At 66.7% G+C, this 56,482-nt stretch carries 53 protein-coding genes and 1 pseudogene (2 of these 54 running past the window's edge); 33 read left to right on the top strand and 21 right to left on the bottom strand.

All coding sequences use genetic code 11. The features are described from left to right. The 6 genes from EBN1_RS04880 to EBN1_RS04905 form a co-directional block, all read left to right on the top strand. Nucleotides 1-3,521, top strand: partial view of a hybrid sensor histidine kinase/response regulator gene (locus EBN1_RS04880; protein WP_011236798.1) — the 3' portion only. Its footprint begins 1,828 nt before the window's first position; 3,521 of the gene's 5,349 nt are visible here — the last part of the coding sequence; its start codon lies beyond the left edge, outside the window; it ends in the stop codon at nt 3,519-3,521. Between the two features lie 132 nt (nt 3,522-3,653). After that, entirely contained in the window at nt 3,654-4,220 is a 567-nt protein-coding gene (locus EBN1_RS04885) for a YqgE/AlgH family protein (RefSeq protein ID WP_011236799.1), read from the top strand. Continuing rightward, the gene (gene ruvX, locus EBN1_RS04890; protein WP_011236800.1) at nt 4,213-4,683 is read left to right on the top strand and encodes a Holliday junction resolvase RuvX; all 471 of its coding nucleotides are present in this window, start codon (nt 4,213-4,215) and stop codon (nt 4,681-4,683) included. Before EBN1_RS04885 ends, ruvX begins: the two co-directional genes overlap by 8 nt. Beyond that, nucleotides 4,670-5,170, top strand: a complete 501-nt coding sequence (gene pyrR, locus EBN1_RS04895; RefSeq protein WP_011236801.1) for a bifunctional pyr operon transcriptional regulator/uracil phosphoribosyltransferase PyrR — start codon at nt 4,670-4,672, stop codon at nt 5,168-5,170. Before ruvX ends, pyrR begins: the two co-directional genes overlap by 14 nt. Beyond that, entirely contained in the window at nt 5,163-6,134 is a 972-nt protein-coding gene (locus EBN1_RS04900) for an aspartate carbamoyltransferase catalytic subunit (protein WP_011236802.1), read from the top strand. Before pyrR ends, EBN1_RS04900 begins: the two co-directional genes overlap by 8 nt. Beyond that, the gene (locus EBN1_RS04905) at nt 6,135-7,412 is read left to right on the top strand and encodes a dihydroorotase (protein ID WP_011236803.1); all 1,278 of its coding nucleotides are present in this window, start codon (nt 6,135-6,137) and stop codon (nt 7,410-7,412) included. An 88-nt stretch (nt 7,413-7,500) separates the two neighbouring features. Here the strand turns inward: EBN1_RS04905 and EBN1_RS04910 are convergent, their stop codons facing one another. From EBN1_RS04910 to EBN1_RS04925, 4 genes are read right to left on the bottom strand one after another with little or no spacing between them, the layout of a single operon-like run. Beyond that, nucleotides 7,501-7,794 (bottom strand): DUF167 domain-containing protein, encoded by a 294-nt coding sequence (locus tag EBN1_RS04910; protein ID WP_011236804.1) that lies wholly within the window; start codon nt 7,792-7,794, stop codon nt 7,501-7,503. A gap of 5 nt (nt 7,795-7,799) precedes the next feature. Then, nucleotides 7,800-8,378, bottom strand: a complete 579-nt coding sequence (locus EBN1_RS04915) for a YggT family protein (RefSeq protein WP_011236805.1) — start codon at nt 8,376-8,378, stop codon at nt 7,800-7,802. A gap of 6 nt (nt 8,379-8,384) precedes the next feature. Further along, entirely contained in the window at nt 8,385-9,197 is an 813-nt protein-coding gene (proC, locus tag EBN1_RS04920) for a pyrroline-5-carboxylate reductase (protein ID WP_041646940.1), read from the bottom strand. Between the two features lie 8 nt (nt 9,198-9,205). After that, nucleotides 9,206-9,907, bottom strand: a complete 702-nt coding sequence (locus tag EBN1_RS04925) for a YggS family pyridoxal phosphate-dependent enzyme (protein ID WP_011236807.1) — start codon at nt 9,905-9,907, stop codon at nt 9,206-9,208. A gap of 103 nt (nt 9,908-10,010) precedes the next feature. On the opposite strand from EBN1_RS04925, the gene EBN1_RS04930 reads away from it, so the two are divergent. Both EBN1_RS04930 and EBN1_RS04935 read left to right on the top strand, forming a co-directional pair. Beyond that, the gene (locus tag EBN1_RS04930) at nt 10,011-11,054 is read left to right on the top strand and encodes a type IV pilus twitching motility protein PilT (RefSeq protein ID WP_011236808.1); all 1,044 of its coding nucleotides are present in this window, start codon (nt 10,011-10,013) and stop codon (nt 11,052-11,054) included. Between the two features lie 150 nt (nt 11,055-11,204). Next, nucleotides 11,205-12,338, top strand: coding sequence for a PilT/PilU family type 4a pilus ATPase (locus EBN1_RS04935; RefSeq protein WP_011236809.1), 1,134 nt, complete (start codon nt 11,205-11,207; stop codon nt 12,336-12,338). 55 nt (nt 12,339-12,393) lie between these two features. Here EBN1_RS04935 and EBN1_RS04940 read toward each other — a convergent pair whose 3' ends face one another. The 3 genes from EBN1_RS04940 to EBN1_RS04950 form a co-directional block, all read right to left on the bottom strand. Further along, on the bottom strand, nt 12,394-13,554 hold the full coding sequence (locus tag EBN1_RS04940; RefSeq protein ID WP_011236810.1) for a THUMP domain-containing class I SAM-dependent RNA methyltransferase: 1,161 nt from the start codon (nt 13,552-13,554) through the stop codon (nt 12,394-12,396). A 105-nt stretch (nt 13,555-13,659) separates the two neighbouring features. After that, nucleotides 13,660-14,079 carry a CopD family protein gene (locus EBN1_RS04945; RefSeq protein ID WP_011236811.1) on the bottom strand — a complete coding sequence of 140 codons (420 nt, stop codon included), beginning with the start codon at nt 14,077-14,079 and terminating at the stop codon, nt 13,660-13,662. After that, nucleotides 14,079-14,966, bottom strand: a complete 888-nt coding sequence (locus tag EBN1_RS04950; protein ID WP_011236812.1) for an SDR family oxidoreductase — start codon at nt 14,964-14,966, stop codon at nt 14,079-14,081. Before EBN1_RS04950 ends, EBN1_RS04945 begins: the two co-directional genes overlap by 1 nt. A gap of 21 nt (nt 14,967-14,987) precedes the next feature. On the opposite strand from EBN1_RS04950, the gene EBN1_RS04955 reads away from it, so the two are divergent. Together EBN1_RS04955 and EBN1_RS04960 are read left to right on the top strand one after the other, a co-directional pair. Further along, nucleotides 14,988-16,013: a CDP-6-deoxy-delta-3,4-glucoseen reductase gene (locus EBN1_RS04955; RefSeq protein WP_011236813.1), complete on the top strand. Its 1,026-nt coding sequence runs from the start codon at nt 14,988-14,990 to the stop codon at nt 16,011-16,013. Between the two features lie 4 nt (nt 16,014-16,017). Next, nucleotides 16,018-16,191 (top strand): annotated as a pseudogene (locus tag EBN1_RS04960) (EAL and HDOD domain-containing protein); the annotation flags it as partial. 153 nt (nt 16,192-16,344) lie between these two features. On the opposite strand, the gene EBN1_RS04965 reads toward EBN1_RS04960, so the two are convergent. Next, nucleotides 16,345-16,653 carry a c-type cytochrome gene (locus tag EBN1_RS04965; protein WP_041645820.1) on the bottom strand — a complete coding sequence of 103 codons (309 nt, stop codon included), beginning with the start codon at nt 16,651-16,653 and terminating at the stop codon, nt 16,345-16,347. A gap of 405 nt (nt 16,654-17,058) precedes the next feature. Here EBN1_RS04965 and EBN1_RS04970 point away from each other — a divergent pair, with 405 nt between their 5' ends. Then, entirely contained in the window at nt 17,059-17,412 is a 354-nt protein-coding gene (locus EBN1_RS04970; protein ID WP_011236816.1) for a hypothetical protein, read from the top strand. 45 nt (nt 17,413-17,457) lie between these two features. Here the strand turns inward: EBN1_RS04970 and queF are convergent, their stop codons facing one another. Continuing rightward, a complete protein-coding gene (queF, locus tag EBN1_RS04975) occupies nt 17,458-18,309 on the bottom strand; it encodes an NADPH-dependent 7-cyano-7-deazaguanine reductase QueF (protein WP_011236817.1) in 852 nt (283 codons plus the stop codon). 158 nt (nt 18,310-18,467) lie between these two features. Continuing rightward, entirely contained in the window at nt 18,468-19,919 is a 1,452-nt protein-coding gene (locus EBN1_RS04980) for a TolC family outer membrane protein (protein WP_011236818.1), read from the bottom strand. Between the two features lie 293 nt (nt 19,920-20,212). Here EBN1_RS04980 and EBN1_RS04985 point away from each other — a divergent pair, with 293 nt between their 5' ends. Both EBN1_RS04985 and EBN1_RS04990 read left to right on the top strand, forming a co-directional pair. Further along, on the top strand, nt 20,213-20,839 hold the full coding sequence (locus tag EBN1_RS04985; RefSeq protein WP_241762809.1) for a transglutaminase-like cysteine peptidase: 627 nt from the start codon (nt 20,213-20,215) through the stop codon (nt 20,837-20,839). A gap of 43 nt (nt 20,840-20,882) precedes the next feature. Then, entirely contained in the window at nt 20,883-22,829 is a 1,947-nt protein-coding gene (locus EBN1_RS04990) for a bifunctional diguanylate cyclase/phosphodiesterase (protein ID WP_011236820.1), read from the top strand. Between the two features lie 6 nt (nt 22,830-22,835). Here the strand turns inward: EBN1_RS04990 and EBN1_RS04995 are convergent, their stop codons facing one another. The 6 genes from EBN1_RS04995 to EBN1_RS05020 form a co-directional block, all read right to left on the bottom strand. Continuing rightward, a complete protein-coding gene (locus tag EBN1_RS04995; protein WP_011236821.1) occupies nt 22,836-24,059 on the bottom strand; it encodes a glycosyltransferase in 1,224 nt (407 codons plus the stop codon). A 73-nt stretch (nt 24,060-24,132) separates the two neighbouring features. Then, nucleotides 24,133-27,048: a retention module-containing protein gene (locus tag EBN1_RS05000; protein ID WP_011236822.1), complete on the bottom strand. Its 2,916-nt coding sequence runs from the start codon at nt 27,046-27,048 to the stop codon at nt 24,133-24,135. Between the two features lie 211 nt (nt 27,049-27,259). Continuing rightward, nucleotides 27,260-27,604: a hypothetical protein gene (locus tag EBN1_RS05005; RefSeq protein WP_011236823.1), complete on the bottom strand. Its 345-nt coding sequence runs from the start codon at nt 27,602-27,604 to the stop codon at nt 27,260-27,262. A 3-nt stretch (nt 27,605-27,607) separates the two neighbouring features. Beyond that, entirely contained in the window at nt 27,608-28,231 is a 624-nt protein-coding gene (locus EBN1_RS05010; RefSeq protein WP_011236824.1) for a helix-turn-helix transcriptional regulator, read from the bottom strand. Continuing rightward, the gene (locus tag EBN1_RS05015; protein ID WP_041645826.1) at nt 28,228-29,646 is read right to left on the bottom strand and encodes an HlyD family type I secretion periplasmic adaptor subunit; all 1,419 of its coding nucleotides are present in this window, start codon (nt 29,644-29,646) and stop codon (nt 28,228-28,230) included. Before EBN1_RS05015 ends, EBN1_RS05010 begins: the two co-directional genes overlap by 4 nt. Further along, nucleotides 29,646-31,829 (bottom strand): type I secretion system permease/ATPase, encoded by a 2,184-nt coding sequence (locus EBN1_RS05020; protein WP_041645829.1) that lies wholly within the window; start codon nt 31,827-31,829, stop codon nt 29,646-29,648. Before EBN1_RS05020 ends, EBN1_RS05015 begins: the two co-directional genes overlap by 1 nt. Before the next feature lie 343 nt (nt 31,830-32,172). Between EBN1_RS05020 and EBN1_RS05025 the strand changes: the two genes are divergently transcribed. The 5 genes from EBN1_RS05025 to EBN1_RS05045 all read left to right on the top strand — a co-directional run bounded on the left by EBN1_RS05025 (nt 32,173) and on the right by EBN1_RS05045 (nt 35,441). Beyond that, the gene (locus tag EBN1_RS05025; RefSeq protein ID WP_041645831.1) at nt 32,173-32,625 is read left to right on the top strand and encodes a Fur family transcriptional regulator; all 453 of its coding nucleotides are present in this window, start codon (nt 32,173-32,175) and stop codon (nt 32,623-32,625) included. Nucleotides 32,626-32,750: 125 nt separating this feature from the next. Next, complete coding sequence (locus EBN1_RS05030) at nt 32,751-32,876, top strand: hypothetical protein (protein ID WP_256469875.1); 126 nt, start codon at nt 32,751-32,753, stop codon at nt 32,874-32,876. After that, the gene (locus EBN1_RS05035) at nt 32,873-33,640 is read left to right on the top strand and encodes a metal ABC transporter ATP-binding protein (protein ID WP_011236829.1); all 768 of its coding nucleotides are present in this window, start codon (nt 32,873-32,875) and stop codon (nt 33,638-33,640) included. Before EBN1_RS05030 ends, EBN1_RS05035 begins: the two co-directional genes overlap by 4 nt. Beyond that, nucleotides 33,637-34,506, top strand: coding sequence for a metal ABC transporter permease (locus EBN1_RS05040; RefSeq protein ID WP_011236830.1), 870 nt, complete (start codon nt 33,637-33,639; stop codon nt 34,504-34,506). Before EBN1_RS05035 ends, EBN1_RS05040 begins: the two co-directional genes overlap by 4 nt. A 23-nt stretch (nt 34,507-34,529) precedes the next feature. Then, on the top strand, nt 34,530-35,441 hold the full coding sequence (locus EBN1_RS05045) for a metal ABC transporter substrate-binding protein (protein WP_011236831.1): 912 nt from the start codon (nt 34,530-34,532) through the stop codon (nt 35,439-35,441). A 19-nt stretch (nt 35,442-35,460) separates the two neighbouring features. Here EBN1_RS05045 and egtB read toward each other — a convergent pair whose 3' ends face one another. The 5 genes from egtB to ilvD all read right to left on the bottom strand — a co-directional run bounded on the left by egtB (nt 35,461) and on the right by ilvD (nt 40,364). After that, nucleotides 35,461-36,762 carry an ergothioneine biosynthesis protein EgtB gene (gene egtB / locus EBN1_RS05050; RefSeq protein WP_157866578.1) on the bottom strand — a complete coding sequence of 434 codons (1,302 nt, stop codon included), beginning with the start codon at nt 36,760-36,762 and terminating at the stop codon, nt 35,461-35,463. Between the two features lie 38 nt (nt 36,763-36,800). Continuing rightward, nucleotides 36,801-37,607, bottom strand: coding sequence for a sulfite exporter TauE/SafE family protein (locus EBN1_RS05055; RefSeq protein ID WP_011236833.1), 807 nt, complete (start codon nt 37,605-37,607; stop codon nt 36,801-36,803). A 314-nt stretch (nt 37,608-37,921) separates the two neighbouring features. After that, nucleotides 37,922-38,224 (bottom strand): cell division protein ZapA, encoded by a 303-nt coding sequence (locus tag EBN1_RS05060; protein ID WP_011236834.1) that lies wholly within the window; start codon nt 38,222-38,224, stop codon nt 37,922-37,924. A gap of 1 nt (nt 38,225) precedes the next feature. Next, the gene (locus tag EBN1_RS05065) at nt 38,226-38,420 is read right to left on the bottom strand and encodes a hypothetical protein (RefSeq protein WP_041645834.1); all 195 of its coding nucleotides are present in this window, start codon (nt 38,418-38,420) and stop codon (nt 38,226-38,228) included. 93 nt (nt 38,421-38,513) lie between these two features. Beyond that, nucleotides 38,514-40,364 (bottom strand): dihydroxy-acid dehydratase, encoded by a 1,851-nt coding sequence (gene ilvD, locus EBN1_RS05070; protein WP_011236835.1) that lies wholly within the window; start codon nt 40,362-40,364, stop codon nt 38,514-38,516. A 149-nt stretch (nt 40,365-40,513) separates the two neighbouring features. On the opposite strand from ilvD, the gene EBN1_RS05075 reads away from it, so the two are divergent. The 15 genes from EBN1_RS05075 to EBN1_RS05145 all read left to right on the top strand — a co-directional run. Further along, nucleotides 40,514-41,200, top strand: a complete 687-nt coding sequence (locus EBN1_RS05075) for a YceH family protein (protein ID WP_011236836.1) — start codon at nt 40,514-40,516, stop codon at nt 41,198-41,200. A gap of 43 nt (nt 41,201-41,243) precedes the next feature. Beyond that, nucleotides 41,244-42,038, top strand: coding sequence for a prolipoprotein diacylglyceryl transferase (lgt, locus tag EBN1_RS05080; RefSeq protein WP_011236837.1), 795 nt, complete (start codon nt 41,244-41,246; stop codon nt 42,036-42,038). Nucleotides 42,039-42,763: 725 nt separating this feature from the next. Continuing rightward, nucleotides 42,764-44,098: a malonyl-CoA decarboxylase gene (locus EBN1_RS05085; protein WP_049780186.1), complete on the top strand. Its 1,335-nt coding sequence runs from the start codon at nt 42,764-42,766 to the stop codon at nt 44,096-44,098. A 12-nt stretch (nt 44,099-44,110) separates the two neighbouring features. Further along, nucleotides 44,111-46,558 carry an EAL domain-containing protein gene (locus EBN1_RS05090; RefSeq protein ID WP_011236841.1) on the top strand — a complete coding sequence of 816 codons (2,448 nt, stop codon included), beginning with the start codon at nt 44,111-44,113 and terminating at the stop codon, nt 46,556-46,558. After that, entirely contained in the window at nt 46,555-47,781 is a 1,227-nt protein-coding gene (locus tag EBN1_RS05095; protein ID WP_011236842.1) for a hypothetical protein, read from the top strand. The genes EBN1_RS05090 and EBN1_RS05095 overlap by 4 nt, the downstream gene beginning before the upstream one ends. A 10-nt stretch (nt 47,782-47,791) precedes the next feature. Continuing rightward, on the top strand, nt 47,792-48,217 hold the full coding sequence (locus EBN1_RS05100) for a hypothetical protein (protein WP_011236843.1): 426 nt from the start codon (nt 47,792-47,794) through the stop codon (nt 48,215-48,217). Nucleotides 48,218-48,430: 213 nt separating this feature from the next. After that, entirely contained in the window at nt 48,431-48,562 is a 132-nt protein-coding gene (gene hemP, locus EBN1_RS05105; RefSeq protein WP_241762810.1) for a hemin uptake protein HemP, read from the top strand. A 44-nt stretch (nt 48,563-48,606) separates the two neighbouring features. Continuing rightward, nucleotides 48,607-48,837, top strand: coding sequence for a bacterioferritin-associated ferredoxin (locus EBN1_RS05110; RefSeq protein WP_011236845.1), 231 nt, complete (start codon nt 48,607-48,609; stop codon nt 48,835-48,837). Then, entirely contained in the window at nt 48,834-49,310 is a 477-nt protein-coding gene (gene bfr / locus EBN1_RS05115; protein ID WP_011236846.1) for a bacterioferritin, read from the top strand. Before EBN1_RS05110 ends, bfr begins: the two co-directional genes overlap by 4 nt. 348 nt (nt 49,311-49,658) lie before the next feature. After that, nucleotides 49,659-50,516, top strand: coding sequence for an energy transducer TonB (locus tag EBN1_RS05120; RefSeq protein ID WP_241762811.1), 858 nt, complete (start codon nt 49,659-49,661; stop codon nt 50,514-50,516). Between the two features lie 2 nt (nt 50,517-50,518). Continuing rightward, complete coding sequence (locus tag EBN1_RS05125) at nt 50,519-51,298, top strand: MotA/TolQ/ExbB proton channel family protein (protein WP_011236848.1); 780 nt, start codon at nt 50,519-50,521, stop codon at nt 51,296-51,298. Continuing rightward, nucleotides 51,298-51,714, top strand: a complete 417-nt coding sequence (locus EBN1_RS05130; protein WP_011236849.1) for an ExbD/TolR family protein — start codon at nt 51,298-51,300, stop codon at nt 51,712-51,714. Before EBN1_RS05125 ends, EBN1_RS05130 begins: the two co-directional genes overlap by 1 nt. A gap of 244 nt (nt 51,715-51,958) precedes the next feature. After that, the gene (locus EBN1_RS05135) at nt 51,959-53,224 is read left to right on the top strand and encodes an efflux RND transporter periplasmic adaptor subunit (protein ID WP_041645839.1); all 1,266 of its coding nucleotides are present in this window, start codon (nt 51,959-51,961) and stop codon (nt 53,222-53,224) included. Beyond that, nucleotides 53,221-55,209, top strand: a complete 1,989-nt coding sequence (locus EBN1_RS05140) for a MacB family efflux pump subunit (RefSeq protein WP_011236851.1) — start codon at nt 53,221-53,223, stop codon at nt 55,207-55,209. Before EBN1_RS05135 ends, EBN1_RS05140 begins: the two co-directional genes overlap by 4 nt. Further along, nucleotides 55,206-56,482 carry the 5' portion of an efflux transporter outer membrane subunit gene (locus tag EBN1_RS05145; RefSeq protein WP_011236852.1) on the top strand. 229 nt of this gene lie beyond the right edge of the window, so 1,277 of the gene's 1,506 nt are visible here — the first part of the coding sequence; the start codon lies at nt 55,206-55,208; the stop codon falls past the right edge of the window. Before EBN1_RS05140 ends, EBN1_RS05145 begins: the two co-directional genes overlap by 4 nt.

Consider the following 56,482-nt stretch of genomic DNA (forward strand, 5'->3'; position numbering starts at 1 on the left):
ACCTGTCGTGCCGCGATGCCGACGTGCCCGAGCATCTCGTCGCGATCCGCCGCGGTTTCCACACGCTCAAGGGCAGCGGCCGCATGGTCGGCCTGCACGACCTCGGCGAGACTGCGTGGGAAATCGAACAGACGCTGAACCGCTGGCTGCAGCTCGAGTGGACGGCGTCAGGGGCTCTTCATCGGCTGATCGACGCGGCCCGCGCGACGTTGCTGGAATGGGTGCACGATCTCGAAGCCGGCCGGATCCAGGCGCGGGATGTCACGGCACTGGTCGCCGAGGCGCAGCGGCTGCGCAGCGACGAGAGCGCGATCGAAGCTTCGCCACCTGCCGAGCCCCAAGCGATCTCCGAGCCGCAGGCGATCTCCGAGCCGCAGGCGATCTCCGAGCCGCAGGCGATCTCCGAGCGACCGGCGATCACCGAGTCACCGGCTGAAATCACCCTGCCGGAAAACGAACCGCCGCCGCTGTTCCCCGGGGGTTCCGCCGAATCCGAAGCGCTTCCCGCCTGCGCGCCGCTCGACGAGGCCACCGCCGACGCCTTCGCACCGTTCACGTCTTTCGACGACGACGACCTCCTCGCCGGCCTCGAAATCGAGAGCTCGGTCTTCGATTTCGGCGACCTTCCCGCAAGCGATCCCGAAACGATCTTGTTGCCGTTCGAACCGGAGGTGTCCGACCTTGCGCCGGACGCGTCGTTCGAAGCTGCTGCCGAGGCGTCCGAGACCCGCAACCCGGCCGCACTGCCTCCGGCTGCGGAGCGGGAAGTCGTCCACATCGGCGCGGCGGAAATCAGCCAGCCGCTCTATGACCTCTACATTGGCGAAGCGCGTCAGCACCTCACCGTCCTGCACGCCGAGCTCGCGCGACTGGACGCCAATCCGACGCTGATACCGGCGGAGGAAGCGCTTCGCGCTGCCCATACGCTGGCCGGCATCTCGGGCACCACGCGGCTGATGCCGCTGCACGAGCTCGCACGCGGACTCGAGCACGCGCTCGAGCGCCTGCGCGACACCGCCCAGGCGCCCACGGCCGAACAGACCGCGCTGCTGAAGTCCGCGAACGACACGCTCGACGCGATGCTTGCCGAAGTCGTCGCGCACCGCATGCCGCTCGCAGTGCCGGAGCTCGTCGAGCAGCTCGACGGCGTCGGCCACGAGACACCGCTGGAAACCGGAATCGAGGCGGCGCCGGGCGTCCGGGGTGACGCAAGCCACGACAACATCATCGCCGTGCGGCCAGTCGAGCCCGGGATCGTGCCGTCCCGGCCGGGCGCTCCGGTCCAGGACGAACTCGACGCGCAGCTGCTGCCGGTTTTTCTCGACGAAGCCGCGGAGCTGCTCGGCGAGCTGCACGCGGCGCTGCGCCAGTGGGGCACCGACGCCGCGGTCGATGCCGCGCAAGCCACGGCACGACTGCTGCACACGCTGAAAGGCAGCGCGCGCATGGCCGGCGCGATGACGCTCGGACAGCACGTCCACCACCTCGAGTCGCAGCTCGTGGCGGCGCTCGACGGCGGACAGGAGCCGGCCAGCGGGCTGATCGACGAACTGACTGCCGGGCTCGATCAGGCCGAACAGATGATCGACGCGATCGCCGGCGGCGACTCTGCACAACCGGCGCCTGCACCGGACAACGCGGCGCCGGCAACGCCAGCCGAGCCGGAAGGGGCGAGCGCTGCCGCGACCTTGCGCGTGCGCGCAGATGCGGTCGATCGCTTCGTCAACCAGGCGGGCGAAATCGGCATCACCCGCACGCGCGTCACCGGCGAGTTGCGCACACTGCGCCGCTCGCTGCTCGACCTGACCGAAAACGTCATCCGCCTGCGCAACCAGCTACGCGAAGTCGAGCTCCAGGCCGACGTGCAGATGCAGTCCCGCCTCGCGCGCAGCGACGCTCACGACGGCGAGTTCGACCCGCTCGAGATGGACCGCTACACGCGGCTGCAGGAACTCACGCGGATGATGGCCGAGAGCGTCGGCGACGTGACGACCGTCCAGCAGAGCCTGCTGCGCAACCTCGACGGCGCGGAGCTGGCGCTCAACAGCCAGGCACGCCTGTCGCGCGACCTGCAGCAGGCGCTGATGCAGGTGAGGATGGTGCCGTTCGACAGCCTCGCCGACCGGCTCTACCGGGTCGTGCGCCAGAGCGCAAAGGAACTGGGCAAGCGCGCTGACCTCGACTTGCGCGGCGGGCGCATCGAGATCGACCGCAGCGTGCTCGAACATCTGGTCGCGCCGCTCGAGCACCTGCTGCGCAACGCCGTCGCGCACGGCATCGAACATCCCGACGCGCGGCGCGCTGCCGGCAAAGGCGAAATCGGCCAGATCACACTGAGCGTGAGCCAGGAAGGCAACGAAATCGCGATCACGCTCGCCGATGACGGCGGCGGCCTCGACTACGGGCGCATCGCCGCACGAGCGCGCGCGACCGGCCTGCTCGGCGCCGACGAGGCGGCCGACGAGTGGCGCCTGACGAACCTGATTTTCATCCCGGGGTTTTCGACTGCCGACAGCGTGTCGCCGCTCGCCGGCCGTGGCGTCGGCATGGACGTCGTGAAGTCCGAGACCGCGGCAGCGGGCGGTCGCATCGACGTCCATGCCGAAGTCGGCCGCGGCACCGAGTTCCGCATCCATCTGCCACTCACGCTCGCGGTCACGCAGGCGTTGCTGGTCCGCGCCGGCAGCCGGACTTACGCGATCCCGTCGAGCATGATTGTGCAAGTGCTCGAACTCAAGGTCGAGCCGCTCGACGCGCTGCGCCGCGAAGGCGGCACCGAGTGGCAGGACCGGCACTTCGCGTACCGCTATCTTCCGCAGCTGCTCGGCGAGCGCTTCACCCAGCCGCCCGAGCAGCGCTTCAACTGGGTCCTGCTGCTGCGCGTCGGCGCGCAGACGCTCGCGCTGCATGTCGATGCGCTGCGCGGCAACCAGGAGATCGTCGTCAAGAACGCCGGCCCGCAGCTGGCACGCATCGTCGGCATTTCCGGCGCGACAGTGCTCGGCGACGGCGAGATCGTGCTGATCCTGAACCCCGTCGCCCTCGCGAGCCGCCGCGTCGCCGAAGCCGCCACCAGCACCGCGAACGCCGGCGGCAAAGCGCCGGAACCGCTGGAGCCGTTCGAGGTGGTGCCGGTCCGCGCTCCCACCGTGATGGTCGTCGACGATTCGCTCACCGTGCGCAAGATCACCGGCCGCCTGCTGGAACGCGAAGGCTACCGGGTCGTCGTGGCCAAGGACGGCGTCGAGGCACTGGAGCGGCTGCTCGAAGCGGTGCCGGACGCGATCCTGTCGGACATCGAGATGCCGCGCATGGACGGCTTCGACCTGCTGCGCAACATCCGCGCCCACGAGCGCACACGCGACGTGCCGGTGATCATGATCACGTCGCGGCTCGCCGACAAACACCGCGAGTACGCCGGACGCCTCGGCGCGAACCACTATCTCGGCAAGCCGTACGACGAGAACGAGCTGCTCGGACTGCTGCGCAGCCACACTGGGCGAGCCGCCGTGTCGGCCTGACGACCCGTGCGGAGAAAACGGCGGCCTGGGAGCGTGAGTTGCTACACGGGAGTCGCCACGAGGACGCTGCGGCGAAAAATCCCTTCCGCCGCATTCCTGCGCATCCTCGCCACGACGAGCTAAAATGCAGCCATGAGCGCAATCACTTCGAATCTCACGCACCATTTCCTGATCGCCATGCCGAACATGGCCGATCCGAATTTCGTGCGCAGCCTCACCTACATCGCTGAGCACAACGAGCAGGGGGCGCTGGGGATCATCGTCAATCGGCCGATCGACATGACGCTCGCGGCACTGTTCGAACGCATCGACGTGCCGCTCGAAGCGGACGGGCTCGCCGGGCAGCCGGTCTATTTCGGCGGCCCGGTGCAGACCGATCGCGGCTTCGTGCTGCATCGTCCGGCCGGCGAATGGCATTCGACGCTCGTCGTGAACGACGAAGTCGGGCTGACGAGTTCGCGCGACATCCTGCAGGCGGTCGGCAGCAGCGGCGAGCCGCCTGAAGTGCTGGTAACGCTCGGCTACGCGGGCTGGACCGCCGGCCAGCTCGAGCAGGAGATCGCCGACAACAGCTGGCTGACCGTGCCGGCCGATCTCGCCATCGTTTTCGGACTCCCGCCCGAGGAGCGCCTCGCCGCGGCGATGCAAATGCTCGGCATCGACTTCGCGAACCTGAGCGAGTCCGCGGGGCATGCCTGAGGCGCCGGGACCAGCGCCCGCCGCCCTGCCCGCCCGCGGTACCCTGCTCGCCTTCGACTTCGGTCTCGCGCGCATCGGCGTTGCCGTCGGCGAGCTCGAAACCCGCCGCGCCAGCGCCCTGCTGACTCTCCATGGCGAAGCCAGCGCGCCGCGCTTCGCGGCGATCGCAAAGCTCCTCGACGAATGGCGGCCGGTCGGACTGGTGGTCGGCATGCCGAGCCATCTCGACGGCACACCGCACGAAATGACCGCCCGCTGCCGACGTTTCGCGAACCAGCTGCACGGCCGGTTCGGCCTGCCGGTACTCGAATGCGACGAGCGGCTGTCCTCGGCCGCGGCGGACGCCGCCCTGGCCGAAGCGGGGACGCACGACTGGCGCGCCCGCAAGCAAGTCCTCGACGCAGTCGCGGCACAGATCATCCTGCAACACTTCCTGGACACTCATGGACATGCAAAGCCTTGATGCCGAGGCGCTCTGCAAGACGCTGGTCGAGCAGATGCGCCCGCACGTCTCACCGGCGACCGCGCTGGTGGGGATCCACACCGGCGGCGTGTGGCTCGCCGAGCGCCTGCACCGCGCGCTCGGCCTGAGCCAGCCGCCGGGTTCGATCGACGTATCGTTCTACCGCGACGACTTCGGCTCGAAAGGCCTGCACCCGCAGCCCAAGCGCACCGAGATCCCGTTCACGGTCGAAGGCGCCGACGTGATCATCGTCGACGACGTCCTCTACACCGGGCGCACGACACGCGCGGCGATCAACGAGCTGTTCGACTTCGGCCGCCCGGCGCGCGTCGACCTCGCGGTGCTCATCGACCGCGGCGGCCGTGAGCTGCCGATCGCGCCGCGCTACTGCGCGCTCACCCTGCCCGAACCCCTGCCCGCGAACCGGAGCCTGCAGCTCGAGGCCGGCGCGACGGGCAAACTCACGCTGAGGCTGATCGATGCGTAACCCGCAGCTCAACAAACACGGCGAACTGCAGCACCTCCTGACGATCGACGGCCTGCCCCGCAGCATCCTGACGGCGATCCTCGACACCGCCGCGCCCTTCACCGAAGTGGCCGAACGCGAAGTCAAGAAACTGCCGCTGTTGCGCGGCAAGAGCATCTTCAACCTGTTCTTCGAGAACTCGACGCGCACGCGAACGACTTTCGAGATCGCCGCGAAGCGCCTGTCGGCGGACGTCGTCAACCTCAACGTATCGACGTCCTCGGCGGCGAAAGGCGAGAGCCTGCTCGACACCGTCGACAACCTGTCCGCGATGCAGGCCGACATGTTCGTCGTGCGCCACGCCGCGAGCGGCGCGCCGTTCCTGATCGCGCAGCACCTGTTCGCGACCGGGCGCGACCACATCCACGTCGTCAATGCCGGCGACGGGCGCCATGCGCACCCGACGCAAGGGCTGCTCGACATGTACACGATCCGGCACTTCAAGCGCGACTTCACGAACCTCACCATAGCGATTGTCGGCGACGTGCTGCATTCGCGCGTCGCCCGTTCGCAGATCGGTGCGCTGACGACGCTCGGCGTGCCCGAAGTGCGCGTCATCGGCCCGAAGACGCTGCTGCCGACCGACGTCGAGCGGCTCGGCGTGCGCGTCTTCCACGACATCCGCGAAGGCCTGCGCGGCGTCGACGTCGTGATGATGCTGCGGCTGCAGAACGAGCGCATGAACGGCGCGCTGCTGCCGACGCCGCAGGAGTTCTACAAGGTGTGGGGCCTGACTGCCGAGAAGCTCGCGCTGGCGAAGCCCGACGCGATCGTGATGCATCCCGGGCCGATGAACCGCGGCGTCGAGATCGATTCCTCGGTCGCCGACGGGGCGCAGGCGGTGATCTTGCCGCAGGTCACGTTCGGCATCGCGGTGCGCATGGCAGTCATGAGCATGCTGGCCGGTCAGCAGGGGAGCAAGTAAATGAAGATTCGCATCGCCAATGGCCGCGTCATCGACCCGGCCAATGGACTCGACGACACGCGCGACATGTATCTCGCGGACGGCAAGATCGTCGCTCACGGGCGCGTACCCGAGGGCTTCGCTGCGGAACGCACGATCGACGCGACCGGGCTCGTCGTCGCCCCCGGCCTGATCGATCTGGCCGCGCGGCTGCGCGAGCCGGGCTTCGAATACCGCGCCACGCTCGAATCCGAAATGGACGCGGCGATGGCGGGCGGCGTCACGAGCCTCGCGATTCCGCCCGACACCGATCCGGTGCTCGACGAACCCGGCCTCGTCGAGATGCTGTGCTACCGCGCGAAGAAGCTGAACCGCGCGCACGTCTATCCGGTCGGCGCACTGACGATCGGGCTCAACGGCGAGCGCCTGTCGGAGATGGCCGAGCTCGTCGAAGCCGGCTGCGTCGCGTTCGGCCAGGCCAACGTCCCGGTCGTCGACAGCGCAGTGCTGTTGCGGGCGATGCAGTACGCCGCGACGTTCGGCTTCCGCGTCTGGCTGCAGCCACTCGCGCCTTTCCTGTCGCGCGGTTTCGCGCACGACGGTGAAGTCGCGACCCGCCTCGGTCTGCCGGGCATCCCGACCGCTGCGGAAACGATCGCGCTGTATGCCCACATCCAGCTCGCCCGCGCGACCGGCGCGCGCCTGCACGTGACGCGGCTGTCGAGCGCCGAAGGGCTCGCGCTGATCCGGCAGGCGCGCGCTGACGGGCTCGACGTCACCTGCGACGTGTCGATCAACCACCTGCACCTGTCCGAGATGGACATCGGCTACTTCAACAGCAACTGCCACCTCGTGCCGCCACTGCGCAGCCAGCGCGACCGCGACGCCTTGCGACAGGGGCTTGCCGACGGCAGCATCGATGCGCTGTGCTCCGACCATACGCCGGTCGACGACAACGGCAAGCTCACGCCGTTCAGCGAATCCGAGGCCGGTGCGACCGGCCTCGAACTGCTGCTGCCGCTGACGCTGAAGTGGGCGCAGGAAACGGGGCTGCCGCTGGGTCAGGCGCTCGCCCGCGTCACTTCGGATGCCGCACGCATCGTCGGCATCACGAAAGCCGGCCATCTCGGCGCGGGCGCGCGGGCCGACCTGTGCCTGTTCGATCCGGCCGCGCACACGACCGTGCGCCGCGACACGCTCCGCAGCCAGGGCAAGAACACGCCTTTCCTCGGGCTGGAACTGCCGGGACGGGTGCATTACACGCTGGTCGAAGGCCAGGTGATGCACGAGCCGAGCTGAACCTCGACCTGTTGGAGGGGCGCGGCGGGGACCGGCGCGATCGGGCGGGATGCCGATCCGCAGCGCCCGCCGCCTCGCAACGAACGACCTAGCCGAGCGCGCGCAGGCGGGCGAGGGCTTCGCTGCCCGCCCCTTCGATCCGCACGCGTTTCGCGCGCGAGGTTTCGCCACTGAGAAGGCTCACTGCTGAACGGCCGACACCGCAGAAAGCGGCGAGAAAAACCGTCAGCGCGGCATTCGCCTTGCCATCGACAGGCGGTGCCGCGAGGCGCAGCTTCATCGCTTCGCCGTGCGGACCGACGAATTCCGTCTTCTTCGCGCCGGGCTGGACATGCAGCGACAGGACGAGGCTGCCGTCCGCAGCTTCACGCAGCCAGTCCATGTCCGTCAGCCCACCAGCAGCGCCGCAAAGTTGCCGCGCAGCCCGCTGACGATCATCAGCACGATCTGCAGCACCAGCAGCAGCACCAGCGGCGACAGGTCGACGTTCGCGATCGGCGGGATCACGCGGCGGAACGGCCGCAGGAACGGCGCCGACAGATTGTGGAAGACCGATGCTGCCGGGGCGTGCGGGCTGACCCACGACAGCACGGCCGACATCAGCACCACGGCGATGACCAGGTAGATCGCCATGCGCAACAGCTCCAGCAGGCCGAGCCCCCAGACGCCGAGCAGCAGGCCGGCGACGCTGCCGTCGAGCGGCACTCCCCTCACCCACAGCTCGACGAACACCATCAGCGTCTGCAGCACCCACGCCGGCACGAGGCTCGCGAAGTCGATCCCCATCAGGCCGGGAATCACGCGGCGCAGCGGGCGGACGACCCAGTCGGTCGTCGCGACGACGAACTGGCCGATCTGGTTGCGGAACGACACCCGCTGCCACTGCATGAAAAAGCGGGCGAGCAGCATCAGCGTCAGGAAGCCCGCCGCGGTGTTGAGGATCAGGAGGAGCACGTTGCCGAGCATGACGACTCAATCCTTTCCGAGCTGTTCGCCGAGCTCGCGGCCGCGCACGTTCGCGGCGTGCACTGCGCGCACGATCGCGTCGAACACGCCCGACGACGCCATGCTCGCGAGCGCGGCCTCGGTCGTGCCGCCTTTCGACGTCACGCGCTCGCGCAACACTGCGGGGGCCTCGTCGGCGCCGGCGGCGAGCTTCGCCGCGCCGAGCACGGTATCGAGCGCCAGCTGCCGCGCGGTTGCCGCATCGAAGCCGAGCGAGACGGCCGCCGCTTCGAGCGCCTCGATGAAATGGAAAACGTAAGCCGGGCCGCTGCCGGAGACGGCCGTCACCGCGTCCATCTGCGCCTCGTCCGCGATCCACACCGTGCTGCCGACGGCACCGAGAATGCGCTCGGCCGACTCGCGCCCGGCGGCATCGACCGACGGATCGGCATACAGGCCGGTGATGCCTGCGCCGATCAACGCAGGCGTGTTCGGCATCGCGCGCACCAGCCGATGGTAGCCGCCGAGCCAGCGGCCGACGTCGGCGAGCCGCAGGCCGGCGGCGATGCTGACGACCACCTGGCGCGCCAGGCGCCCGGTCAGCGGCGCGACGGCGGCCTTCATCTGTTGCGGCTTGACCGCCAGCACGACGACGTCGCATGCGAGCACCTCGTCATCGACGGCCGGGGCCGTGCGGATGCCGAAGCGCTCCGCGAGCCGCGCGCGGCTGTCGGCCTGCAGGTCGACCGCCTGGATGTCCGCGCTCGCAAAGCCGCGCTCGGCGAGGCCGCCGATCAGGGCGGTCGCCATGTTGCCGCCGCCGAGGAAACTGATCTTCATGCGTTCCGTCATGCTTGCTCCTCGCGCACGCTCCGTGCGCCGAAAATTGCAGTGCCCACGCGCACCATCGTCGCCCCTTCGGCGATCGCGAGTTCCAGGTCGTCCGACATGCCCATCGACAGCGTGTCGAGCGCAAGCCCCGCGTCGTTCAGGCGATCGCGCAGCTGCCTCAACGTCGCGAAGCGCGCGCGCAACAGCGCTTCGTCGCCCCCGGCCTCGGGAATGCACATCAGGCCGCGCAGCGCCAGGCGCGGCAGCTTCGCGACCGCCGCCGCGAGCGCCGGCACTTCGCCGGGCGCGACGCCGCTCTTGCTTGCCTCGCCGCCGACATTCACCTGGATGCAGACGTTCAGCGGCGGCAGCTCGTCGCCGCGCTGTTCCGACAGCCGTTCGGCGAGCTTGAGCCGGTCGACCGAGTGGACCCAGTGGAAATGCGTCGCGACGGGGCGTGTCTTGTTGCTCTGCAGCGGCCCGATGAAATGCCACTCGAGTTGCCGCGCGTGCAGCTCGGCCGCTTTCGCCACACCTTCCCGGACGTAGTTTTCGCCGAACAGCCGCTGGCCGGCGTGCGCAGCCTCAGCCACGGATTGCGCCGGCTGCGTCTTGCTGACGGCGATCAGCGCGACGTCCTCCGGCGTGCGTCCCGACGCCCGGGCCGCAGCCGCGACACGCCGGCGCACGGCTTGCAAGTTCGCGGAGATTGATGTCATATAGCGGCGGATTTCGGCCGTGGATCAGGCGAGCGAGTATAGCATCGCGACCGGGACGCCCCGCGCCCCGCAATCCCCCCGGTCAACCTCGAGCGACAATCCCATGGACATCACCGAACTGCTTGCCTTCGCGGTCAAGAACAAGGCATCCGACCTGCATCTGTCATCCGGACTGCCGCCGATGATCCGGGTGCATGGCGACGTACGGCGCATCAACCTGCCGCCGATGGAGCACAAGGACGTGCACTCGATGGTGTATGACATCATGAACGACGGCCAGCGCAAGCAGTTCGAGGAAGTGCTCGAATGCGACTTCTCGTTCGCGGTGCCGAACCTCGCGCGCTTCCGCGTCAATGCGTTCAACCAGAACCGCGGCGCCTCGGCGGTGTTCCGGACGATTCCGACGAAAGTGCTGAGCCTCGAGGAACTGGACGCGCCGAAGATCTTCAAGGAGATCGCGAACCAGCCGCGCGGCATCGTATTGGTCACCGGCCCGACCGGCTCGGGCAAGTCGACGACCCTCGCCGCGATGGTCGATTACGTCAATGAGAACGACTACGGCCACATCCTGACGATCGAGGATCCGATCGAATTCGTCCATGAATCGAAACGCTGCCTGATCAACCAGCGCGAAGTCGCCCGCGACACGCTGTCGTTCAACAACGCGCTGCGCTCGGCGCTGCGCGAAGACCCGGACGTGATCCTCGTCGGCGAGCTGCGCGACCTCGAGACGATCCGCCTCGCGCTGACCGGCGCCGAGACCGGCCACCTCGTGTTCGGCACGCTGCACACTTCGTCGGCGGCGAAGACCGTCGACCGGATCGTCGACGTCTTTCCGGCCGCCGAGAAGGACATGGTGCGCGCGATGCTGTCGGAGTCGCTGCGCGCGGTGATCTCGCAGACGCTCCTGAAGACCAAGGACGGCCAGGGCCGCGTCGCGGCGCACGAGATCATGATCGGCACTCCGGCGATCCGCAACCTGATCCGCGAGAACAAGATCGCGCAGATGTACTCGGCGATCCAGACCGGCCAGGCGGTGGGCATGCAGACGCTCGACCAGAACCTCGCCGACCTCGTGCGGCGCAACGTCGTGTCGGTCGGCGAAGCCAGGCTGCGCGCGCAGAACAAGGACAATTTCGCCGGCTGATTTTCACCGGGTGAATTCCGCCGGGCGGATTTCGTCGGATAATTCCGGCCGGATTCGCGGCGCGCCGCAGCCCACCTGTTTCACCCCGATTGGCGGCGACGATCGGGCGACCCGCCATTCACAGCGGACACTTTCCGCGGGAGCGCAGCAATGGAACGCGATCAGGCCCTGAAGTTCATGCACGACCTGCTGCGGCTGATGGTGCAGAAAAATGGCTCGGACCTCTTCATCACCGCGGGCTTTCCGCCAGCAATCAAGGTGGACGGGCGCGTCACGCCGCAATCGAACCAGACGCTGACGGCGCAGCACACGACCGAGCTCGCGCGCGCGATCATGAACGACCGCCAGGCGGCCGAGTTCGAGTCGACGAAGGAATGCAACTTCGCGATCTCGCCGCCGGGCGTCGGGCGCTTCCGCGCCAACGCGTTCATTCAGCAAGGCAAAGTGGGCCTCGTGCTGCGCACGATCGCGCAGACGATCCCGGACTTCGACGAGCTCGGCATGCCGGCGGTGCTGCGCGACATCGCGATGGCCAAGCGTGGGCTGGTGATTTTCGTCGGCGGCACCGGCACCGGCAAGACGACGTCGCTCGCAGCGATGGTCGACTTCCGCAACGAACACTCGTACGGCCACATCATCACTGTCGAGGATCCGATCGAATACGTGCATCAGCACAAGAACTGCATCGTCACGCAGCGCGAGATCGGCATCGACACCGACAACTGGGAAGCGGCGCTGAAGAACACGCTGCGCCAGGCACCCGACGTGATCCTGATGGGCGAAATCCGCGATCGCGAGACGATGGACTACGCGATCGCGTTCGCCGAAACCGGCCACCTGTGCCTCGCGACGCTGCATGCGAACAGCGCGAACCAGGCGATCGACCGCATCATCAACTTCTTTCCCGAAGACCGCCGTCCGCAGCTCCTGATGGACCTGTCGCTGAACCTGCGCGCGCTGATCTCGCAGCGGCTGCTGCCGCTCAAGGAGCGCAAGGGCCGCGTGCCGGCGGTCGAAGTGCTGCTGAATTCGCCGCTGATCGCCGACCTGATCTTCAAGGGCGAAGTGCCGGGGCTCAAGGAAGTCATGAAGCGCTCGCGCGAGCTCGGCATGCAGACGTTCGACCAGAGCCTGTTCGACCTCTACGAGGAAGAGCGCATCAGCTACGAGGACGCGCTGCGCAACGCCGACTCGGTCAACGACCTGCGCCTGCAGATCAAGCTCCACAGCAAACACGGCGACAAGGACCTGGTGTCCGGCATCCAGCACCTCGGGATCGTGTGAACTTTCGCGGCGGCGCGCTCCCTGGCCGGAGGCATCGCCCTAATCGCCGAACGCCCTACTCGCCGCCGGCCGGCTTGCGCCGCATGCTGCCGGCGACCATCCGGTATTCGAACAGCCGGCATTCGAGCGCGCCGTTGAAGAGCGGTGTGCGCTTGCTCGCCTTGAGCCCGATCAGCTTGGGCAGCGCCGGGTCGGCGGTGAGGAAATAGCAGCGCCAGCCGCTCCAGCGTTGCTTCAACGCGTCGCCGAACTGCGGATACAGCGCCGCCAGCTCTTCCGCCTCGCCGATGCGCACACCATAGGGCGGATTGGTCACCAGCACGCCCGATTCGGCGGGCGGTTCAAGCTTGAGGAAATCGGCGCGGTCCAAGACGACGCAGTCGCCGAGCCCTGCCGACTGCAGATTGACGCGCGCGCGCCGCACCTGCTCGCCGACGATGTCCGAGCCGTATATCTTCAGCTGCCGCGGCGGCTGGCGACGTGCCTCGGCTGCCTGCCGGATGCTCGCCCACGCTGCGCGATCGAGGTGGCGGAAGCGCTCGAACGCGAAACCGCGACCGAGGCCGGGCGCGATATCCAGCGCGATCTGCGCCGCCTCGATCAGGAAAGTGCCGCTGCCACACATCGGATCGAGCAGCGCCTCGCCCGGCTGCCACCCTGACAGCCGCAGAATGCCGGCGGCAAGGTTTTCCTTCAGCGGCGCTTCGACGGCAGCCGGCTTGAAGCCGCGCTTGTACAGCGGCTCGCCGGAGGTATCGAGGTACAGCGTGACGCGGTCGCGCGTCAGGAACGCGTGGATGCGGATCGCGGGGTTCGCGGTATCGACGCTCGGGCGCTTGCCGGTCACGGTGCGGAAGTGATCGCACACCGCATCCTTGATGCGCAGCGTGATGAATTCGAGGCTGCGCAGCGGCGACTGCTTCGCCGTGACATGGATGCGGATCGTGTCGTCGACGGTGAACCACTTCGCCCAGGTCACGCCGTAGGCGAGGCGATAGATATCCTCCTCGCTCTGGTAGCGGCCTTCGGCGAGCCGCCACATGACGCGGGTCGCGAGCCGGCTCTCGAGGTTGGCGCGGTAACACACGCGCCAGTCGCCGGAAAAACCGACTCCGCCATGCGTCGGTGCGATCGACGTGGCGCCGAGCGTCGCGAGTTCCTCGGCGAGCGTCGGCTCGAGGCCGCGCGGACAGGGGGAAAAAAAGGATTCTGACATATCGGGGCCACGATCGGAAAAGGAAGGAGAATCGAAACGGAGGCGGCGCCTCGGAGAGGCGCGGCGGCAAAACGGCGCAAGCCGTCTCGCCGCCGGCAGGGTACGTCAGAATGGCTTCAACACCGCGAGAAAGACGACCGCGAACAGCACCAGCACGGGTATTTCATTGAACACTCTGAACCAGACATGGCTGCGGGTGTTGCGCCCGGCAGCGAAATCGCGCATCAGCCTGCCGCAGTAGAGGTGGTAGGCGATCAGGAAAACCACCAGCAGCGTCTTGGCGTGCAGCCAGCCGGCGTTGCCGAAACGGTCGCCGAAGCCGAACCACAGCCAGAAGCCGAGCACGACCGCGAGGATGCCGAGCGGCGTCATGAACCGGTAAAGCTTGTGCTCCATCAGCGCGAGGCGCTCGCGCGTCGCTGCATCCTCGACCATCGCATGGTTCACGAACAGGCGCGGCAGATAGAACAGCCCCGCGAACCAACTGACGACGAACGTGATGTGCAGCGCCTTGACCACCAGCATCAAATGTTTCCTCCGCGAGTCTTGCGTGCCGCGGCGAACCCTTCGCGCACGGTCGGATATTTCAGGCGGGCGCGCAATTCACGCCGGATGCGTTCGTTCGACAAGCGACGCGACTCCGACATGAACGACAGCGCCATCGGCGAGAGTGCCGCGGCGATGTCGGCCCGGCTCATGCGCGGCGGCCGCGGAACGCCAAAAAAATCCGCGGCGAAGTCGAAATAGTCTCCCATCTTCATGCTTGTGTCATCGACGGCGTTATACACCCGCCCCGGTCGCCCGCGAAAGATCGCGAGACAGGCGAGCTGCGCGAGGTCATCGGCATGAATGTGGTTGGTATGCACGTCCTGCGCGGCCAGCAGCACCGGCTCGCCGCGCTGCAGACGCGCGAGCGGCAGGCGCTCGGCAGCATAAATGCCCGGCGCGCGCAGGATGCTGACAGCGACTGCGCAGCGGCGGCCGAAACGCCTCAGGCGGCGTTCGGCGTCGACCCGGCGCCGCGCCCGATCGGTCCGCGGCATGCAGCGGCTCGCCTCACCGACCCACGCGCCGCCGCAATCGCCATAGACGCCCGTCGTACTAATGTATATGACCCGCTGTGGTAGACTCGGCCGCTGCGCCAGCGCTGCCAGCAGCCAAGCCGTACGCGGGTCCTGGATGCCGTGTGCGGGAGGCGGGGCGAAATGCAGGACCACGTCGGCGATCCCGGCCAGTCGTGCGAGGCTGCGCCGGTCGTCGAGATCCGCGAGCAACGGGATCGCGCCACGGGAGCGGAGCGCGGCGCACGCGGCAGGGCTGCGCGTCACGGCATACACGCGGAAGCGTTTCGCCAGCCACGGAATCGCCCGCATGGCAACGTCACCGCTGCCGACGATCAATATTCTCTTCATATTCTAATTATCTCACGCCCGATGCCGTTCCAGATTTCACTCGAGCCTGGCGGACAGCGCTTCACCGCCGACGACGACCAGACCATTCTCGAGGCGGCGCTCGCTGCGGGACTGCTGCTTCCCTACGGCTGCCGTGACGGCGCATGCGGCGCATGCAAGGGCCGGGTGCTCAGCGGCGAAGTCGACATCGGGGAGGTTTCGGCGAGCGCCCTGCCCGACGCGGAGCGCGCCGCCGGCCTCGCGCTGTTCTGCCGCGCCCGCGCCCGCAGCGACCTCGTCCTCGAAGCGCGCAACGTGCGCCGCGCCAGCGACATCCCGGTCAGGAAACTGCCGTGTCGCGTGCAGCGCCTGCGCCGCGCCGCGCCGGACGTGATGATCGTCGACGTGAAGCTGCCGGCCAGCGAAACTTTCCGCTTCCACGCCGGCCAGTACATCGACTTCATCCTCGCCGGCGGCGGTCGCCGCAGCTTCTCGATCGCCAACGCGCCGGACGATGCCGATCACCTCGAACTGCACGTCCGCCACGTTCCCGGCGGGCAGTTCACCGAACACGTGTTCAACGCGATGAAAGAGCGCGACATCCTGCGCTTCGAAGGCCCGCTCGGCAGCTTCGGCCTGCGCGAGGACTCCACCGGAGCGGCGCTGCTGATCGTCGGCGGCACCGGGTTCGCGCCGATCAAGAGCATCGTCGAGCACGCGATCCGCACCGGAGAACGACGGCCGATGACGTTGTACTGGGGCGCACGCGACCGCGCGGGTCTTTACCTGGACGACCTGGCCCGCTCCTGGGAATCGACGCTGCCCGGCTTCCGGTACGTTCCGGTCCTCTCGGAGTCGGGGCCCGACGACTCATGGAGCGGACGGACGGGCCTCGTCCACCACGCCGTGATGCAGGACCTTCCCGATCTCTCCGTCCATGAAGTCTATGCCTGCGGCGCGCCGGCGATGATCGACGCGGCGCGCCGGGACCTCGTTGCCGAGCGTCACCTGCGCGAAGAAGCTTTCTTCTCCGACGCCTTCACCTTCGCTTCCGGCGCGGGCCGCTGAAACCATGGCCGACACCGCCTTCCTCACGCGCGAACCGGTCGTCAACCGCAACCGGGCGATCACCGCGAACCGCCTGATCGCCCATGGCCCGAATATCGCCACCGTGGTGGAAATACTCGACGGACTCGGCGAGACGTGGCCGACGCATCACCCTGTTTTCCTCTGCCTCGGCAAACTCGGGTTTCTACTATTCGCACCCCACTCCACCGAATGAAACCCTCGCGTGGATGACGAGGCCGGCGGCCAGGTTGCTGAACTGAGCCCGCCGGCAATGCCTCGAGCGGGCGAAAAAAAAGCCAGCACGCGGCTGGCTCTTCCGATGCGGTGCCGATTACTTCTGCGACAGCACCCAGGTAGCGAGCAGCTTGGCTTCGTCGGCGCTGACTTGCGGGTTCGCCGGCATCGGTACCGGACCCCAAACGCCCGAACCACCTTTCTGGATCTTGTCGGCCAGCTTGGCGACCGCGTCGGCCTGACCGGCGTATTTCTTTGCCACGTCCTGGTACGAAGGGCCGACCAGTTTCTTGTCGACCGCATGACAGGCGAGGCAGTTCTTGGCCTTGGCCAGTTCAGCGGAGGCGAACGCCGGAGCGGCGGACAGCAGGCCCGCGGCAACCGCAGCGGCAACGAACAGTTTCATGCTCTTTTCCTCATCAGGAGTGGTGTAGAAAGGTGGCCGGATATTAAACCAGCGACCCGGATTTGACTATGGCGCAACACTATTGCGCAATCTCGGTTCAAGTCTCGCCAGCGCTTTACCCGAACCCGAACAATCAACGCCTCAGTCCCGGTTTGCGTTGACGTCGACTTTCCTGCCCCGGGATGCAGCGTATGCGGCGCAGCGCCCTCGCGGGGAATGTTCTCCTCCTCCCGGAACTGTTCGAGCCGTGGAACGCTCCCCAGCATAAGGCAGACTCGTGAGGCCGGACGAGACGTGCATCCGGCAGCGATATCGGCAGTGGCCAGGCCGAACCGTGCCGACGTGGCGATCTCGAGTGAGCCGCGTCATCCGACAGGTTGCGGCCAGGGACGAAGGGGGCGACCCATGAGTGTTGGCGACGAGCGATCAGATTTTTCCCGGTCCGGCGAGCCGCTGTGGCGGGTCGCCTACCGTTTCCTGTGGCCGTTCCAGTATTTTCGCGACGTCACGCGTGGCAGCCATCTCGAGCGCCAGCAGAACTACCGCCACAACCGCGCGATGCGGGTGTATCTGCCCGGCTTCATCATGAAATGGGTGATCCTGACCGGACTGTGCTACAGCGCCGGAGGTGCGCTGTGCCACATCGGCGCCGACGTTCTCGCCGCCGGCTGCTTCGTCGTCGCGTGCTGGACGCTGATCGTCGTCGTGCTGCTCGGCGTCGACTGGCTGTGGCTCGGGCGCTTCACCGACTTGTATTAGCATTCGGCGCGATCCGGCATCGCGCGGCGCTGAAAGCGGCCTGGTTCATTGGCGCACCTCGGCGATATTGTCGAATTGCGTGAAGTGGCCGGTCGAACGGAAAGGGTTGATATCGAGCCCCCCGCGCCGCGTGTAGCGCGCCCAGACCGCCAGATGCCGCGGCGCACAGCGGCGCAGCACATCACAGAATATCCGTTCGACACATTGCTCGTGGAATTCGTTGTGGCTGCGGAACGAAACGATGTAGCGCAGCAGCCCGGCGCGGTCGATCGGCGGGCCGATGTAGCGCAGGACGATGGTCCCCCAGTCGGGCTGGCCGGTGACGAGACAGTTGGATTTCAGCAGATGCGAATACAGCGTCTCGCTGACTTCGTCGGCATTGAAGTCGCTTTGCAGGAAAGCAGGGTCGGTCCGGTAGGTGTCGATCTCGATGTCGATCTCGTCGAGCAACACACCATGCGGGTAGCCGAAAACACGCGTCGGCCGACGCGACAGGACCTCGATCGATACCGCGACCGGCGCGCCGGCGGCGGTGGACAGGTCACGCGTCAGCGTGTCGTGCACGAGCGTCGGATCGACGAATCGATGCTGGTTGAAAGAGTTCAGGTAGAGCTTCAGCGATTTCGACTCGATCAGGCGCGGTGACGTGACGGGAACGCGGAACGTGCCGATCGCGGCGACCGGCTTGCCGCGCGAGTTCAGCCACGACAGTTCGTACGCGTTCCACAGGTCCTCGCCAACGAACGGAAGCGTGTCGGGGGCGAGGCCCAGTTCGTCGCGCTTGATCTGCCGCGCAATCGGGAACAGGAGCTCCGGGGCGTAGCTGTCGCGATAGACGACGGACTGGCCCAACGGCGACGCCTCGGCGCCGTGGTCGTGCGTGTCGGAAGGGTTCATGCCGGCGATTGTAAGGGAATCGGCTCCTGGCGGAACCAGTGCCCGGATGATGAGCCCCGATAGGGGACCGTCGCGAAGATGACCCTCCTTCAGGCGAGGCGCTGGCTGCGGCGGCAGGAACGCCGGCGGCAGCTGCGTCCCCGCGCGGTCGAAACCGATCAGTTGCCGGGGCGCGTGCCGCCGACGGCCCTGATCGCCTCGGACAGCAACGCTTCCTTGTCGATCTCGACGATCGCAGGCGCTTCCGGCGGACAGACCGTCTGCGGATCGATGCCGCTACGGTCCTGGCCGATTTCTTCGGGCGTCGGCAAATCCTCGCGCGCGACACCGAGGGCTCCCATCAACTGCCCCATGCCGGTCAGCGTGCGCGCCTGGGCGATGATCCGGTTGTATTGAGCGTTAACGTAGGCGCGCCGGGCCTCGAAGTATTCGTTCTCGGTGTCGAGCAGGTCCAGCAGCGTGCGCTGGCCGATGTCGAACTGCCGGCGATAGGCTTCGCGCGCCTTCTCGATCGAAAGCTGGTGCTGGTCGAGATACACGAGCTGTTCGGTGAGCCGTCGCACATCGTTGTACGCGATCGACAGCGTCTGGCGCAGGTCGCGGCACGCTTTCTCGCGCAGGTCCTTTGCCAGATCGAGCGTTTCGGCCGCCTGGCGCAGCCGCGCCTGGTCGGCGCCACCGCGGGACAGGTTGTAGCTCAGCACCGCTTCGATTGCGCCATCGCGCGAACGTCCATCGACGCCTTCGAAGTTGTGATCGACGCCTTGGCGGGCCCGCACATCGAGGCGCGGGTGGAACGCCGCCTGGCGCGACTCGATCTGGGCCTGCCCGGCGCGAACGTTTTCGACCGCGGCGTTCAGCGACGGGCTGGTCACGAAAGCGGCCCGCAGCGCGTCTTGCGCGGTCGGCGGAATCGCACCGACCACCGTATCGGGAGCAAACCGCTGCGCCTGGGCGGGCGGCGCTTCACCGACGATGCGCAGGTAGCGGGCGCTGACGTCGTGGAGATTGGAGACTTCGGTGAGCAGGTTCGACTCGGCCAGCGCCAGGCGCCCGGCGGCCTGCTCGAGATCCACTCTTCGGCCGACACCGGCGCCGGCGCGTTCGGCGATCTGGTCGTGGATCTGCTTGTGCTGGACGTAGTTCTCCTGCGCGAGGCGCGTCAGATCACGGTAGCGCAGCACGTCGCTGTACGCACGCAGCGCTTCGAGCGCCGCGGTCTCGGAGACGTCGCGCAGCTCGTAATACCGGGTGAGCTTCGCGTAGCCGAGCCGCGCCACTTCGCTGCGCGTCAGGAAGCCGTCATAGACCATCTGATTCAGCGAGAGGCTTGCGCGGCGATGGTTGAAATCGTCCGACGGCTGGCCCGGACGTTTCAGCGTTTCGCGACCCGCGCCGGCAATCAGGTCAATCTGGGGAAAGTAGCCGCTGCGCGCAACGCCCTGCTCTTCCATGGCAGCACGGAATGCATGCCACCCCGCCTGCACTTCCGGATTGGCTACCACGGCCTTGCGCGCCGCATCACGCAAGGCTTCGGGGACTTCTGCCGCCGCGAATCGGGGCAGCGCAGCCAGGGCGGCAACACAGATCACGGTTCTCAAGTTTTTCATGTCGTCTCCCTGACGATGCGTGGTCTCTGCACGAATCCTGCGAATGCAGGGCGCAGGTGATTCAATCCGAGTGATCAAATGATATGCGGTTGAATTTGGCTGCTCCGCCAACTACGCAACACTTCCCGTCAGATAAGGCGCGCCGCAACCCCTGCGGCCTGCGGCCGATACCCGATAATGGTGACGAGCGAACCACCTGCCGTCCAATGCCGACACACCTCCTTCCGCACGGAATGTTTTCTCGGCCATGCCGGCTGGGCAACGCGGCGCTCATCCGGCTGGCCGGCCTGTGCGTGCTCATCGGCGTCGGGCTCGCGACCGCCAGCGGCGACACGGATCTCATGGAGCGCCTGGCCGGCGAACGTTTCGGTGCGGCAGGCAGCGCATCGGTGCGCGCATGGCGTCAGATGATCGCCGACGCGCTGCCGCTGGACGACCTGGAAAAGCTGCAGCGCACGAATACGTTTTTCAACCGTCGCATCAGCTTCGACGACGACGCGACGGTCTGGAAGGAGGCGGACTACTGGGCAACTCCGCTCGAGACGCTCGGCCGCGGAGCCGGTGACTGCGAGGACTTCTCGATCGCGAAATACATGAGCCTGCGGCTGCTCGGCATCCCGGCCGACAAGCTGCGCCTGATCTATGTCCGGGCGCAGATCGGCGGCGCGCAGAGCACTCTTTCGCAGGCCCATATGGTCGTGGGCTTCTACCCCTCGCCGGAGGCTGAGCCGCTCGTCCTCGACAACCTGATCGGCGAGGTGCGGCCGGCCGGGCGGCGCCCCGACCTATATCCGATATTCAGCTTCAACAGCGCGGGTCTGTGGATCGGCGGCGCGACCGCCTCGTCTGCGGATCCTACCGCCCGCCTGTCGCGCTGGCGCAGCGTGCTCGTGCGCATGCAGCAGGAGGGCCTGCAATGACAGCCCATCGTCCAAGTCCGACCCGTCGCGGAGATTTGCAGTCATGTCCCTGATCAAGCAACTGTGGATCGCGATCGCGATCGTGATGTCCCTGTCGCTCGGCGGCAGCCTGGTCGTCAGCACGCTCTCGGCACGGCATTACCTCGAGCAGCAGCTACAGGTGAAGAATCTCGACAACGCCACGTCGCTGGCGCTGGCGCTGTCGCAGCTGCCGAAAGATCCGGTGACCGTCGAACTGCAGGTCGCCGCCCAGTTCGACGCCGGCCATTACCGCCTGATCCGTCTCACCGACCCGTCCGGCGACGTCGTGGTCGAACGCGAATTCGCGGGACCCCGCAACGGCACGCCCGACTGGTTCACGCGGCTGATTCCGATCGACACGCGGCCCGGCATCGCCCAGGTGCAGGACGGCTGGCACCAGTTCGGTACGCTCACGCTCGAGAGCCACAAGCGTTATGCGTACGACGCGCTGTGGGTCGGCACAAAGCAACTGCTGCTGTGGTTCGGTCTCGGCGCTGTGCTGACCGGCCTTATCGGCACGCTGATCATCAAGCACATCACGCGGCCGCTCGGGCGGGTCGTCGAGCAGGCGGAGGCGATCGGCGAGCGGCGCTTCGTCACGACGGTCGAGCCGGGAACGATGGAGTTTCGCCGCCTGGTGCGGGCGATGAACATGCTGAGCGAGCGGGTGCGCACGATGCTCGCCGATGAATCGCGGCGGCTCGAGCAGTTGCGCCGCCAGACGCAGCATGACGACATCACGGGGCTCCTCAACCGCGGCCAGTTCATGAACCGCCTCGACTCCGTGCTCGCGCGCGACGACGCGCGCTCCGCCGGCACCTTGTTGATCGGGCGCCTCGGAGACCTTGCGGCGCTGAACCAGCGTCTCGGGCGAGATACGACAAACCGCCTGCTGCACGATATCGCCCACGAGTATGCCGCGTTCGCCGCGCCCCACGGGGACTGGGAAACGGGCCGCATCGGCGGCAGCGATTTCGCGCTGCTCGCACCCGGCCGCCCGGATCCTGCAGTGATCGCCGGCGAGCTTGCGCAGCGCCTGGACACGGCGCTCAACATCACCATGGAAGGGCGTGGCATCCGCCTGCCGCTGGCTGCCGGCGCATTTGCGGCAGGGGAATCGCGCTCGTCGTTGCTGGCCCGCGTGGACGGCGCACTGGCCGCGGCTGAACGCGCAGGGGAACGCGCAATCGAAATCGCCCAAGAGAGCCCCATCGCCCTGCCTTTTCCCGATCTTCAGGCATGGCGCACCGCGCTCACCGAGTCGCTCGACCGCCACGACGTTCGCCTTGCACGGTTTCCGGTGCTCGGCCCGGACGGCACGCTGCTTCACTACGAAGCGCCGATGCGCCTGATGCTCGACGGCTCCTGGCAATCGGCAGGTTATTTCATGCCATGGGTTGCGCGCCTCGGCCTGGTGGCCCGCTTCGATGCTGCCGTCGCACGCGTCGCCATGCGCGAAATCGCCAACAGCACAACACCGCTGGGAATCAACATTTCCGCCGAATCGCTCGCCGATGCGCGCTTCCGCAGCGAACTGTTCAGTCTGCTAGAGGGCAATCCGGCAGCCGCGCAACGACTCTGGATCGAAGTGCCGGAATACGGCGCGCTGCTCGACCAGCCCGAGTTCCGCGCGTTCTGCCTCGCGCTGCGGCCGTTCGGCTGCAAACTCGGCATCGAACATGCCGGCCCGCGCTTCGCCCGCTTGGCCGACCTGCACGAGCTCGGCCTGGACTACATCAAGATCGACGCGGCGCTCGTTCGCGGCATCGACGACGACGCCAGCAGCCAGGGCTTTCTGCGCAGCCTGTGCACGATCGCCCATTCGATCGGCCTGCTGACGATCGCCGAAGGGGTCGGCACCGAAGCGGAGAAACGCGCGCTGCCCGCCTTCGGCGTCGACGGCATGACCGGGCCGGCAATCGAGGCGCCACAGCATCTCCAGGCCAGCCCCGCTTCCGGTGCTGCGTGATCGTAATCAGCCGATCAGCTTGCGCCGGCCGATCGCCATGTCGAAGATGCGCAGGTAACTGGCAGCCACGTTGCGGATATGGAATCGTTCGTGCGCATCGTGCAGCGCGTTTTCGCCGAGATGGCGGAAATCCGCCGGCGCGTCGATCACCTCCGTCGCATACTGCACCCACGTCTGCATGTCGTCGTACTTGCACAGCAGGCCGTTGTAGCGATGCCTGATGACTTCGGGGACGAAACAGCGATCGCTGCCGATGACCACTTTCGCGCGAAACAGTAGCTCGAAGAGCCCCCAGTTTGCGGAGCCGAACTGCAACGGATACAGGAAGAGATCCATCGCTTCCACATAGCCGGCGAACTGGTCGTACGACGCGAAATCGACATGCTGGAAAGCCGAATCCTCGCCGAGCGTGATTCCTTCGCGTTCCAGCACGTACTTCATGAACGACTCGGGCCGGCTTTCCTTTTCGAAGTGGCTTTGCAGGAACGCATCTTCGTAACTGTAGAGCACTTTCGGCGCCCCGCAGAAGACGAAGCGGACGTTCTGCCTTTTTTTCAGGATTTCCTTCGCGATCAGGATGAACTGCTCGAACCCCTTCGCCGATGACAGGTCGCGCGCGGCGAAACCGACGTGGAAAATGCCGTCCTTCCTGGCGAAGATGTTCGGCCGGCGGGTGATGTCGAAGCCCTCCATCTGCGCGATCACCTTGTCGTGCAGGCACGCCGGAAACATTCCCTTTGCGTAGGCGCTCGGCACGATCACGAGCTCGCTCTTCAGCACCTGGTGATAGCTGGTCATTTCGAACACTTTGTCGCGATAGGAAGCGTAGTCGGGCTGCGGATATTTGGCGTCGTAGCCGTGGTGCGTGAACGACGGGAATTCGATATAGGTGATGACCGGAATGTCGAACTCACCGAACAATTGCAGTGGAAAACCGCCGGACCCGTGCGCAACGATGACATCGATGCCGGTACGCGCAAGCAGTTCGGAAATCGACTTCTTGATCAGGAACGAGCGCTGGATGCGGGCTTCGAGATTCTTCGTATAGAAATAGGTATTAGCGTTCTCGGCCGGCACCTGGAACGGCACGAGGTTCGGAACCCTGTCCTTGTTCGCCTGATAGACCGAAGTCGAGCACAGGAACCACGAATGCGCGAGGCTCTCGGCATTCAGGTACTCGTGCAAGGTCTGAAACTGACCCAGTCCTTCGTGTATGAAAAGTATCCGCACCGCAAGCTTTCCTGATCCATTCGAGAAAATGGCGGACCCGCGGGACCGCCACCGACGTCACCTCATTGACGCATCATTCGGCTGAAGGCACGTCGTTCCTCAACATCCGGCTGATCGCGTCCTGATCGAAGGATTCGAATGCCTCTCCGCCGGAGGTGCCCGAACCACTCGTCTGCCCGGGGCCTTCGATCAGCGGAGGGTCGTCGCTGATCACATCGTTCGCCGCCAGCGGCTGAACCGGTGAAGAGCCGGTCTCCGCCGTCACCGTCTCGGTGACGGTCTCGGTGAAGTGGCCGACAGTCACGGTCTCGGTGAATTCACCGACCGTCACGGTGTCGGTGAACTCGCTCACGGTGATGGTGCTGGTGAATTCGGTCAGCGTGACGGTCTCGGTCGGGCCGGCGATCGTTTCGGTCGCCGTCACTACGGTTTCGGTGACGAAGCTTGCCGTCTCGGTGCCGGAAGTCACGGTCGGGGTCGTGACGGTACCGAACTCTTCGATCGTCTGCGTGCCGGCGGTGACGGTGTCCGTCACGGCTTCGGTCGCCGTCACGTCCACCGTCTCCGTGCCCGTCGTCACGGTTTCAGTCGCGCCTTGCGTTGCCGTCACTTCGACCGTCTGCGTGGCCGTCGTCACCGTCTCGGTCGCGGCTTCGGTCGCCGTCACTTCGACCGTCTGCGTGCCGGTCGTCACCGTCTCGGTCGCCGTTTCGGTCGCTGTCACTTCGACCGTCTGCGTGCCGGTCGTCACCGTTTCGGTCGCGAATTCGGTCGCCGTCACTTCGACCGTCTGCGTGCCGGTCGTCACCGTCCCGGTCGCCGCTTCGGTCGCTGTCACCTCGACCGTCTGCGTGCCTGTCGTCACCGTCTCGGTCGCCGCTTGCGTTGCCGTCACGTCGACCGCCTGCGTCCCCGCCGTCACCGTCTCGGTCGCCGCTTCGGTCGCCGTCACTTCGATCGTCTGCGTGCCTGTCGTCACCGTTTCGGTCGCAGCTTGCGTTGCCGTCACGTCGACCGTCTGGGTGCCGGTCGTCACCGTCTCGGTCGCCGCTTCGGTCGCTGTCAACTCGACAGTCTGCGTGCCCGTCGTCACCGTCTCGCTGGCAGTTCCGGTAGCGGTAACGGTGACCGTTTCGGTTTCTGTTGCGATGACCGTTTCAGTCACCTGCACGTCCGTTGCAATCCCGACAATGGGACCGAGCCTGAATTTCCCGCTTACGCCGGTAATCGTCAAGGCGGTGTAATCACCAGGAATGAGCACCTCTCCACCGTCCGTCGAAATCGTGCCGCCACTGTCGTTCGAGGCCGACCAGTCGAAGCTTGCAGAACCGCCCGGCACAAAGATTTTGAGCGTTACGTCATTGACGGGCACCGGCAGGCCTTCGGCTTCGAAACGGATCAAAAGCGTCTCGTCCGGATTGATGTTCAGGTTATCGATCGCAATGTAGCCGTCGTTCGCGTTAACCAGATGTCCTGCCGTGGTCGAAAATATGACCGTCAGCGGAGCATCGGTGACGGAATATTCGCCATTCGGGCCAGCGGCCGTAATCGCCAGATCGGACGTATCGAACGAAGTCGTCGTTGTGATCGTTTCAGTGACGTAGGTGTTCGTGACCGTGTCGGTCCCGACAGTCACCGTCTCGGTTGCAGCTTCGGTCGCCGTCACGTCCACCGTCTGTGTACCCGTCGTCACCGTCTCGGTCACGGCGTCGGTCGCTGTCAACTCGATCGTCTGAGTGCCCGTCGTCACCGTTTCGGTCGCAGCTTCGGTCGCCGTCAGCTCGATCGTCTGAGTACCCGTCGTCACCGTCTCGGTCGCGGCTTGGGTCGCCGTCAGCTCGATCGTCTGCGTGCCCGTCGTCACCGTCTCGGTCGCGGCTTCGGTCGCTGTCAGCTCGATCGTCTGCGTGCCCGTCGTCACGGTTTCGGTCGCGGCTTCGGTCGCGGTCAGCTCGACCGTCTGAGTCCCTGTCGTCACCGTTTCGGTCGCAGCTTCGGTCGCTGTCAGCTCGACCGTCTGAGTGCCCGTCGTCACCGTTTCGGTCGCAGCTTCGGTCGCCGTCAGCTCGACCGTCTGAGTCCCCGTCGTCACCGTCTCGGTCGCGGCTTCGGTCGCCGTCAGCTCGATCGTCTGAGTGCCCGTCGTCACCGTTTCGGTCGCGGCTTCGGTCGCTGTCAGCTCGATCGTCTGCGTGCCCGTCGTCACCGTCTCGGTCGAGGCTTCGGTCGCCGTCACGGTCACCGTCGCCGTGCCCGTCGTCACCGTTTCGGTCAATGCTGTCCCGGTCACCGTTTGCGTGCCGGATGTCACGGTTTCCGTGATGCCGGTGACCGTGATCGTCTGGCTGCCGCCGACGGTGGCCGTCACGATTCCACGCTCCGTCGCAGTGACGACGCCTGTCATCGTTTCGGTCACCGCCCCTTCCACGGTGTCGGTGACGACTCCCGTCACGGTGCTGGTAATGGTCAGCGTTTCGGTCAGCGTCGGCGTGACCGTCGCGGTCTCGTCGACGACCTGCGCGTTGCCCGTCGGCACCGGCAGCAACTCGTCCTCGGCGAAGAGACTGAAGTCGAACTCGACGGGGTTCACCTCTTCGACGATTCGCAGCAGGCGCACGAAGTTGTTGCCTTCACCGCCGCCGCCTCCGGCGAGGCCGGCCGCGGGGGCCTCGAGCACGTCATCGAGGTTTGCGCCTTCGTTGATCGCCTCGATGATCTGGTTGACGGTGTCGCTGGCGATGCGGGCATCCTGCGCGTCCGGACGGGATGCTTCGGTGATGTCGGCGGCGAGCTTGACGGACTGATTTTCGGCCAGCGTGAACAGGTCGCCATCGGGGAGGATGATTTCGACGCGGGCGCCCCCGGCGGCAATGACAGTTTCACCTTCCGTCAGCACGTCCCCCTGATTGAGGGATCGAACCCTGCCTTCGGCGTCACGTGCGTATGCGGTACCGGTGACTGTAATGACGGTTGCGATGGGGCCGGCCATGATTGCTGCTCCTGGAGGATCGAGAGGCGTCGCCGGCACCCCGCCGGCGGCACGACGTCTGCTGTCGACGGATACCGTACGCCGCCCCTCGCGCCGGACCTATTGCACCGGAGGACAAGTGCCGTGAGAAATTTCACGGTCCGCTGCAATTACGCCGGCATTGTTCCGATGACGACGTCAATCGCCGGAAAACCGGCTGCGAAGAAACCTGTTACAGCACATCATCGGTCCCGTCGAGCGCTCCGAGCCGGTGCATCGCCTCGCGAGTGCCGCGCCGCTCCATCAGCTTGGCCTGTGCAGCGGGCGGCAAGTCGGTGAAGCGGATCACCGCGCGGTCGATCAGCAGGTCGATCAGGTCTTCCAGCACGCGCACCAGCCCGAGGTCGGAAGGGCTCAGCGGATTCGCGGATTCGGTGAGCAGGCCGCAGAAGGCGACGACTTCGGGTTCGTCCCCATTGGCGACATCCCAGCCGCCTGATTCGGAGTTGTCGCAGCCGATCGGTTCGCGGCTGGCGGCGATCACTTCGCCTTTGGCGTTGCGCTTGATGAAGATCACCGTTCAGTCCGCAATCGCTGCGCTGCTGTGGGTCGACAGGCGGAGGACCAGCTGCAGCCGGTCGCGCACGCCGAGCTTGTCGAAGATTGCGCCCAGGTGCGCCTTCACCGTCCGTTCCGTGATCCCGAGCTTCGAAGCGATTTCCTTGTTGCTCAGCCCCGCGGCCGTCTCGCGCGCGACTTCGCTCTCGCGTGCCGAAAGATTCGCTGGCAACGGGCCTCTGCCGGGGGCGGCGAGCGCCCGGGCAGCGGCCTCGACGACCCGCGCCATCAGTTCCGCGCCGACCCACAGGCCGCCATGCCGGGCGACGAGCTCGACCTCGCGCAGCAAGCCGGGCACCGCCAGCGCGTGGCAATAGCCGCGCGCGCCATGCTCGAGGGCGACGATCGCCTCGTCGGCTTCAGGCACCATCGTGACGACGACGAGCGGGGACTGTGGCAGCGTGCGATGGAACCGGGCGAGCAGCGTCTGCCAGTCGGCATGGGCAGTGGCGACCCAGATGACATCCAATGGAAGCGCCGTCGAGGGGAGGTCGCCCGCATCGGTGCACATGCCGTCCGGAAACGCTTCGAGCCAGCGTTCGGACGGGACCACCGCTGCAGAGCAGGCGAAGAGGTTTCGTGTCATCGTTCGGACAGTGCGTTGGCCTTGGCCCGCAGCACGGGCTTCAGCAGGTAGGAGAGGATGGTTTTCTTGCCAGTGAGGATGTCGATTTCTGCGACCATACCGGGAATGATCGGAAGCTCATCCCCGAGGCTGGATTTTTGCGTGCGCACTCGGACTGTATAGAACGCATTGCCCTTGTCGTCGGTGACAGTGTCCGCGCCGATCTGCTCCACCATCGCCTCGAGCCCGCCGTAAATGGCAAAATCATAGGCGGTGAATTTGACGAGCGCCGCCTGTCCCGGGTGCAGGAAAGCGATGTCCTTCGGCTTGACCTGCGCTTCGAGGATCAGCGCGTCGTCGAGCGGGACGATCTCGACGACTTCCCGCCCCGGCTGGACGACGCCGCCGACGGTATTGACGAGCAGGCGCTTGACGGTGCCGCGCACCGGTGAGCGCACTTCGGCGTGCTTGACGCGGTCGGCGAGCGCGCGGCTGCCTTCGGACAGGCTGCCGAGCCGGGCCATCGTGTCGGACAGCTCGCTGCGCATCTCGTTGCGCACGCTCAGCTCGACTTCCTGGATCTTGCGCGTCGCCTCGGCAATCGCCGACTGGATGCGGGAGATCTGCGCGGTCGACTGGTCGCGATCGCCGCGCAGGCGCGACACGTCACGTTCGAGGCGCAGGATATCGACTTCCGACACCGCCCCGGACTTGACCAGCGGCCGCGTGACGCCGAGCTCCTGCATCGCCAGCTGGAAACCGCGGCTCGCCTGTTCGTGGCGCGCGCGCACTTCGTTGAGCTCCTGCTGGCGCTGGGTCAGCTGCTGGCGCGCGATCGACAGCTGGGCCTCCATGCCGGCGACGCTGGATGCATACAGCAGGCGTTCGTGCGCGGCGATTTCCGGGACCTCGCGCAGCACGTCGTCAGGCAGCGTGAAGGCGGTGCCGTTCGTCAGCGCCTCGAGGCGCGCAGCCTTCGCCTGCAGCGCGAAGAACTGCGAGCGGTTTTCGGCCAGCGACGAGACGAAGCGGGTCGGATCGATGCGCAGCAGCAATTCGCCCGCGTTGACAATCTGCCCTTCGCGCACCGGCATCTGCTCGACGATGCCGCCGTCCACGGTCTGGATGATCTGCACCTGCGACGACGGGACCACTTTCGCTTCGCCGCGGGTGACTTCGTCGACCTGCGCGAAACCCGCCCACAGCAGCAGCAGCACGATCACGCCGGCGACGACGCGCAGCAGAACGCGGGCGCGCAGCGGTTCCTGCTGCAGGCGAGCCCAGTCGGCGTCGCACGCCCAGTCGAGGCCGTCGTCGGCCGGGGGCGGTGGAATCAGGCGGGCAAAAAACCGTCCGAACAACGGGCGCGCCGGCCGTGCCACACGCGCCGACACGTCGCCGACGCGCTCGAACGCCGCCCGGCCGTAATCACCCATCACAGCGCCCTCCCGATCCGACCCTGGCGCAGCGCTTCGACGACCTGCTCCTTCGGGCCGTCGGCGACGATCCTGCCGCCGTCAACGACGATGATCCGGGTGACGAGGTCCAGCAGCGAAGTACGGTGAGTGACGACGATCATCGTCTTGCCGCACGCAAACGCCCGCAGCCGGCCCTTGAGCTCCTCCTCGCTCGAGCGGTCCATCGACGCGGTCGGCTCGTCGAGCAGCAGGATCGGCGGATCATTGATGACAGCGCGCGCGATCGCGACCCCCTGCCGCTGGCCGCCGGACAACGACACGCCGCGCTCGCCGACCTGCATGTCGAAGCCTTGCGGATGGATGTTGACGAACTCGGTGATGCCGGCAGTCGTGGCCGCCCGCAGCACTGCCGCATCATCGGCGAATGGTGCCGCCATCGTGATGTTCTGCCGCAGCGAGCCGTAGAACAGCGTGACGTCCTGGGCGACATAGCCGATATGGCGGCGCAGTTCGGCCGGATCGAGCTGGCGCTGATCGATGCCGTCGATCAGCACTGCACCCGCCGTCGGACGGAACAGCCCGAGAATGAGCTTCTCGAGCGTCGTCTTGCCCGAGCCGATGCGGCCGAGGATCGCGACGTGCTCGCCGGCGCCGATCTGCAGCGACACGTTGCGCAGCGCTTCGGTCTCCTGGCCCGGATAATGGAAGCTGACGTTGCGGAACTCGATGTCGCCGCGGAACGACCGGCGGCTGATGAACGACAACGCCTCGGAGCGCTCGACTTCCTTCTTCATCAGCGTGTCGAGCGACGCGAGCGCCGTGGCTGCGGCATGATACTGCACCAGCAGTCCGGCGACCTGGCCGATCGGCGCCATCGCGCGCGACGAAAGCATGAAGCACGCGACCAGCCCACCGACGCTGAGCCGGCCGTCGCCGATCAGGTACACACCGAGAATGATGACCACGACGCTGACGGTCTGCTGCACCCACGCGGCACCGTTCGTCGCCGTCGCGGACAGCAGCCGCAACTGCGAGCCGACACGTGCGAGCAGCGCGACACTTTTCTCCCATTTGCGCTGGATCGGCGCTTCCGCGCCGAGCGCCTTGACGGTCTCCATGCCGACCAGCGCTTCGACAAGCGTCGCGTTGCGCTGCGCGCCGGCGCGGTAAGTGGTCTCCGCCAGTTCATGCATCCGCCCCTGCACCGCCATCGCGTACACGAGCAGCAGCGCGACGCCGAACAGGAAAGGCAGCACCAGCGGCCACGCAATCCAGCCGATCACGAGCAGGAACAGCAGCGCGAACGGCACATCGATGAAGGCGACGACGGTGGCCGAGCTGATGAAGTCGCGCACCGACTCGAACGCACGCAGGTTCGCGGCGAACGATCCGGCCGACTCCGGACGCTGCTCCATGCGCAGGCCGAGGACCCGTTCCATGATCGCGGCCGAAAGCTTGACGTCCGCGCGGCTGCCGGCAAGATCGACGAAGTAGCCGCGCATCGTGCGCAGGGTCACGTCACCGACGAGGACGATCAACATTCCCGCGCCCAGCACCCACAGGGTTTCGACGGCCTGGTTCGGGATGACGCGGTCATAGACATTCATGACGAACAGCGGCATTGCGACGGCGAACAGGTTGATCATCAGCGCCGCCAGCAGCACGTCCCGGTACAGGGCGCGATTCTCGGCGATCACGCTCCAGAACCAGTGCTGTCGGCGCGCGGGGCGCACTTCCGGCACACGCGCATCGAAGCGATGCGCCGGGCGCGCGTAGATTGCATCCCCCGCATAGCGCGCCTCGAGGTCCGTCATCGGGATCTCGACGTCCGAGTCGCCCAGTTCCGGGAACACCACGCGGGCGATGTTGCGCTGCGCATCGCGGCCGATCAACATGCACGAGGAGCGGCCGTGGAGCAGCAGGACGACGGGAAACAACGCATCGTTCAGGGCGTCGAGCGGGCATCGGACAATGCTGCTGTTCAGGCCCGCACGCTTTGCCGCGCGTGCAAACAGCGACGGCGGCAGGCGGGAGCCGTCGAGCGGCAAACCGGCAACGGCCGCATCACGCGTCAGGTTGCCGCCGTAAGCGCGCGCAAGCAGCAGCAGGCACTCGAGGAGAGGGTCGCCGGATGCCGGTGCAGCTGCATCGGCGGGCGACGGTTCGGCGCGCGCCCGCTCCGACTCTTCCACGGATCCCATCTCCGCGAGAACGCAGTCACCAGAACGTTCGTCCGCTTCTGCCACACGCTCTCCGCCCGGAATACTGGAAACAGGACCGGCAACACGCGGCTTCACGCCACTCGTTGCCTCGAACAAATTGTTACATCACTCGCAGCACCGGCTCGTGACAAGCTTCTCACTTCAGCGCCGGAGACCGTGCCGCTTTACCCTCGCTCCCATGGCGGCCGTCCGGGCAATGCAAATCGTATTGGCGGAAATGCCGGTCGCACAAAGAAGAGCATGCCGCATCAGCACGTCGCGGAGCCCCGCCATGAAATGCTACAATGTTGCATTAGTGACGCCCTGCTCCTCGGCCCCAGCCATGCCCGCCCCGACCCTCCCTTCCGAAAAAAGCGCTGCCGCATTGATCACCGCGTGCGGGGGACGCATCACGCGCACGCGCCTCGCAGTGCTCGGGATCCTGCACGACAGCGCCCATTCGCTGAGCCATGACGACATCGCGGCGCAACTGCTTGCGCTCGACGTGCATCACGACCGCGTGACGCTCTACCGCACGCTCGACTGGCTCGTCGAGCAGGGACTCGCGCATCGCGTCAGCGGGCTGGACCGCGCGTGGCGCTTCAACAGCGGCGGCGACGACGCCGGTGCGCACGCACATTTCCATTGCGACCGCTGCGGTCACGTCGTGTGTCTGGAATCGATACGCCCGGACGAGAGCCTTGCTCTGCCTGCGGGATATCGCCCCGAGCGGGCCGAACTCGTCTTCCATGGCACGTGCCCGGACTGCGGCCGGCGGCGGGCCGAAGACGCATGAGCGCCTGCGAACACGGCGCTTCCCGCGATGAACCTGCCCCTCACCCGACAATGAATCCCGCACACTCTCCGGCCGCCGCAACCGTAGCGCACAGTCACGTTCCCCCTGGCCGGCACGCTCCGCTCGTGCCTCCTCACCTTCACGTCTCGTTCGGCTCGTCGGTTCTCGTACAGGGCGTCGGCACGCGGCTCGCCCTCGCCGCTGCCGGCGCCGCGCTGCTGTGGATCACGATCGGCTGGGCGCTGTCATGAAACGCGACACCGACGTCCCGGCGCTGCGCCTGGAAAACCTCACGCTCGGCTACGACCGCCACCCGGCTGTACACCACCTCAGCTGCGACATTGCGAGCGGCGCGCTGGTCGCGATCGTCGGCCCGAACGGCGCCGGCAAATCGACGCTGCTCAAGGCGCTGACCGGCGAACTTTCACCTCTGCAAGGGACTTTCCGGCTGAAGGCCGGCCGCGAAGGCGTCGCCTACCTGCCGCAGCAAAGCGAGATGGACCGCAGCTTTCCGGTATGCGTCTTCGACATGGTCGCGATGGGATTGTGGCGCGACATCGGCGCGTTCGGTGGCCTGCGTCGCAGCCAGGCCGCGCGGGTGCACGCGGCGCTCGCCGCAGTCGGCCTGTCCGGCTTCGAGGCGCGCCAGATCGGCGCGCTGTCGGGCGGACAGCTGCAGCGTGCGCGCTTCGCCCGGATGATGCTCCAGGACGCGTCGCTGCTGCTGCTCGACGAGCCGTTCAACGCCATCGATACCCGCACCATCGAGGATCTGGTCGCGATCGTCCTCGGCTGGCATGCCGAAGGCCGGACGATTCTCGCGGTACTGCACGACCTGGAGCTCGTGCGCCGGCACTTTCCCGAATGTCTGCTGCTTGCGCGCGAGCCGGTCGGCTTCGGCCCGACCGCCGAAGTCCTCACCAGCGAGCGCCTCGCGATCGCGCGTCGCCTCGCAAGCGATTTCGATGACGCGGCCCGCGTCTGTCAGCGACAACCCGAGCGGGAGACCGCATGATCACTGACGCGCTGTTCACGCCGTTTTCCGACTTCGAATTCATGCGCCGCGGCCTCGCGGGATGCCTCGCGCTCGCGCTGGGCGCGACGCCGGTCGGAGTGTTCCTGCTGCTGCGCCGCATGAGCCTGATGGGCGACGCGATGGCGCACGCGATCCTGCCAGGCGCGGCGCTGGGCTACCTTGCGTTCGGCCTGTCGCTCGGCGCGATGACGCTCGGCGGAATCATCGCCGGGCTGGTCGTCGCGCTCGCCGCGGGGCTCGTCGCACGCTCGTCGATCCTCAAGGAGGACGCGAGCCTCGCCGCGTTCTACCTGCTGTCGATCGCAACCGGAGTGATGATCGTGTCGCTGCGCGGGCGCAACCTCGACCTGCTGCACGTGCTGTTCGGCTCGGTGCTCGCCCTCGACGACAACTCGCTGCTGCTGATCAGCGCGATCTCGACGCTGACGCTGTTCGCGCTGGCGCTGCTCTACCGCCCCTTGGTGATCGAATGTTTCGATGCCGCGTTCCTGCGCAGCGTCAGCGGCACGAGCCCGGTCGCCCACTATGGCTTCCTGGTCCTCGTCGTGCTGAATCTCGTGAGCGGCTTTCACGCGCTCGGGACGCTGATGGCCGTGGGCATCATGATCCTCCCCGCCGCCGCGGCGCGGCTGTGGGTCAGGCGCCTGCCCACGATGCTGGCGCTGGCGATCCTGATCGCCCTGGCGAGCGGCATCGGCGGACTGCTCGCGTCGTTTCATGCCGACGTCCCGGCCGGACCGGCGATCATCCTGGCTGCCGGCGCGGTCTATCTGCTGTCGCTCGCGCTGGCGCCCGGCGGCATGCTCGGGGCGCGGCTCGAGCGCCGCCCGCATCTCGAATCCTAAACCGCCCTGTCGCCACGCTACCGATGAATCATCTGAAAATCGCCCTCCTCGCCGCGCTCGCGCTCGGTCTTGCACTCGCTGCCCCCGCGCTGCGCGCCGCACCGCTCGAAGTGGTCGCGAGTTTCAGCATCCTCGGCGACTTCGTCACTCGCGTCGGAGGAGAACGTGTCGCCGTGACGACGCTCGTGGGCGCCGGCGCCGACGCCCACAACTACCAGCCTCGCCCTTCCGACGCCCGCCGCCTCGGCAACGCGCGGCTCATCGTCGCCAATGGCCTCGGCTTCGACGCGTGGATCGAGCGCCTGGCGCAATCGGCGGGTTACCGGGGCCGGATCCTGATCGCCAGCGCCGGGATCCGGCCGCTCGCGGAGGAGGACGAACATGGACATGCCCACGAAGGCGCCGTGGACCCGCACGCATGGCAGGACGTCTCGAACGCGATCCGTTACGTCGCCAATATCGCCGAGGCGCTGAGCCAGGCCGATCCGGCCGGCGCTGCCGTCTACCGGCAGAACGCCGCTCGTTACATCGCGGAACTGGAAGCCCTCGACGCGACGATCCGCCGCACGCTGGCGACGGTGCCGGCGGAGCGGCGCAAGGTCGTCAGCTCGCACGACGCTTTCGGCTACTTCAGCCACGCCTACGACGTGCGGTTCCTCGCCGCCGCCGGAGTCAGCACCCAGTCCGAGCCTTCGGCAGGCGGCATCGCGCAGCTGATCCGCCAGCTACGGCGCGAGAAAGCCCCTGCCGTGTTCGTCGAGAGCATCAGTGATCCGCGTCTGGCCGAACGCATCAGCCATGAGAGCGGCGCGCGGCTCGGCGGGATGCTGTACTCGGACGCGCTATCGAACGCCGACGGTCCCGCACCGACCTACCTCGACATGATGCGTCACAACCTCGAGACGCTGATAAAAGGATTGGCGCCGCCGCCGTGAGCGCCTGTCGCGACGTATTTCAGTCGCCGTCCTCGGCGAGGCGAAAGCCCTGGAACTGCCAGCGCTCGTGCGGACAGAAGAAATTCCGGTAGGTCGGGCGCACATGGTCGGCAGGCGTCGCGCATGAACCGCCGCGCAGCACCATCTGGCTGCACATGAACTTGCCGTTGTACTCGCCCAGCGCGCCCGCTGCGGCATGGAAGCCCGGATACGGCAGATACGCCGAGGCGGTGTGTTCCCACACGTCGCCATAGAGCTGGCGCAGGCCTTCCCCGGCGTCGGCGACGACGGGATGGAAATGACCGGCCTCGCGGAAGTTTCCGCTCACCGCTCGGCCTGCAGCAGCCACTTCCCATTCGGCCTCGCTCGGCAGGCGCCGCCCCGACCATGTCGCGAAGGCATCCGCTTCGTAGTAGCTGACGTGGCAGACCGGTTCATCCGGATGCACGCGGCGCATCCCGCCGAGCGTGAACTGCCACCATTCGCCTTCGATGCGCTCCCAGTACAGCGGACTGCTCCACTCCGACTGCTTGACCCGCGCCCAGCCGTCCGACAGCCACAGCGCCGGATTGGCATAGCCGCCGGATTCCATGAAGGCGAGATACTCGCCGTTGGTCACCGGCCGGGACGCCAGCCGGAAAGGGTCGAGCCACACGCGATGGCGCGGACGCTCGTTGTCGTACGCGAATCGTTCCCCGGCATCGCCGATTTCGCACAGGCCGCCGCCAAAATCCATCCACTCGAGCGAGCTGCGCGAACGCGCCGGCGCCATCGCGACGTCTGCGCGGTAGGCGGGACGCAGGGGATTGACGCTGAAATTGCGCTTGATGTCGGTCAGCAGCAATTCCTGATGCTGCTGTTCGTGGTTCAGCCCGATTTCGAGCCGCTCGAGGATTTCCGGCCACGGCCGATCGCGACGGTCGTCGAGCAGCTCGAGCATGTGGCGATCGACGTGGGCGCGATAGCGATAGATTTCCTCGACGGTCGGCCGGGAAAGGAACCCTCGCGCCGCGCGCGGATGAAAAGCACCGATCTGCTCGTAATAGGAATTGAACAGGACCCGATACGCAGGATCGAACTCGACGTAAGCCGGTGAGTATTCGCGCAGGATGAAAGTCTCGAAGAACCAGCTCACGTGAGCCAGGTGCCACTTGGCCGGGCTCGCCTCGTCGGCGGCCTGGATGACGAAATCCTCGACGCACAACGGCGCGACCAGCGCTTCGCTGTTCGCCCGGATGTCGCGATATGCCCTGCTGCATGCCTCGCGCAATGCCTCCGGATCTGCGTCGGCCATCTCGCCGACCATCCGCAATCGCCTCATCACTCGACCTCCCTGCGCCGCCCGCAAACCCGCCGGACTCAAAAGAAAATCGCGTGCAGCATCTTCGCGCACAGCAGGATCAGCACGCCCGCAAACACCTTCTTCAGCGTTGCGACCGGCAACTGGTGGGCAAGTTTCGCGCCGACCGGAGCGGTGAACATGCTCACGCCGCTGACCAGCAGCAACGCCGGCAGGTAGATGAAGCCCAGGCTGTGTTCCGGCATTCCCGTGCCATCCCAGCCATTGACGAGGTAACCCACGGTTCCTGCGAGCGCGATCGGCAAACCGATCGCCGCCGACGTGCCGATCGCGTTATGGACCTTGACGTTGCACCAGGTCATGAACGGCACGGACAACGAGCCTCCGCCGATCGCGACAAGGGCGGATACGCCTCCGATCCCTGCCCCGACCGCGCTCATGCCGAGCAATCCCGGCAGATCGCGCGACGGCTTCGGCTTGATGTTCGCGAGCATCTGCAGCGCCACGTAAGCCATGAAGCCGGCAAAGAAGATCGCCAGCGGCTCGGACGCGACCCGGGACGCGATGAAGGTCGCGGCAAAGGTGCCGAGCAGGATTCCGGGAGTGATGCTGCGCACGACGTCCCAGCGCACCGCGCCGTGGCGATGATGGGCGCGCAGACTCGACAGCGAAGTCATCACGATCGCCGCCATCGACGTGCCGAGTGCGAGGTGCACCACGTTGTCGGCCGAGAAACCCTGCGCGATGAAGAGGCTGGTCAGCACCGGCACCATGATTCCGCCGCCGCCGACACCGAGCAGGCCGGCAAAGAAACCGACGAACGCGCCGAGCACAAGGTAGCTCAACCACCACACATCGAAAACCATGCTTCCCGTCCCATCAGCGGACGTTGCCAATGGAAAACGCCCGCAAAAACAAGAGAGGCACGGACCGCAATCCGTGCCTCTCAGTTTGGCCCCCCACCTGTTTCGTCTCCGCCGGCATCCTGAACCTGGGGTTCAGGGAGGTCGCTTTCCTTCCGCATCAGGCTCACCCGGCGAGGGGCGAGCACACCTGCGGCATCCATGGTCCGCGACCAAGTCTCTCGACATTGGTCCAAGGAATCTACGACTTCAACGAACAGGCGGGGGATTGATCTTTCAACTCACGCCAAGCCTTTCGAACTCGCGCCAAGCCTTTGTCAGAAAAGCTTTTCCCGCTGCGCGAGCACCCCGTCGAGGCGTGCATTTACGAAATTGATTCTACGCTTCACGGCCTGCATGTCAAACCCGCCGGTGCGCTGAAACTGCAAGAATTCGTGGGCGATGTTCAGCGCGGTCATCATCGCGAGTTTCTCACCCGACGCATGCGTCTTGCCGGCCACGCCGGTGAGTTTTTCGTCGAGATAGGAAACCGCCGCGAGCAGATCTTCCCTGTCTTCCGAGCGACAGGTCACGGAGTAGGCCTTGCCGAGCAACGTGATGTCGAGTGTGTCCGAGGGCATGTCAGGATTCCGGCAATTGTTCGAGCAGCGATTCGAGTTTGCCCGTCGCGAAACGCACCTTCTCGGCCAGCGCCCGGTTATCGGCCTCCAGCCGGGCAACCCGGCTCCGCAGTTCGCGTATTTCGACCCTGCCCGATTCGTACAGGCCGATCAGCTGTTCGAGCTGGCTCTCGAGCTTGTTCAGTTCTGCGTCCATGCGCCGGATGGTAGAGGGCGGCCGCCAGGGGGTCAAGAAGGGCTGTCGGCGTGCACCATCCCCGCGCCTTCACCGGATTCCGTCCGCCTCGGGTCAGCGCTGGACTTGCGTGACGTCGCGCACGCCGCCGGTGTCGGCACTGGTCGTCAATGCTGCGTAAGCCTGCAGCGCCGCCGAGACGACGCGTTGGCGCCCTTCCGGCTTCCACGCCTTGTGGCCCTTCGCGTTCATTGCGGCACGGCGCGCGGTCAGCACTTCATCGGGTACGGCGAGATGGATGCGCCGGTTCGGGATGTCGATCTCGATCGAGTCGCCCTCCTCGACCAGGCCGATCGCGCCGCCGCACGCGGCTTCCGGCGAGACGTGGCCGATCGACAGGCCCGAAGTACCGCCGGAGAAACGGCCGTCGGTCAGCAGCGCGCATTCCTTGCCGAGCCCTTTCGATTTCAGGTAGCTCGTCGGATACAGCATCTCCTGCATGCCGGGACCGCCCTTGGGCCCTTCATAGCGGATCACGACGATGTCGCCGGCGACGATTCGATCGCCGAGGATGCCTTCGACGGCCGCTTCCTGGCTCTCGAACACGCGCACGCGTCCGGTGAAAGTCCAGATGGACTCATCGACTCCGGCGGTCTTGACGATGCAGCCTTTCTCGGCAATGTTGCCGTACAGCACGGCGAGGCCGCCCTCCTGCGTGAACGCGTTCGCCCGGTCGCGGATCACGCCGTGCGAGCGGTCCATATCGAGCTCTTTCCAGCGCCGGTTCTGCGAGAACGCGACCTGCGTCGGCACGCCGCCGGGAGCTGCCTTGTAGAACTCGAACACCGCGTTGTCGTGAGCCTGCATGACGTCCCAGCGCGACAGCGCTTCGGCCATCGTCTTGCTGTGCACCGTTGGCAGCTCGGCATGCAGCAGGCCGGCGCGGTTCAGTTCGCCGAGGATCGCCATGATGCCGCCGGCGCGGTGCACGTCCTCGATATGCACGTCGGCCACTGCCGGTGCGACCTTGCACAGGCACGGTACCTTGCGCGAAATGCGGTCGATATCCGCCATCGTGAAATCCACCCCGGCTTCACGTGCGGCAGCGAGCAGGTGCAGCACGGTGTTCGTCGAGCCGCCCATCGCGACGTCGAGCGTGATCGCGTTCTCGAACGCCTGGAAAGTCACGATCGAACGCGGCAGCACCGAGGCGTCATCCTTTTCGTAGTAACGCCGCGCCATGTCGACGATCGTGCGGCCGGCGCGCAGGAACAGCTGCTCGCGGTCGGCATGGGTCGCGAGCACAGTGCCGTTGCCCGGCAGCGACAGGCCCAGCGCTTCGGTGAGGCAGTTCATCGAGTTCGCGGTGAACATGCCGGAACACGAGCCGCAGGTCGGACAGGCGGAACGCTCGATCGCATCGACTTCGGCATCCGAGCAGCTGCTGTCGGCCGCCTTGACCATCGCGTCGACAAGATCGAGCGAGATCACCTTTGCTTCCCACTTGACCTTGCCCGCTTCCATCGGACCGCCGGACACGAAGATCGCCGGGATGTTCAGCCGCAGTGCGGCCATCAGCATGCCAGGGGTAATCTTGTCGCAGTTCGAGATGCACACCAGCGCGTCGGCGGTGTGCGCATTGACCATGTATTCGACGCTGTCGGCGATCAGCTCGCGCGACGGCAGCGAATAGAGCATTCCGGCATGCCCCATCGCGATGCCGTCGTCGACGGCGATGGTATTGAATTCCTTCGCCACGCCACCGGCCGCCTCGATCTCGCGCGCGACCAGCTGGCCGAGGTCTTTCAGGTGCACGTGGCCGGGCACGAACTGCGTGAAACTGTTCGCGATGGCAATGATCGGTTTTTCGAAATCGCCGTCCTTCATGCCGGTGGCGCGCCACAGCGCGCGGGCGCCCGCCATGTTGCGGCCAGCGGTGGAAGTGCGGGAACGGTATTGGGGCATGATGTCCTCGGCTCGGAAATCGGGCGCTCGGCTCTCGCCGGCCTGCGCCACTTCGGGTTCAGGCCTGGAATTCTAACCGAAGCGAAACGCCCGTCGGCTATCATTCCCCTCCCGCCGCGGGCACGCCCGCGGCACCGAATGGGAATGCAATGACCGATCACACCCTGGCCGACGCCGATGAAGGCTTCGACCTCGACTCCGTCGAGATCCGCGTCCTCGGCGTGCTGATGGAGAAAGCCTTCGTCACGCCGGACAATTACCCGCTCTCGGTGAACGCGATCGTCACCGGCTCGAACCAGCTCACCGGCCGCGATCCGGTGATGAATCTCACCGAAACCGAAGTCCAGGAGGCGCTCGACCGGCTCATCGCGCGCAAGCTCGTATCGAAGCGCGACCAGGCCAGCGCGCGCGTCGGCAAGTACGAGCACCTCGTTCGCCTGCGCCATTCGCTGCCGCCGCCCGAACAGGCCGCGCTCGCGACGCTGATGCTGCGCGGGGCGCAGACTGCGGGCGAGATCCGCCAGCGCAGCGAACGCATGCATCGCTTCGACGACATCGCCGCGGTGGACAAGGTGCTCGAGCACCTGGGCGAAAAATACCCGCCAATGGTCGCCGCGGTGCCGAAAGCACCCGGCACGAAGGAGACCCGCTACGCGCATCTGCTGGGCGGCCGGCAGGCTTTCGTGCAGATGGGCGAAGCCGTCGCGAGCGGGTACGGGTCAGGCGGTGCGGTGCGCGGGCGGACCTCGGAACTCGAGGAGGAAGTGCGGCGCCTGCGCGACGAGTTCGACGTGCTGCGCAGCGAGTTCGAGAAATTCCGCTCGCAGTTCGAATGAGCGCCCGGCTTTCATATATCACGCTCCTTCCCCCCCACCGCCCATGCTGATCCATCCCCAGTTCGACCCCATCGCATTTTCCGTCGGCCCGCTGTCGGTGCGCTGGTACGGTCTCATGTACCTGATCGCGTTCCTGCTGTTCATGACGCTCGGCCGTGTGCACGCGCGACGGCGCCCCGAGCTGGGCTGGAACGCGCAGCAGCTCGACGACCTGCTGCTGTACGGCATGCTCGGCGTGGTGCTCGGCGGGCGGCTCGGCGAAGTGCTGTTTTTCCAGCCCGCGTATTACTTCAGCCACCCCGCGGAGATCCTCGCGATCTGGAAGGGGGGCATGAGTTTTCACGGCGGCTTCCTCGGCGTGCTCGTCGCAATGTGGCTGTATGGACGCCGCAGCGGCAAGGGTTTCTGGCAAGTCACGGATTTCATCGCGCCGCTCGTGCCGACCGGGCTTGCGGCAGGGCGCCTGGGCAATTTCATCAATGGCGAACTGTGGGGCCGTCCGGTCCAAACCGACGTTCCATGGGCGATGGTGTATCCGTGGGTGGACGCTCTCCCCCGCCATCCGTCGCAGCTCTATCAGGTGGCGGGCGAAGGCCTGCTGCTGTTCGCGATCCTGTGGGTCTATTCGGCCCGCCCGCGGCCGCTGAAGGCCGTCTCCGCGATGTTCCTGATCGGTTACGGGGTACTGCGCTTCGCAGCCGAGTTCTTCCGCACGCCGGATCCGGGAATATTCGGCACCCTGTCGCTCGGGCTGTCCACGGCCCAGTGGTTGTGCGTGCCGATGATCGCCGTCGGCGTCGGGCTGCTCGCGTCGACTCGGACAGATCCGGCGCATTGACCGCTTTCCGCACTCGCGATGTCGTTCGTCCCCCCCGCCAGCTCCGCCAGTGCGGCAGGCAGCATGTCGCAGGTCACGACGACATCGGCGCCGAGCGCCGACGCGGCGCGGGCAGGCATCGAGTCGAGCGACGGCACGATCGAAACGATGCACGCATCCAGCGCGACGCGGCGCAACAGCCCGATGAATCTTGCCGGTTCGTTCACCGCGACCTGCCAGTCGAGCACCGTGACGTCAGGCCGGACGCGGAAATAGAGCTGCAGCGCCCGGCTTTCGGCGTCCGTCCTGCCGACGAGATCAAACAGCGGCGAGTTCAGCAGGAAGTCGTCGAGGCGCTCGCAGCAGCGCTCGCGCGGGGCCGCCAGCATGACGCGCAGCGGCCGTCCGGGAAAGGTTTGTTGACGGCTGCGGTATTGGAGCAGCGGAAGCATTCGGGTTCGTCCCGGAAATAATTCGGCAATCATGCCACAGGCCCGACCCTGATGACATTGGGGATTTCACACGGCATCGGACGGACTCTGCGGGTTCCGCACGAAGGACCGGCGACAGGGCGGAAAGCAGCGGGTGGAACGCGATCTTCCTGTATCCCGGGACTCGGCCGTGTCATACCTGACACACTTGGTCACATTTAGATACTATGATGCCCTCATTGCAAGAGGAGCGACTTTAGGAGGCATGACGTGGCATCCGGACTTGTTTCTCGCAGCCTGTCGAAAGTGCGCGCGATGGTCGCCGGAGCAGGAGGAAAAAGCAGCGAGCCGTCGGAAAAAGTGCTCGCGCGCATCCGGCTGCAACTGAAGGAATGCGCCGAGAGCCTGGGCGGTGAAGTGTCGACGCGGCTGCGCGCAGGCCGTCTCGCCGAAACTTATCTGAGCCTCGACGATGCGGAACGGATCGCATTCCTGCGCATGATCGCGCTCGAGTTCGGACCTGATCCGGAAAAAATTGCGAAAGCGCACGAAGCGTATCAGGCCGCAGTGGGGACGGACCGGCAATGGGACGCCGAAGCCCAGCTGCGCGCCGCAATGCGCTCGTCGCGGATCCGCATCCTGACCCAGTTCAATGCGATTCCGCAGGGCGTGAAGTTCCTCGTCGACCTGCGCGCGGACCTGCTTCGCTTTCTCGAGCAACACAAGGAACTCAAGTCGCTCGATCGCGAACTCGAAGCGCGCCTGACGGCGTGGTTCGACGTCGGCTTTCTCGAGCTCACGCGGCTCACGTGGAATTCCCCCGCCGCGCTGCTCGAGAAAATCGTCCAGTACGAGGCGGTGCACGAGATCCAGTCGTGGCGGGACCTGAAGAACCGGCTCGGCTCCGACCGTCGCTGCTACGCATTCTTCCACCCGCGGATGCCGCAGGAGCCGCTGATCTTCGTCGAAGTCGCGCTGATGGAGGAACTCGCCGACAACGTGCAGAAACTTCTCGACGAAAACGCTCCGGCAGCCGACACCGGTCGCGCCACCACCGCGATCTTCTATTCGATCAGCGCTACCCAGGAAGGGCTGCGAGGCGTGTCTTTCGGCAATTTCCTGCTCAAGCGCGTCCTCGACGATCTCAAGCGCGACTTTCCGAAACTCGACACTTTCGCCACGCTCTCGCCGCTTCCGGGACTGGTGCGCTGGGCGTCGAAGCACCCGGACGAAGTCGCCGCGGCCTTCACCGAGGCCGACTGGAAGCGCCTGGCCGCGATCGGCATCGAGGGAGCGGAGTCGGAGCGCCTCAAGCCGGTGCTGGCGGGGAGCCATGAATGGGTTGCCGACAGGTCCTTGGCGCGGGCGTTGCGCGATCCGCTGCTGCGGACCGCTGCAGCTTACCTGCTCGGCGGCCGGCGAGACAGGAAGGCGATCGATCCGGTTGCCCGCTTCCATCTGGGCAACGGAGCCCGCATCGAGCGGCTGAACTGGCTCGCAGACACCTCGGACAAGGGACTCGACCAGTCGTGGGGAATCATGGTCAATTATCTCTATGACCCCGACCGCATCGTGACGAACGTCGAGACTTTCACCGCCAGCGGGGAAATCGACGCGGCTGCGGGCGTGAAGCGGCTTGCGCGGCGCTGACGGCGAGGCATTGTGAAGTTTCCTTTCTGGAGCACTTCGATCCGTGCCCGTCTGCTGCTGGCCAGCACAGTCGTCCAGGTCCTGCTGCTGACACTGCTGCTCGCCAACAGCGTGCGGCTGATGAACGACGCGACGTCCGCGAGCCTCGAGACGCTCATCGACCAGAACGCGACGATGCTCCACGCGATGGCGGCCGCGTACGGCGACCAGGGCCAGTTCGACGTACTGCAGGACGTGCTGGGCGAGTTGCTGGGCGAAGCCGATGAAGGCCTTGTCTATGTGCGCATCGGCACTGCGGACGGACACCTTCTCGTCAGCGCGGGGATGCCCGGCATGACTGGAGTCCCGCCGGACAACTCGGAGGTCGCCGACGGCAGCCACCACAACGAGCTGATCCACGTGCGACGGCCGCTGCTGCTCGAACGCAACGAAATCGGCTTCCTGCAGTTCGGCGTGTCGGTGTCGGTGCTGGCCGCAGCACGCAAGGCGATCACCGAGCAGGGCGCGGTGATCGCGCTGGTCGAGATCCTGCTGACTTTCGCGCTGCTGTCGGGCATCGGTTTTCTGCTCACCCGCAAGCTGAGCCGCCTGTTGGCGAGCAGCCAGGCGATCGCCGAGGGGCGGCTGAACCACCGCCTGCCGGAAGACGGCCACGACGAGCTCTCCCGCCTCTCCCAGCATTTCAACGTCATGGCCGCGAACCTGCAGGACCGGATCGGCGAACTGCAGGACACGGCGGCGCGCCTGAAAGCCAGCGAGCAGCGGTACGAACTCGCGATCCAGGGCGCCCACGACGGCCTGTGGGACTGGGACATCGCCGCCGGGTCGGTGTATTGCTCGCCGCGCTGCTGCGAGATCACGGGCCTTTCGGCCGACCGCCCGCTGCAGTCGCCCACCGACATCCTCGGCAGAATCCACCCGCTCGATGTATCGGCGTACCGCAACGAGCTCGTCCAGCACCTGAAAGGAAACAGCGCCCAGTTCAAGGCGGAATACCGCATGCGCCAGCACGACGGCAGCTATTGCTGGGTCATGAAGCGCGGCGTGGCGCTGCGCGGCCCCCACGGCCGCGCGTTCCGCATGGCGGGATCGATCAGCGACATTCACCTGCACAAGCTGGCGCAGATGCAGCTCCAGTTCGATGCCCTCCACGACAGTCTGACAGGGCTGCCGAATCGGGCCCTGTTCCTCGAGCACGTACACAGCGCACTCGGCCAGCAGCAGCGCCGGGCCAACCATTTCGGCTTTGCGGTGCTCGCGATCGACCTCGAGCGCTTTCGCCTCGTCAATGACAGCTTCGGCCACGCCGCAGGGGACGAGCTGCTGAAGAAAGTGGCGGAGGCGATCCGGGCGACGCTGCGCCAGGGCGACGTCGCCGCACGCGTCGGCGGCGATCAGTTCGCGCTGCTGCTCAACGGCATCGACGATCCGGCCGAATCGCTGCGCCTTGTCGAAGCGCTGCGCGAGAACATCGCGAAGCCGACGTGGCTGGCCGGTCACACGCTGTACCCGAAATGCCGCATCGGCGTCGCGCTGAGCACCGACCACGACGACGGAGAAGCCCTGTTGCGTGACGCCGACAACGCTCTTCAGCAGGCGCGCGAAGGGGGTTGCGAGGGCCGCGTGGCGATGTTCCATGCGTCGATGCACACTCACGCACTGCAAACCCTGCGGCTCGAAGGCGAACTGCGCACGGCGCTGCGCAACGACGGGCTGGCGGTGCACTTCCAGCCGATCGTCGCGCTCGCCGACGGCAGCATCAGCAGCTTTGAAGCGCTGGTGCGCTGGCCGCACCCCACTGAAGGGATGCTGGCGCCGGACCTGTTCATTCCGCTGGCCGAGACCCTCGGGCTGATCCACGAACTCGACATGCTGGTGCTCAGACGCGCCTGCGAGCACCTCCTGCAGTGGCAGCGCAGGGCCAACGGCGAACCGGTTCCGCGCGTCAGCGTCAATCTTTCCGCGTTGCAGTTTTCGCGGCCCGATCTCGCCGGCGAGATCATCGCCGAAGTGCGCCGTCACGGCTTGCCCCCCGGCCTGCTGCGCGTCGAAGTCACCGAAAGCGTCCTCGCCGAGACGTCCGGCCCGGCGACCCAGGTGCTGCAACGCCTGCGCGACATCGGCATGTCGGTGCTGATCGACGATTTCGGTACCGGCTACTCGGCGCTGAGCTATCTGCACACCATCCCGTGCGACCTCGTGAAACTGGACGGTTCGTTCGTCCGCAGCCTCGAGCACGACGAGCGCCTGCGCAAGATCGTCGCGCGAAGCATCGAGCTCGCTCACGACCTCGGCATCCGTGTAGTCGCCGAATGCATCGAAACGCCCGAGCAGGACGCACTACTGCGGGCGATGGGATGCGACTACGGGCAGGGCTACCACTATTCGCGCCCGCTCGATCCTTTGGCGGCCGAACATTTGCTGTTCGGCGCAACGACGGCGACCGAGGCCTCCACATGATCTTCCGTCCGCTGCAGTGCGCACGCGTCCTCGGGCTGCTGATGCTGTTCGTGGCCTTCCGCGCGACGGACAGCGCCGCGGCCGATGCGGTGAAGCCCGAATTCTCGGGTTTCGCAACGCTCGGTGCCGTGACCACCGATCGCGACGACATGTGGTTCGCGCGCTACGGCGTCAACTACCCCGGCAGCAGCGATCCCGACTTCAGCCCCGATTCACTGCTGGGTCTGCAGGCGAGCCTGCGGCTTCTCGCTGACAATGACGTCACGCTGCAGGCTCTCGTCATGGAGGACGGGAGGAACAGCTACGACCCGCGGGTCACGCTCGCCTTCTTCCGCCAGACGCTCGCGCCCGGCCTGTCGGTACGCGTCGGCCGGGTTCGTGCCCCGTTCTTCATGCTGTCGGATTCGCTCTACGTGAACTACGCGAATCCCTGGGTGCGCCCGCCCGTCGAAGTGTACGGGCTCAACCCGTTCAACGACCTCGACGGCATCGATTTCATCTACCACGCCCGGATCGGGGAACTGGACGCCGAAATCCATCCCTATTACGGTCGCAGCTCGATCCCGTTTCCGCAGGGCAAGGCGCGCCTCGAGGCGAGCCGGGGCATCAATCTGGTACTGACGCAGGGCAACTTTTCCCTGCACTTCGGCCACACCCGCGCGCAGCTCAAGATCGAATATCGCGACCCCCAGCATGTCGCGCTTGCCGCAGACCTCATTGCGGCGGGCCTGGGCAGCGTGAGGAGCGAGCTGTCGGGCGGCGACGGCAGGGCGAGCTTCGATTCGGCCGGGCTGCAATGGGACGACGGCCGCTGGCAGATCATCGGCGAATACGTGCGCCGGCGGACCGACCGCTACGTGACGAGCTCGAGCGCGTGGTACGTGAGCGTCGGGAGGCGCTTCGGCGCCTTCACGCCTTACGTCTCGTTGGCCCGGCAGACCCTCGACGAGCCTGTCGCGCGGGCGGTGATCCCCCCGTCCTCGGCGGCGCTCGAGGCTGACTGGAAAGCCTATCTGACCTCGCGCAACAACGCCCAGGGCAGCATTACCACCGGAGGGCGCTGGGACATCTCCCCCACTGCCGCGCTCAAGGCGGAATTCACTCACGCCCGGCTGGACCGCAACGCGTGGGGGTCCTACTTCCCGCGCGGCAATGCGCAGACCACTCCGATCGGAGGAAACACCGCGAACACGCTCAGCCTGTCGCTCGATGTGACTTTCTGAGGCGATACAGGTGAAGCGGCTCCCCTCCGGAATCCTCGTCGCGGCGGCCCTGACGCTGTTCGCCCCGTTCGCCGCGGCGCAGATCCTCATCGTCACCAGCGCGCGCGGCGCAATCACCGAATTGTCGCGACAGCAAGCCGAGCAGTTGTACCTGGGGCGCACCCGCAGCCTGCCCGACGGGACACCGGTCGCGCTTGCCGACCTGCCGGCGGGCAGCGTGCGGGACCACTTCTACGAGCAGCTCACCGGCAAGAACCCGAGCCAGATCCGCGCCTACTGGTCGCGCATGGTCTTCACGGGCCGTGCGCTGCCGCCCCAGCAAGTCGAAAACGCCCGCGAACTCGGCGCGCTCCTCATGACCCACCCGAACCTGATCGGTTACCTCCCCGCTGCCAACCCGGATCCGCGCATGAGAGTGCTGCTCGAGCTTCCCTGAGCGCCACTCTTCCTGCACGTCGGCTCGAATCACGGTCACAGGACGGCGCCGCGATTTCCCCGTAACGTGCGCAAGATGCTTGACCAATCCGGCAGGCAATGTTGTAATGCGAATCGTTCCTATTCGTTGTACTGAAGCATGCCAAACGATCCCTTCCTCCCGCCGCGAGCCACGCATCGTCCTCCGGCTGAGAGCGCGTCGCGGGGAAGCGCGATGGAACAGCACTCGCAGCCGATCCCGAGCACGGAGCTGCTGCTCGGGCGCACGAGTGTGACGATCGACCACGACGGAATGCATTACGTCCTGCGTGCCACGCGCGCGGGGAAACTTATCCTGACAAAGTGATCCCGCGGCAAGCGGGCGAACAAATGGAATAACGAGGCTAGACTATGTACGTCTGCGTCTGCAACGCGGTAACGGATCGCCATATCGAACAGGCAGTCAGCGAAGGGGCATCGACCTTGCGCGAGCTGCGCACGAAACTCGGCGTGGCGAGCGAGTGCGGTCGCTGCGCGACATGCGCTCGTGATTGCCTGCGTTCCGCGCTGGCAGAACAGATCGCGACTCCGGCCCCCGCCGGCGTCGCGTCCTCGTTCTCGTTTGCCGCGGAGGCCTTATGAAAGGCGACGTCAAAGTCATCCAGTTCCTCAACAAGCAGCTGACCAGCGAGCTGACCGCCGTCAACCAGTACTTCCTGCATGCGCGCATGTACAAGAACTGGGGCCTGGGGCGGCTCGGTCATCACGAGTACGAAGAATCGATCGAGGAAATGAAGCACGCCGACAAGCTCATCGAACGCGTGCTGTTTCTCGAAGGGCTGCCGAACCTGCAGAACCTGAACAAGCTCCTGGTCGGCGAAAACGTCCCCGAGTGTCTGGATGGAGACCTGAAGCTCGAATTGGCGGCGCGGACCGACCTCATCGAGATGATCGCGTACTGTGAAACCTCCCAGGACTACGTTTCGCGCGAACTGTTCGAGGAACTCCTCGAAGATACCGAAGAGCACATCGACTATCTCGAAACGCAGCTGGAGCTCATCGGCAAGGTGGGCCTGCAGAATTACCTGCAGTCCCAGATGGAAAGCTCCAGCTAGACGTCATCGCCGGGTCGGATGCGCCGTACCGCGCCTCCTGCACCCGGCTGCCATTTCCCAACCAGTCATTTCCCAACCAGTCATTTCCCAGCCAGCCATTTCCCAACCCTTCCTGCCCGTTGTCGCGCAGAATCCGCCAGGCACCGGGCCCCGATACGAACAGACGAACATGAACCGACCGATTCCCGCGCTCCGCGGCACGATTCCTGTGCCCGCAGCCTTTGCCGCGCATCGCGTCGCGCTCTACCTCGTGGTCGCCGCAGTGGCAATCGACCGGCTCCTCGGATGAGCCTCGAGCTGCCTGCAGGCGCCAGCCGATATCCCTGCAGGGCGCGCGGAACAGACCCGATGAACCTCCCGCATAGCCTTTCTTCAGATTCGTTCCTCGACCGCCAGGATGCCGCGCCGCGGCGCGCCGCCTCCACTGCGCCACGTCCGGCAACGTCCCGCCCGAGCATCGCACGCGAGTCGCGCCTGCCCGCCGGAGCCCGCAACCGGCGCGAGCGTCGCCTGATGCTCGTGCTCGTCGCGCTCGCGCACGCCGCCGCAGCGATCGGATTCGCGCGATTTCAACCGGCTCCCGCCGAAGCGCCGCCGCCGATCGCCGTCTCGCTGATCGAGCCTCCCGTCGCAGTGCCGACACCCGAACCGCCGGCTCCCGCGCCACCGGCTCCCGTGCCGCCGCCGAAACTGGAAGTCAGCAAGCCGGAGCCCCCGAAACCGGCGCCACGCCGCGTCCGGCCGGCACCCACAAAAGTCGCGCCACCGGTTCCGGTCACGCAGGCGCCTACCGCCGTCAGCAACGAGGAACCGCCGCCCGCGCCAATTGCACCCGTCGCCGAGACCCCCGCGCCGCCCGTCGAGGCGCCCGCCACGCCGCCAACCCCTGCCCGCCCGGCCGAATCCCGCCCGGCCGAAACCGTCGCCGCACGCTTCGACGCCGCCTACCTGAACAACCCGGTACCCGCGTACCCACCGCTGTCGCGCAGGATGCGCGAGGACGGCAAAGTCCTGTTGCGCGTCTTCGTGACAGGCGAAGGCCTGCCGGGCAAGATCGAGCTTTCCGCCAGCTCGGGCTCGGCGCGCCTCGACACCGCCGCACGCAACGCCGTATCCCGCTGGCGCTTCGTGCCTGCGAAGCAGGACGGACGCAATGTCGACGCCTGGGTCGTCGTGCCGATCATTTTCAAACTCGAAGGACTGTGAACATGCCTAGCGACACTTTCGGCCTTGCGCACCTGTGGGGCCAATCCGATCTCATCATCAAGCTCGTCGCCTTCACGCTCGTCGTGATGTCGGTGGCAAGCTGGTATCTGATCCTGGTCCGCACCGTGCGCCAGTTCCGCGCCCGCCGCTTCGACAGCGCTGTCGAAGCGTTCTGGAACGCCCCGCATCTCGACGAAGGCCTTGCGCGACTGTCCGGCGCAGCGCCCGATTCGCCGTTCGAAGCGCTCGCGCGCCAGGGCGCGGCTGCCGCGGAACATCTGCGCCGCCACACGCACGGCGAGACGCTGGGCGGCAAGCTCGACGCCGACGAGTTCGTCACCCGGGCGATGCGCAAGTCGATCGCGCTGTCGACCGCGCAGCTCGAGTCGGGCCTCACGGTGCTCGCGTCGATCGGCTCGACTGCGCCTTTCGTCGGCTTGTTCGGCACCGTGTGGGGCATCTACCACGCGCTGATCGGCATCAGCACGTCGGGGATGGCGACGCTCGACAAGGTCGCCGGCCCGGTCGGCGAGGCGCTGATCATGACCGCGTTCGGCCTGTTCGTCGCGATTCCGGCGGTTCTCGCGTTCAACACGTTCACCCGCGCGAATCGACTCGAACTTTCCCTGCTCGACGCGTTCGCGCACGACCTGCACGCCTGGTTCACGACGGGCACGCGCCTCGCGAGCGCCCCGACTGGCGACATCGCCGCAGGCGCCAGCGTGAATGCCCGCAGCGCGACGCCGGTCAAGCTGCACGTGCCGACGCCGGGAGCTGCGTGATGGCTTTCGGCGGATTCAGCCAGGAAGGACGCGGCGCGCCGATGAGCGAGATCAACATGGTGCCGCTGATCGACGTCATGCTGGTGCTGCTGATCGTGTTCATGATCACCGCCCCGCTGTTGACCCATGCGGTCAAGATCGATCTGCCGAATGCGGCCAGCACGGCGGCGAACGAGAAGCCGGAAACAGTGACGCTGGCGATCGACGAAGCCGGCACGCTGTACTGGAACGACCGCCTGATCAGCGACGCCGAGCTGCAGGCCCGTTTCGCCGAAGCTGCAGCGAACCCGGTGCAGCCGGAGCTGCACCTGCGCGCGGACCGCGAGACGCGCTACCAGAAGCTCGCCGAAGTGATGTCGGCGGCACGTCTCGCCGGCATCCAGAAAATGGGCTTCGTCACCGTTCCCGAGAACTGAACGGCAGGCGCGGCGACGTCCCTCTCCACGTCCCCGCCTGCCCGCACCCTCCCGGCCGCCGTCCGCGCGGCCGCACGCGCCCACCTCCCGCCGGGCGACATGCCATAATCACCGCCCCCGCTCCGGCGCGGGAACCCCTGCCTGCAATACGATACAAACCGCCGGCATGCCTTCCCGTATTCTTCGGGCTGCAACCCTTATCGAATGCGCGACACGCGCACGCAACTCCAGTCCGGTCACCGACATGAATCCCTCCGCACCTTCCCCGAAGCGACGCTGGCGTCGCGCTGCGATCGCGTTGCTCAGTCTCGCACTGCTCGGCGCAGGAGCTTATTTCGCCTGGTCGAAATATCTTGCGAAGCCCGACGAAGCCTCCGCTTACCAGTTCACCAGCGTCTCGCGCGGCGACATCGAGGATGTCGTCACTGCGACCGGCATGCTGCAGCCGCGCGACTATGTCGATGTAGGTGCGCAGGTGTCCGGGCAGTTGAAGAAGATCCACATCGAAGTCGGTTCGGAAGTGAAAGCCGGCGAGCTGCTCGCCGAAATCGACCCGATCGTGCTGCAGAGCCGCGTCGATGCGACGCGCGCGCAGCTGCGCAACCTGCGGGCGCAGCTGATGCAGCGCGAATCCGACCGGCGACTCGCCGACCTGCAGTTGCGGCGCCAGCGCAACCTGATGGCGGAAGACGCGACCACCGCGGACGCGCTGCAGACGGCCGAAGCGACGCAGCTCGGCGCACAGGCGCAGGTCGAAGCGCTCAAGGCGCAGATCGACCAGACCGAATCGAACCTGCGTGCCGACGAGGCGAACCTCAACTACGCACGCATTTATGCGCCGATCACCGGCACCGTCGTGTCGATCACCGCGCGCCAGGGCCAGACGCTGATCGCGAGCCAGCAGGCGCCGGTGATCCTGCGCGTCGCCGACCTGTCGACGATGACCGTGCAGACGCAGGTTTCCGAGGCGGATGTGAGCCGCCTCACGCTCGGCATGGATGCCTACTTCACGACGCTCGGCGGCGAAGGACGCCGCTGGCAGGGGACGCTGCGCAAGATCGAGCCGACGCCGGTAGTGCAGAACAACGTCGTGCTCTACAACGCGCTGTTCGACGTCTCGAATCCCGAGCAGGCGCTGATGACGCAGATGACGGCGCAAGTGTTTTTCGTCGTCGCCGCCGCGCATGATGCGCTGCTGGTGCCGATGTCGGCCTTCGCCGCAACACCGCGCGCCACGCGCACGGCTGCCGGTGGCAGCGCAACGGGCGGCGGCGAAGTCCGCCCGGCGCGCCCGCGCCCCCCGACCAGTGGCACCGCCGGACCGCGCCATCGTACCGTCCGCGTCGCGGCGGCCGACGGCACGCTGCAGGAGCGGCGCGTCGAAGTCGGAGTCAGCAATCGCGTCCAGGCCCAGGTACTGTCCGGCCTCGAGGAAGGCGAGCGCGTCGTCTCCGGCGCTGCGCTGCGCAGCGACGCGCCCGCCGCCGCACGACGCACGCCAAGGCTATGAAGACCGAGCCGTTCATTGGCGCGCTGGGCGCCGAGCTGAAAGCCGGCCCGTCCGCGAGCGTGCCGCTGATCGAACTGTCCGGTGTGACGAAGACGTTCCGCAACGGCGAGCTCGCCGTCGAGGTGCTGCACGGCATCGACCTGACGATCCTGCCGGGCGAATTCGTCGCCATCGTGGGCAGTTCGGGGTCGGGAAAATCGACGTTGATGAACATCCTCGGCTGCCTCGACCGCCCGACGAGCGGCAGCTACCGCTTCATGGGCCGCAACGTCGCGGCGTTCGACCGCGACGAGCTCGCGCTGCTGCGGCGCGAGACGTTCGGCTTCGTGTTCCAGAGCTACCACCTGATCGGCGGCGCGAGCGCGCGCGAAAACGTCGAAGTGCCGGCAGTCTATTCGGGCATGCCGCCGGCCGAACGCCACGCGCGCGCCACCGGACTGCTCGCGTCGCTCGGGCTGGGCGAGCGCATCGAGCACCGGCCGAACCAGCTCTCCGGCGGCCAGCAGCAGCGCGTGTCGATCGCGCGCGCGCTGATGAACGGCGGCCGCGTGATCCTCGCCGACGAACCGACCGGCGCACTCGACACCAAAAGCGGCGCCGAAGTCATGCAGCTGCTCAACAAGCTGTCCGCCGACGGCCACACGATCATCCTGATCACGCACGAGCGCGAGGTCGCCGAGCAGGCGCAGCGCATCATCGAGATCCGCGACGGCCGTATCGTCGCCGACCCCGGCCCGCGTCCGCGCTCCGGCCTCGAGCCCGACTTCGCTCCGCACGTCGATCGCACCTCGCCGCTGTCGGACATTGTCGAAGCCGCGCGCACGGCGTTGCGGGCGCTGCGCGCGAACATCTTTCGCGCCGCGCTGACGCTGCTCGGCATCGTCATCGGGGTCGCCGCAGTCATCGCGATGCTCGCGATCGGCGACGGGGCGAAGCAGGACGTCGTCGACCGCATCAGCTCGATGGGGACCAACCTGCTGACGGTGCGCCCCGGTGCGCCGAACCAGCGCGGCCGCGACACCACGGCGACGCTCGTGCTCGACGACGTGCGCGCGATCCGCGACCTGCCAAACGTCCTCGCCGCAGTTCCCGAACAAAGCTCGACGGTGACGATCCGCTCCGGCAACGCCGACCACCGCACTTCGGCGAACGCGACCGGCGCCGACTTCACGCTCGCGCGCGCCTGGCCGATCGCCCGCGGCACGTTCTTCGGTGCTGCCGACGAACGCAGCTACGCGACGGTTGCAGTGCTCGGCCAGACGGTCGCAAAAGCGCTGTTCGGCGACGCCGACCCGGTCGGCGAGTTCGTGCTCGTCAACAGCATCATGTTCCAGGTGCTCGGCGTCATGGGGCCGCAGGGCGCGACACCGTGGGGCACCGACCAGGACGACGTGATCTTCGTGCCATACTCGACCGGCAGCCTGCGCCTGTTCGGTCAGCGCCACCTGCGCAACGCCACCATCGCGGTCGAGGACGTCGCCGCCATCGACGACACACAGGCGGCAGTGCACGAGCTGCTGCAGGCACGCCACGGCGGCATCGAGGACTTCCAGATCCGCAACATGGCGTCGGTCATCGAGAGCGTGTCCGAAACACAGAACACGCTGACGGTGCTGCTCGGCACTGTCGCCGCGATTTCGCTGCTGGTCGGTGGCATCGGCGTCATGAACATCATGCTGGTGTCGGTCACCGAGCGCACCCGCGAGATCGGCATCCGCATGGCGACCGGCGCACGGATGAAGAACATCCTGCAGCAGTTCCTCATCGAGGCGCTCGTCGTCTCGGCGCTCGGCGGCGTCATCGGCGTCGTCGTCGGCCTCGGCGCCGCCGCGATCATCGAAGCTTTCGACACGCCGATCGTCTACTCGGCTCCGCCGGTGCTGCTCGCGTTCGGCTGCGCGTTCGCGACCGGCCTCGTCTTCGGCTACCTGCCGGCACGCAAGGCGGCCCGCCTCGATCCGGTCGTCGCGCTCGCCTCGGAATGACATTCTCGATGCCCTCATCCTCTTTTCCCGCGCCGCCCGGTGGCTCGTCCCGAGCCGGCCGGCGTGGACGGCGCGCTTTGCTCCTCGCCGTCGTTGCGCTGCTCGCCGCCGGCTGCGCGATCACCGAGCCGGCGACGCGGCCCGGGCTGACGATGCCGCCGGGCTGGTCCGAGCCGGTGCCCGCCGCTGCGATGCAACCGGGCGCCGGCTGGTGGCGCAGTTTTTCGTCGCGCCCGCTGCAGGGCCTGATCGATGAAGCGCTCGCCGGCAGTCCCGATTTCCGCATCGCAGCGGAACGCGTGCGCCAGGCCGAAATCCAGTTGCGCACCGCCGGCGCGTCGCTGCTACCGTTCGCCACCGTCGGCGGCGACACCGACTGGCGCCGCACCGACCCCGCGAGGGGACGTGCGATCGACAGCGAATCGTCGGGCGTGAGCCTCGCGATCAGCTACGAAGTCGACCTGTGGGGCAGGCTGGCCGCAGGCGTCGCCGGCGCCGACGCGAGCCTCGCGGCCACCCGCCACGACTTCGAGGCGGTGCGGCTGACACTCGTCGCCGGCGTCGCGAGCACGTATTTCCAGCTGCTCACGACTCGCACCCGCATCGACATCGCCCGCGACAACATCGCGATCGCCGAGCGCGTGTTCGACATCGTCGAAGCCCGCTATCGCAACGGCGCGGCCTCTGCGCTCGACGTCAGCCGCCAGCACGGCACCGTGCTCGCGCAGCGCGCCGCGCTGCTGCCGCTCGAAAACCAGGAGCGCCAGACGCTCTCCGCGCTCGCCGTGCTGCTCGGCCGCGTGCCGCAGGGCTTCGGCGTCGACGGCGAAACGCTCGCCACGCTCGCGATTCCCGAAGTCGCCCCAGGCCTGCCTGCCGACTTGCTGGTGCGCCGCCCGGACCTCGCCAGTGCCGAAGCGCAGCTCGCCGGGGCAGACGCCGATGTCGCCGCCGCGCGCGCCGCGCTCTTGCCGTCAGTACAGCTTTCCGGCTCAGCCGGCCTCGCGAGCACGGCACTGCTGTCGCTCGCGAACCCGTCGAACAGCGTCGCGCTCACCGCCAGCCTCACGCAGACGCTGTTCGACGGCGGGCGCCTGCGCAACGACGTCGAGGCAGCGCGCTCGCGCCGGCGCGAATTCGTCGAGAATTACCGCGCCGCAATCTTCACCGCGCTGAAGGAGGTCGAAGACGCCCTCGGCAACGCCGACCGCAACCGCCGCCAGGAAGGCACGCAGCAGCTGATCCGCGACCAGGCGGCGCGCGCGCTGCGGCT

The sequence above is a fragment of the Aromatoleum aromaticum EbN1 genome (assembly GCF_000025965.1).
GTDB lineage: Bacteria > Pseudomonadota > Gammaproteobacteria > Burkholderiales > Rhodocyclaceae > Aromatoleum > Aromatoleum aromaticum.

Bases quoted from the DNA above. Each gene is read 5' to 3' on its own strand.
- EBN1_RS04885 (WP_011236799.1), top strand. From the start codon at position 3,654: ATGAGCGCAATCACTTCGAATCTCACGCACCATTTCCTGATCGCCATG.
- ruvX (WP_011236800.1), top strand. From the start codon at position 4,213: ATGCCTGAGGCGCCGGGACCAGCGCCCGCCGCCCTGCCCGCCCGCGGT.
- pyrR (WP_011236801.1), top strand. From the start codon at position 4,670: ATGCAAAGCCTTGATGCCGAGGCGCTCTGCAAGACGCTGGTCGAGCAG.
- EBN1_RS04900 (WP_011236802.1), top strand. From the start codon at position 5,163: ATGCGTAACCCGCAGCTCAACAAACACGGCGAACTGCAGCACCTCCTG.
- EBN1_RS04905 (WP_011236803.1), top strand. From the start codon at position 6,135: ATGAAGATTCGCATCGCCAATGGCCGCGTCATCGACCCGGCCAATGGA.
- EBN1_RS04910 (WP_011236804.1), bottom strand. From the start codon at position 7,794: ATGGACTGGCTGCGTGAAGCTGCGGACGGCAGCCTCGTCCTGTCGCTG.
- EBN1_RS04915 (WP_011236805.1), bottom strand. From the start codon at position 8,378: ATGCTCGGCAACGTGCTCCTCCTGATCCTCAACACCGCGGCGGGCTTC.
- proC (WP_041646940.1), bottom strand. From the start codon at position 9,197: ATGAAGATCAGTTTCCTCGGCGGCGGCAACATGGCGACCGCCCTGATC.
- EBN1_RS04925 (WP_011236807.1), bottom strand. From the start codon at position 9,907: ATGACATCAATCTCCGCGAACTTGCAAGCCGTGCGCCGGCGTGTCGCG.
- EBN1_RS04930 (WP_011236808.1), top strand. From the start codon at position 10,011: ATGGACATCACCGAACTGCTTGCCTTCGCGGTCAAGAACAAGGCATCC.
- EBN1_RS04935 (WP_011236809.1), top strand. From the start codon at position 11,205: ATGGAACGCGATCAGGCCCTGAAGTTCATGCACGACCTGCTGCGGCTG.
- EBN1_RS04940 (WP_011236810.1), bottom strand. From the start codon at position 13,554: ATGTCAGAATCCTTTTTTTCCCCCTGTCCGCGCGGCCTCGAGCCGACG.
- EBN1_RS04945 (WP_011236811.1), bottom strand. From the start codon at position 14,079: ATGCTGGTGGTCAAGGCGCTGCACATCACGTTCGTCGTCAGTTGGTTC.
- EBN1_RS04950 (WP_011236812.1), bottom strand. From the start codon at position 14,966: ATGAAGAGAATATTGATCGTCGGCAGCGGTGACGTTGCCATGCGGGCG.
- EBN1_RS04955 (WP_011236813.1), top strand. From the start codon at position 14,988: ATGCCGTTCCAGATTTCACTCGAGCCTGGCGGACAGCGCTTCACCGCC.
- EBN1_RS04965 (WP_041645820.1), bottom strand. From the start codon at position 16,653: ATGAAACTGTTCGTTGCCGCTGCGGTTGCCGCGGGCCTGCTGTCCGCC.
- EBN1_RS04970 (WP_011236816.1), top strand. From the start codon at position 17,059: ATGAGTGTTGGCGACGAGCGATCAGATTTTTCCCGGTCCGGCGAGCCG.
- queF (WP_011236817.1), bottom strand. From the start codon at position 18,309: ATGAACCCTTCCGACACGCACGACCACGGCGCCGAGGCGTCGCCGTTG.
- EBN1_RS04980 (WP_011236818.1), bottom strand. From the start codon at position 19,919: ATGAAAAACTTGAGAACCGTGATCTGTGTTGCCGCCCTGGCTGCGCTG.
- EBN1_RS04990 (WP_011236820.1), top strand. From the start codon at position 20,883: ATGTCCCTGATCAAGCAACTGTGGATCGCGATCGCGATCGTGATGTCC.
- EBN1_RS05000 (WP_011236822.1), bottom strand. From the start codon at position 27,048: ATGGCCGGCCCCATCGCAACCGTCATTACAGTCACCGGTACCGCATAC.
- EBN1_RS05010 (WP_011236824.1), bottom strand. From the start codon at position 28,231: ATGACACGAAACCTCTTCGCCTGCTCTGCAGCGGTGGTCCCGTCCGAA.
- EBN1_RS05015 (WP_041645826.1), bottom strand. From the start codon at position 29,646: ATGGGTGATTACGGCCGGGCGGCGTTCGAGCGCGTCGGCGACGTGTCG.
- EBN1_RS05020 (WP_041645829.1), bottom strand. From the start codon at position 31,829: ATGGGATCCGTGGAAGAGTCGGAGCGGGCGCGCGCCGAACCGTCGCCC.
- EBN1_RS05025 (WP_041645831.1), top strand. From the start codon at position 32,173: ATGCCCGCCCCGACCCTCCCTTCCGAAAAAAGCGCTGCCGCATTGATC.
- EBN1_RS05035 (WP_011236829.1), top strand. From the start codon at position 32,873: ATGAAACGCGACACCGACGTCCCGGCGCTGCGCCTGGAAAACCTCACG.
- EBN1_RS05040 (WP_011236830.1), top strand. From the start codon at position 33,637: ATGATCACTGACGCGCTGTTCACGCCGTTTTCCGACTTCGAATTCATG.
- EBN1_RS05045 (WP_011236831.1), top strand. From the start codon at position 34,530: ATGAATCATCTGAAAATCGCCCTCCTCGCCGCGCTCGCGCTCGGTCTT.
- egtB (WP_157866578.1), bottom strand. From the start codon at position 36,762: ATGAGGCGATTGCGGATGGTCGGCGAGATGGCCGACGCAGATCCGGAG.
- EBN1_RS05055 (WP_011236833.1), bottom strand. From the start codon at position 37,607: ATGGTTTTCGATGTGTGGTGGTTGAGCTACCTTGTGCTCGGCGCGTTC.
- EBN1_RS05060 (WP_011236834.1), bottom strand. From the start codon at position 38,224: ATGCCCTCGGACACACTCGACATCACGTTGCTCGGCAAGGCCTACTCC.
- EBN1_RS05065 (WP_041645834.1), bottom strand. From the start codon at position 38,420: ATGGACGCAGAACTGAACAAGCTCGAGAGCCAGCTCGAACAGCTGATC.
- ilvD (WP_011236835.1), bottom strand. From the start codon at position 40,364: ATGCCCCAATACCGTTCCCGCACTTCCACCGCTGGCCGCAACATGGCG.
- EBN1_RS05075 (WP_011236836.1), top strand. From the start codon at position 40,514: ATGACCGATCACACCCTGGCCGACGCCGATGAAGGCTTCGACCTCGAC.
- lgt (WP_011236837.1), top strand. From the start codon at position 41,244: ATGCTGATCCATCCCCAGTTCGACCCCATCGCATTTTCCGTCGGCCCG.
- EBN1_RS05085 (WP_049780186.1), top strand. From the start codon at position 42,764: ATGGTCGCCGGAGCAGGAGGAAAAAGCAGCGAGCCGTCGGAAAAAGTG.
- EBN1_RS05095 (WP_011236842.1), top strand. From the start codon at position 46,555: ATGATCTTCCGTCCGCTGCAGTGCGCACGCGTCCTCGGGCTGCTGATG.
- hemP (WP_241762810.1), top strand. From the start codon at position 48,431: ATGGAACAGCACTCGCAGCCGATCCCGAGCACGGAGCTGCTGCTCGGG.
- EBN1_RS05110 (WP_011236845.1), top strand. From the start codon at position 48,607: ATGTACGTCTGCGTCTGCAACGCGGTAACGGATCGCCATATCGAACAG.
- bfr (WP_011236846.1), top strand. From the start codon at position 48,834: ATGAAAGGCGACGTCAAAGTCATCCAGTTCCTCAACAAGCAGCTGACC.
- EBN1_RS05120 (WP_241762811.1), top strand. From the start codon at position 49,659: ATGAACCTCCCGCATAGCCTTTCTTCAGATTCGTTCCTCGACCGCCAG.
- EBN1_RS05125 (WP_011236848.1), top strand. From the start codon at position 50,519: ATGCCTAGCGACACTTTCGGCCTTGCGCACCTGTGGGGCCAATCCGAT.
- EBN1_RS05130 (WP_011236849.1), top strand. From the start codon at position 51,298: ATGGCTTTCGGCGGATTCAGCCAGGAAGGACGCGGCGCGCCGATGAGC.
- EBN1_RS05135 (WP_041645839.1), top strand. From the start codon at position 51,959: ATGAATCCCTCCGCACCTTCCCCGAAGCGACGCTGGCGTCGCGCTGCG.
- EBN1_RS05140 (WP_011236851.1), top strand. From the start codon at position 53,221: ATGAAGACCGAGCCGTTCATTGGCGCGCTGGGCGCCGAGCTGAAAGCC.